A 57,671-nucleotide genomic window follows, 5' to 3' on the forward strand; every position below is an offset into this window, starting at 1 on the left:
AAAAGGTATTCTTCGCGATTATTGGTGTGATTTCCAAAAGTCAAGGGGTTTTCCGGCTTTTAGCTTACATTTCTATGACTATTAATCGGTTTCCATCGCTTGGAATGAACTGCATAAGTCATGTATCCAATCCAGCATCCGAATTACTTGGATATTTTGTTATCAAATATCTTCTAAAGAGAGGGGAAATCAAATGACCAAAGAGAATTACAAAGTATATAAACTTGAAAATAGAAACGATTTTATTATTTATCTTCGATTCTTAGTTATTGCAACGCATAAACAAATTCAAAGGCTGAAATATTATTTAAAAAAATTAAATGAAAAGATTGAAGAGTTGCACCTTAGGAATGAAGACATTATTTCTTTTGAAGGAACTATCTATAATAATTTTTCCGATAAAATTGGAAAACTAAATATTGAGCTTTTGAATATGTTAGCAGATGAAGCTAATTCCTCTGCATCCTATAAAAAGTTTAGGAAATTGATAGATAGAAAAAAAGGTGAGTTTGATTTAGAAGAATTAAACGATGAGATTAAAGATATCCTAGCACAGCTTAATAATAGTAGAAATTGGAATTCTCACATTCCTGAATCACTGATATATGCACAATATGAAGTAGCAGATAAGTATAACTATATTGATAATAAAACGAGTGTCATTGAAAATCCAAACCCAATTGAAATATATATTTATCAAAAGTATAGAAAGGAATGGCTTTTAAGTTTGTATGATGAAACAAGTAATATGTACAAAGGGTACAGTAAGGTATTTCAACAAATGAAAAAGGACTATTCAAAGATTATAGGTGAGAGTATTCAAATAGTACCTAAATATGTTGAAGAACTCAGACCATTTACAGAAGACTTTGCTATTCCTCAAATTTCCTTCGAAATGCAAAATAAGAAATACAAAAAGTAACTATAGTTTTTGAACGAAGAGACGAAGTCTGTAAAGTACATTGTGTGTGTAATTTACTTTAATACAAAAAGGGGAGAGATAAATGTTAAGACTACAGTCACAGTCATATGATTGGGCTTTAAAGCATATAGAGAAATTCGGGGATACTGATATCTTTCCACTCCCGTTTGAGTTTTCTGCTATTCGGAATTACTGGGAACAAGATGTTAAGCCCGATCTCATACAACAAAATGTTTTAGGGTGGGAGTTGCGTACTTATCGAAGATTATTAACACCAAAACATCGATATGGATTTCGAATTTCTACACAACTTGACCCAATGGATTCTATTACTTTTACAGCATTGATGTATGAGATAGGGCAGGATATAGAAGCATTTAGGATACCAAAGGATCAAAATATAGCTTTTTCTAGTAGATTTGATCCTGATGACGATGGCCGTATGTATGATCCGAACTATAGCTGGGGGAATTTTCAAAACTACTGCAAAGAACAAGTGGATAGGGGTGAATTTCAATATGTTGTAACTGCTGATATTGCAGACTTTTTTCCAAGGATTTATTCTCATCCACTAGAACAAGCACTAGGACAGGCAGTACATATTAAAACAAATCATGTAAAAGCATTAAAAAGATGCTTAAGTCAAATGAATGGCAGTGTTTCGTATGGAATTCCTGTAGGACAGGCAGCGTCCCGTTTACTTGCTGAATTAGTCTTGGACGATGTAGACCGTGGACTAATGGGTGAGGGAATAACACATTGTAGGTTTGTTGATGATTTCAGAATATTTTGTCATACAGAAAAAGATGCTATGGCAGCATTAGCAACTTTAGCTAACTTATTATTTGAAAACCATGGATTAACTTTACAACAACATAAAACTCGCATTATGACGATTGAGGATTTTGAAAATATGATTTTAGGAAACGAAGAAGTAAGAGAAATTAGAGGCTTGAGTGAGCAATTTAATGAAATAGTTTCATATATGGACCCATATGATAACTTTAATTTTGATGATCTTGATGAGGATACACAAGAAAATATCAGACGAATGAACCTAGAAGGAATTTTAGAAGCACATTTGGAAGAGGTGGATGATATTGATATTTCCCTAGTGAGATTTCTTTTGAAAAGGTTAACACAAATAAGTAGTCAGGACAGCGTGGATTGTTTGATCCGAAATTTTAATAAACTTTATCCTGTGGTTAAAGAAGTGATGGTGTATTTTCAAACAATTGAGATAGACGTTGAAACAAAACAATGGATTGGCACACAACTGCTTGACATTTGCACAGACTCAATTGTAGGACATCTTGAATACAACAGGATATGGATACTAAACACCTTTACTAATAATAGATGGAATAATGAGGACAGATATACGAGACTATACACTGAGCTAACTGATCAATACTCGCAAAGAGAATTGATTTTAGCTATGGGGAGAGCAGGATTAGATCATTGGTTTCGTCCAAGAAGGAGAAATGCTTCGGAATTATCTCCGTGGGTAAAAAGGGCGTTTTTGGCGGCGTCAAGTTGTTTGCCAGGCGATCAAGCCCAACACTGGTATCGTTCTCTACCACGGCTAGATATTCTCGAAAAAGTAATAACAAAGTGGGCAACTGCAAATCGATTTGCATAATCAAGCAAGCCACTCCATTTTAATTGTGAGTGGCTTGCTTGATTCATAATAAAATAAATATTGTGGCCAAAGAATGGTGTGTACTTAGGAACTAAGTTGAACATAAAAAGCAAATCGGGGAGTTGGAGTGATTGGAGTGGCGACCCGAGTAACCCTGTTGCGACTGGCGACGAGGAGAAGGCTTAAGCAGTATAGTAGTATTTGACTCGGAGTACATCGCCATATGAGCCACGTGCCTTGGGCGATGTATTATTTATGCTCGAAGTCAATATTGAGTCAACACTTAGATCATGAAATACTTACATCGCGGCTTGAACCGAGCATGCGCTCGTATGCTGGTGTATACAAACAAAGGGTCGGGACAGCCTCCATTAAGGTGACAATCCCGGCCCTCAGCGTTTTGTTAGAACATATCAGTTTAGTGCCCTGTATCTCTGCAGCCTGATAGTGGAAAGCAGATGATTGGAAAGGTAAAACCAGCAATCCATAAGAAACCGACCGCTTTTGTTCGTGTCATAATAAGAGGCGGGAGAACCATTTTTGATTTACTGGGAGAAGTAAGTTGTATAGAAAGCGATATTCGCAATTATTCTGTGCCTGCAGATAGAATTAGTTGTATGGAATATGGCAATGACTTACGAGGAAGCCTCCAAATCAATGATGAATACTTTTGCTCCAGAAAGGTGTAAGAGATGACACAAACCGAAGAAAAAAAACATTGGAAAAGGGATATTATTCTTTTTTTGAGCAGTCAAACCATATCGTTATTTGGTTCTGCATTAGTTCAATATGCGATTATGTGGCATGTGACGCTTACTACAAAATCAGGTCTTATGATGACGCTATTTATCGTCTGCGGGTTCATTCCTACTTTTCTGTTATCGCCGTTTGCTGGTGTGTGGGCGGACCGCTTCAACCGAAAATATCTGATTATGATAGCGGATGCCATGATCGCTATTGTTACGCTGCTGCTCGCTCTCACTTTTTTACTGGGATATGATGCGCCATGGTTGTTGTTTGTCATTGCCGCCGTCCGCGCGCTCGGAGCAGGCATTCAAACGCCTGCAGTGGGAGCGATATTGCCGCAAATTGTTCCTGAGGATAAGCTGACGAAGGTCAATGGAATAAACGGAACACTTCAGGCGCTGATGATGTTCGTTGCGCCTATTGTCAGCGCGACGCTGCTTTCCATGGCAACCATTGAAGTCATTTTCTTTATCGATGTTATCACAGCGGCGATCGCGATCTTTACGTTATTTTTCTTTCTGAAAATACCTTTGCACCAAAAGGCGTCGGATAAACAAACGACAAGTTATATGGATGACTTCAAGCAGGGATTAAACTATATTAAGAATCATAGCTTCCTGAAAACCTTTTTTATTTTTTTCGCCTTTTTCTTTGTATTAATGGCTCCGGCCGCGTTTTTAACGCCGCTGCAAGTCACTCGCAGCTTCGGAGATGAGTATTGGCGGTTGACGGCCATCGAAATTGCTTTTTCAATCGGGATGATGGCCGGCGGGGCCATAATCGCATCATGGGGCGGCTTCCGCAACAAAGTATATACGATGACTTTCGCTAACTTGATTATGGGCGTATGCACGTTAGTTTTGGGCATTGTTCCGATATTCTGGATTTACTTAATGGTGATGGCTGTATTCGGCGTTGCAATACCAATGATGAATACGCCAACGACCGTCTTGCTGCAGGAAAAGGTGGATCCGAATTATATGGGGCGCATTTTCGGCGTATTCGGTATGATATCGACTTCGATGATGCCAATTGGCATGCTGATTTTTGGCCCGCTTGCGGATGTGATTGAGATTGAATGGCTGCTTGTTGGGACCGGATTGTTAATCGTTACTCTGGCCATATTCTTCGCTGGTAACAAACGCTTAATTGAAGCCGGAATGCCTGCAACCAAGGAAGCATTGCAAGAGTAAGTGATGAATTTTGCAGCTGGAGCGATTGGAGTTCGGACTCTCAGAACCCTGTAGCAACCGAAGACGAGTAAGTGCCAAAAGGCATATAGTAGTAAGTATGATTTGAATACATCGCCACAAGGGGCTTGCGCCTTGGGTGATGTATTTTTTATGGTCTAAGTTAACACGGAGTCAACGCTGGCCCGTTAAAAAGACTTTCATGAAGCTTCGAATCGAGCATCTGCTCGTTACGATGTAAGGCAGTTACAGCGCTTGAAGCGGTTGCCAGCCTTTGTGTGTGAGCTGTCATATAGAATCGATTAAGCCAAGTCAACAACTCAACAGCCAAAAGTACTCATTCAACATGGAGTCAACAAAATGGTGACTTCAGGTGATTGCGGCAGAAGTCAACTGTGCGTGTTGCTGTTGCATTGGGCATATGAATTGCTCCTCTCAAAATGGATGCAAAAAAGCCGCCAAAGCTATGGCGGCGATGATCGGTTTACTATTCTGATTTTAATATCAAGAACTCCAACCGGATAAGGTGGCAAATAAATTAGCTTCGTTACAATTATTCAAGTGTTGTAATCGTCTAGTGGGTATTCAGATATTGTCGAGAAGTAGCTGTTATTTCGTGCAGCAAAAGGCCGACAACGCGATCATCCTCGAAAAAGCTACGCTGCATCAAAATTCTGACAGTTTGAATATCGGCCTCAAAATCTTGCGAATCCCAAAAGCAAATACAGTCATTGCGGACCATGAGCCGCGCTTATTCTGGATGTATTGATCGTTGATTATATAAGTTCGAGTGGAAGTAGGGCTCTTCAGACCGAACTCTTCCCACTTCGCCGGATCATTCGAACCTCCGAGCCTTACAAGCATATTCGCCGACTCGCTATTTATTTTAGCTGGAATTTGCTCGTATGCTTGGGTGATTTGTGCATGAAATTCGTCGATCGGATTGCCGCTGACAAGGCTCTCCAAGTGGATGCCTTCGCGAATGTAAGAAACGTATGCAAGATGGTCAGCCCAGAACTCGTCGATATAAAAAAGCCGTACCCGCTGCTCCGAAGTGCTCATCGGCTTCTCGCCTTTCAAAATTCCGAGTCTATCCGCGTATAAAATTCGCCTCTGATCCTCCACCATATCCGAATAACTGTTCAGTTCCTGGCGGATATGGAAGTTTTGGCCCATAATAACGCGCTGAATATGCGTAATTTTGCTGCGGAGCACCGACTCTTCGAGAGCCTCATCCTGTCTAGGAGCGCGAATCGCTTTATTGATGCCGAACTGAAGCATCAACTCGTCCTCCAAGCTTACGAAAAATACGGAGGCACCCGGGTCACCTTGGCGGCCAGAACGCCCGCGCAGCTGGTCGTCGATCCGCACGCTTTCGTTTACATGTGTACCAATCACATACAACCCACCCAGCTTGGCGACAGCTTCTGCTTGCGTGGGGTTGCCGCCGCCTAGCCGAATGTCGACGCCGCGTCCCGCCATATTTGTAGACACCGTCACGGCACCGACTTCGCCCGCTTTGGCGATGATCTCTGCTTCCTCTGCGTCGTTTTTCGCATTCAGAACATGGCAAGGTACGTCGGCAACGGCTAGCGCCTCCGCCAGCATGTCAGACTCCTCGACGCTTGAAGTACCGACGAGAATTGGACGCCCCGTCGCATGGACGGACGAGATTTCGTGTACAAGCGCCTTAAGCTTGGCTTCTTTATGGGTATAAATCCGGTGCGGATGGTCGATCCGTATGTTTGGCCGGTTCGGCGGAATTTGCACGACCTGCAGCGCATAAATATCTTCGAATTCCATTGCGGAAGCGTGCGCGGTAGCCGTCATTCCGCAAATCTTCGGATACAGACTAATGAAATGTTGAAGGGTGATCATCCCGAGAATTTTCCCGCCAGCATTAGACTGCAGTCCTTCTTTGGCCGCAAGCGCGGCTTGCAACCCATCCGGTAAATACCTGTTCTCCGCCACGCGTCCGGTATATTCTTCGATCAGCTCGATTTTACCGTCCCGGACGATGTAATCGACGTCTTTTTTTAATAACGATTCCACATGCAGCGCGCAATTCAATGACGTTAACAAATGACTGTTATGGCTATCGTACATATTGCCGCATCCCAGCAGTGCCTCCGCTTTCGCTGAGCCTGCTTCATTCAAGTATACGTTCCGCTGGAACTCATCGAAGTCGTAATGCTCTGCTTGCTCAAGCTGCCGAGCCACTTCTGCGAAACGAATGCGATCGTCGCTGGAAGTGCCCGACTCGTCGGTGATGACTAGCGGCACCCGCGCTTCGTCGAGAAGCAGTGAATCCGCTTCGTCGACGATGACGTAGTGGAAAGGACGATGCACGGTATCGGCTTCGTTTAGTGCGATCGTGTCGCGCAAATAATCGAATCCCGCCTCTTTAGCCGTAACATAAGTTATATCCTTGGCGTACGCTTCCCGTTTCTCAAACAGGCTCATACCCGCTTGAACCGAGTTTACTGTTAACCCAAGGAAACGATAGATCGGGCCCATCCACTCCGCATCTCGATTTGCCAAATAATCGTTAAAAGTCAGCACATGAACGCCTTCGCCGGTCAGCGCATTTAGATAAGCAGGCATAACAGCAGAGAGCGTTTTTCCTTCACCGGTATGCTGCTCGATCACAACTCTCTCGTGCAGAGCGATGGCAGCCATGATCTGGACATCGTAAGGCTGTAATCCGAGCTTTCTCTTCGCTGCCTCGCAGACTAACGCATAAGCATCGACAAGCAGCTCATCCAAAGGCGTACCCAATTTTGCTTCTTTTTGCAGCCGGAGGGATTCCGCTTGAAGCTGCCCATCGTCCCATGCTTCCAAATTCCGTTTCCTGATGAGCTCCACTTTGTCCTGATAGACTTTCAGCTTATTCTGGGTATCGCGGTCTTTGAATTTTTGCATCAACTTGACGGCTAAATTCATCGGAATTGGTCCCTCCTCGGTAGAAATACGCGATTCTATAGTGGCTAGAGTATAATCAAACTTTATAAAAATAGCAAGATTTGGAATAAAAAAGAATTCCCTTTGCTGCATTAACGGCATCGACGAATCCATAAGTAGGTGCAACCGTTCTTTTGTAATTTTTTCCTACTCATCCTTTAACCGTCGTTGATACAAAACAACAGACACAATGGTTAATACAACCGTCCATACAAAAGTAATGAGGAGAGGTTTTAATAAATCTCCTGTCGTAAAGCCTATATTGCGTATACCTTGCAAATGCACAAGTTCTATCCTTTTATCGGGGTGGCCTTTATTCAAAATTTGTCGTTACAGGCTGCGCGGAGAACCTTACCATAAATAACGGCAAGTATTTTAGACAATTGCTTACGGCGCAATGATGATTTCGGTCTACTAGATGAAGACGAGCACAATGCTGTCGCCCAATTTTCTGTCGGAGCCGGAGAAAAGACAATCCACATAAAAGGGGCAGGGCTGTAAGCTGCCGGAGAACAAACTTAGATTAGTAGCTAATTGACCGTTTTTTCTCTGCACCAAGTGGGCTGAGTCTTTGCCGTTTTTCATCCATTTTGATATGTGTGACGTCCTCTTAAAATGCCTATTTTTTGAAAAATATGGTAGAATGGAGATGTTGTTGAACAATAGGGGGAAGGTAAATGAACAAGAAATATTGGGTGGGATTGATTGTGGCAGTCTTCTTGCTGGGAACGCAACCGGAGCCTGGGCAGGACCTGTTTGGAAGGAAGTAAAGGCGCTCTTTAATCCTTCGCTCAAAGTGGAATTGAACGGTCAGGAAATCGATGGAGTCAAGGCGTTACAGTACAATGGAAGTTTATATTTGCCAGCCAAGAGCATTTCTGATTATTTCGGTCTAAATTCGAAACTCGTTTTCGACAGCAAGGCAAATAAATTAACCATCGGCGGTCCCATGTACGTGGATTTATTTGATCGGGACACCTCGAACTTCTTCCAGATTGTCATTAATGGCAATTGGAGACCCTCTGTAATGACTGATAATTGGAAGTTGTACAGCAACTATTATATGGGAGTGGACTTCCGATTGGAGTCAGAGGAAGGCTTGACCTTGGACGAGTATGTCAAGCAGGCATTGAAGAATGCGTTCAAGTACGTCAAAGTAAACAAGCAAACGAATACAAAGGTCGCCGGAGCAGAAGCCCAGATAATTGATTACGAGACAAGTGACACGGTCGGCAAGTTGGTCTTCATCCAAAAGGATTCCAATTTCGCGACCCTGATGTTCTTTGTCGATAAGACTCGGTATCAGGCTAAAGATTTGAAGGAATACGACAAAATTATCGCCAGCTTCAACATCCAGTAGACTTCGGGGCATGGAATCTTGAGTCGAATATCAATATAAATTAACGGGTGGCCGGACTTGGCGCCCTGTTTTTTAATAAAGCTTACCGTTACAGACAGCGCGGAGAACCGTATCACAAGTGATGGTAAAAGAATGATAGGGGTTAGTCTTCGAGTGCTGTACCTAATGATCGCCATAGACTTGGAAAGGCAGTTCCCTTGGCGCATTCCAAAGGTCAATCACATAGCTGTAAGCTCTTTCCGGTAGAATCCAACAGCTGGAGCGATTGGAGTTTTGTTTCACAAAACACTGTAGCGAGCGGGAAGGAGTAAAGCAGAGAAGCGAGTTGATGCATTTAGAATGTTGAATACACCTTCAGATAGACTATATGCCTTTGGCGGTGTGTTTTTTATGCTCCGTGTCAACACGGAGAAGCATCACAGACAATACGAGGGATTACTTGCTGAAATGAAACGGATGGATACATTAAGGACATTAAAGCTTCAACCGTTAAGTTCAAAGGAGCGAGCACATTCAGCGGATGAGGACCTTGGTCCATACGACATTTCAGTCCTTCACTTCGAAGTCAACTCACTAAGTATTCGTGAGTGGAATCAACATGGAGTCAAGGTCATTGAAATTACATCTGATATTTACGTAGGGATTCCAACACCCTATAAGGACCGACCTACTTTCTTACAATAGGTTGTTAGCAGTAATTTGATTAACGGCAGTTTAAGATCAATCGAGGTGAACCGTTTTCAAACATGATGGTAAAGGTATGATGGGTTAGTCTCGTTAGCCTCCGAGGGCTGTACCCGATGACCGCCGCCATAGGTTAGTAAAAGCAGGTTTTTGGCGCTTTCCTAAGGCCAAGCCCATAGATGTAAGCATTATCTGAGGAGTCAACTTTTTAACTCCAGAGAGGCACAGAAAGAAGTTACAGATTGGGCTGGGATAGTGAATTCTCATTCTCATGACTTAAGCGACATCATTTTAAATGAGGTGGCCATTTTATGTCTGATTGCAGAGTAACAAGAGCAAGCAGGATTCAGCCACAGTATGCGTAATGGCTCGGCTTCTTTTGCTTGCTCTTGTTTAATTACTCAGCCACTTACACTTGGCTAATTGTAAGCACTTAGTTTACACTGGGACTGCTTCTTTTATTACTGGATAGAAAGTTCTTGCATTTTTTTCACTATCCCGTGTTCGAAAAACAGTGATATCAAGCTTCTCCCCATTAAGTTCAACTGGGATGTTTTCCCTGCCATCAAGAAAAGCAACTGTACCAAGGGCAAGTAAGCCTTCCGCACTTGTACCTACAAAGAATCCCCCTATATCTTTCAACAGTTTTGTTTTCTTGCCTTGCTTATCTTCTTCCTCCAGTGAATATTTGATAGTTATGACTTCAGCTAGCTTACTTGCTTCTATTTTATTTACTTCAACATGTTTGATGAATACGATTGAATCTTCTTTTTTTAGTTCGACGTAGGGACCATCGTTAATCAAATAATGGTACCAAAAATGATGGCCGCCCAATTTTCTTTTTTTACTGCCTTGTTCTCCTAAGAACACATGTTCAAAATAAGAGGTACTATTTCCTTTGAATTGTTTGAACCAGAGAGTTTTTAGCATTTCTATCCAATCTTCATCTGAGTTTTCGACAGCAATATGTCCGTTGGATTGGGCATATTCCCGAGCAATTTGCATTGGCTTAGTTCCAATTGCAAACTGTAAGAACTCGCTGATTTCAACCTGCTCCTCAGGATTAGAAGGATCATTTAACCCTACCCCCCATTCATAATTATCGTGCAGTTTTAAGAATAAATCGTAGGACCTCTGTTTACTTTCAGGAATGTGTATTTCCTTGAATACTGAAATTTCATTTTTTTCACTCCCTTGTGATAGAGATTCATCGGGGGTGGGGCTCATATCGACAATAATGTAACCTTGTTCTGCTAACTTTTGATTGTCACTTAATCCTTTAATTAAAGGATATATTCCGTTTCCGTTCATATCAGCTTCCCAAATTTGTTGAAATGTCATAAAGTACTCCTCCAAAGATGTATTTTTGAATCTATATAATCTTTTTCAGATAACACTGTTTTTATTTATTCAAATCAAATTTCTTTCAAGCCAATTTATGTTATTTAATCATCAATAACGGGGGGAGATTTGCTGAGCATTAGAGAGATACCAGTAAGATTGTAGAAAGGGCGCGGTATCTGGAGTACGATATTCTTCTGGATAATTCTCTGGCAGCCAGAAGGTACATGCCATTTGGCGCGCATCTGTACATACTTGTAAGCTCTAGTGTACTAAAAGCGCTTAAAGTATATGGAATTAAACCCAGTTAGATGTCGTTAAACCGCCTTGTCAGCAAAGGTGGCGAACTTTTGGTTTCGATCCGCTTGGCGGTAGACGGTCAGAACCGCAAGGATGGTATATTTCTGCATGAAGTCAGGGCTTAGAAATATGCTTGGGGCAGCAAAGCTTAGGGGTTCAAAAGGGGAAAAAGCGGAACCTATATTCTCAAGAGAAATGAAAAACCGGGCAGCTTGTCCGCAGGGCAAGAGATCCATTTTCTGAATGAAAAAGCCGAGCCGCTTGTTTCGCTAACACAAGATTTTCGAGAGAATCGTGTGCTGTTCAGTGAAGGCAATTTGTTGTACCTGGTGTCGATTGAAGAATTGGTCTAACCTTGCTCTCCTATTTTCATTGACTGTTCCGGTTTATAGTTATAAACTCGTTACATGGGTCTATAACTATAAACCAGATAGGGGAGGCTATTATGAGCAACTTGAAGCTATGTGAAAGTGATTATCGCTTTATGCTTGTCGTGTGGGAGAGTGAGCCGGTGGCGTCGGGAAGGCTGGTAACCCTATGTTCAGAAAAACTTGGCTGGAAAAAGCCCACCACCTATACTGTGCTTCGGAAAATGTGTGAAAAAGGACTTCTTAAAAATGAGGATACAATTGTAAGCTCCATTATCCCAAAGGAGCAGATACAGGCTTATGAGAGTGAACATTTTATCGAGCGGACCTTCGAGGGCTCGCTGCCCCAGTTTCTCGTATCTTTTTTCGGCAATAAAGCACTCTCCAATAAGGAAGCTGATGAGCTAAAGCGTCTGATTGACGAGCATAAGGAGGGTTGAGTATATGGAAACGTTGTTTCTAAAAATACTCAATATGACTCTCACAGCAACTTATGTGATCGTCGCCGTGCTTCTCATCCGTCTGCTGCTGAAACGAGCGCCGAAGAAATATTCCTATTTGTTGTGGGGTATTGTTCTGTTCCGCCTTGTATGTCCAGTGTCCATTTCTTCGGAGTTCAGTATCTTTAATGCTCCACCCTTTGATATGACCGCAGCACAAAAGAGCGGCGAAGCGACGCTGAGCTATGTCCCTGCGGATATCGGCTATATGAAGAATCCGGGGATGACGGTGGGCATACCGACCATGAACGTCATGATTAGCGACACCCTGCCTCGGGCTACCCCGGCTGCTAGCGCGAATCCTCTGCAAATATGGATACAGATCGGCGCAATCTTGTGGTGTTCAGGCGTCGCTGTATTGCTAATTTATGGCATCGTGTCCTACTTATGCTTGAAACGTCGCATGGTCACAGCAGTCCGTCTGGATAACCATATTTTTGAGTCCGACAGCATTCGATCACCGTTTATTCTTGGCTTTATCAAGCCGCGAATTTATATCCCCTTTGGGCTTCGAGAGCAGGAACGCGTCTACATCCTGAAGCACGAGGCCTATCATTTAAAAAGAAAAGATCACCTTATCAAGCCGCTCGCATTTGTGGTACTCGCCTTTCACTGGTTTAATCCGCTTGCGTGGCTTGCCTTCGCATTGATGGCCAAAGACATGGAGATGAGCTGCGATGAAAAGGTGCTGTCGGAGGCCGGTTCGGGCATCGCAAAGGAATATTGCACGTCTTTGCTCTCTTTTGCGGCAAACCGCCGCTTTCCGTCTGCAAGCCCGCTGGCCTTCGGAGAGACGGGCATCCGGGAGCGCGTGAAAAATATCCTTCGGTTTAAGGCGCCGAAAAAACGGGTGATCGCCTTCTCTGCCGCTGCCTGTATACTAGCTGTCGCCGTCTGTGCAACGAATCCAATCATGAATGGGGTATTGAAAGAGACTGGAGAGCCGTACGGCAGCTATCGCTTTGAGGAGCAGGTGTATATGAATCTACTGAGCTCGTTTAAGGCCTTTGAAGGATTTAAGGAGTACTACACATTTACCGAAAACTCGCTTATCATAACCGACGAAGCCGGCAATCAACAGAAAATGGCGGCTGTCTATGAACGGAAAGCTTTAGATGAGCAGAGTTTTAAAGAAAGCTTTATGATGCCTAACATGAATGTTCCCGATATTTCCGGATATAAGGAACGCTATCAGTACGTACTTAATCATTCGGCCGTTGATCCTGGTTATCGTCTTTATCTGCTGGACAATGAGGTATGGCTCGCGAAAATGCACAAGGATAACGTCAATACCCTAAAGAGCGAATATATTTGGAGTATTTATAAAATTTCGAAGCTTGACGAGGGAATGCCTGAAAATGCTGCTATCGTGGGATCTCAGGACGGTGTCGATGCTTTTCTAGCTTTGCAAAAGGATTTCAAATCAGGCTACGACTCAGACAAGTGCTATAACATCACACCGGAATCTATTAAAGAAAACTCTGATTATACAATTTTCAAATATGACAAATCCTCCGCATCATTTTTGCTATATGAGGGAGAGGTATATCCGCTCGGTGAGTTTTTCGGCGGCCTTGGCGTAACAAGCATGGCTCTAGCCGATATGGACAGTGACGAGAAATCGGAATTGTATTTTACATATTCATGGGGCTCCGGCCTTCATCGTTCTCATGTGGCTTATTTTAGTCCGGCAGCCAAAAAAATTATAACTTTGCCATACACACATTTTAATGAGGATATGATCCTCGTGGATAATCATGACGGCAGCCTGTCCCTATATGCGGCGGTCATATCAAACATGGCGGACTTTGCTAATTTTTCCACTGAGAGAAACGAATATTTATCGGATATTGTTTATGCAAACGGACAGATCTTATTAAATGCTGCAACTAATGAATGAACTGGAAGCAAATAGGAAGAGCGACTGAGGAAATAGTGATTGGTTTTATGATGAATACGCTTAATTCATTTGACGTTACTTTGGCATACTGCTAATGCATATATCCTAAAAACAAACCTGTCACTGAAATTTGTGGCAGGTTTGTTTCGTCACACCCTCATAGATGAAGGCGAACACAAGGCTTCGCTTGATCTGAACTGAACGCTTCGCGGGCAACTGGTTGCTGGATGCGCTAGATGTACTCAAAGCACGGGGGAGGGGAGGAGGAGCTCTATAGCGGAACGTCTTCAAGAAAATACATCGATTTATTTCGTTGACAGCATGCTTATAGATAGATATAATAATTTTCGAGTGAAATTGAGAATCAATATCAATTAAAGGGGTTTGAGAATGAATAAAAAATTTCTTCTGTCCATCTTTCTTATGTTGTCTGTTATTTTCGTCAGCGCTTGCGGAAACAATGCCTCGACCAATGAAGCATCGTCTCCAAGCGCCAGCCCGGGAGCGAGCGAACCCGTAGCCACCGAACCGGCAGCAAATACCGGTACGATTACGTATCAATCCGAGCTCGGTCCGGTAGAAGTGCCGGCAAGTCCGAAGCGTATTGTTGCTCTAACGAACGCGCCGAACGTCCTATCGCTAGACGGAACGCTTGTCGGTGTAGATGAGTGGACGAACAAGAATCCGCTCTTCACAGAGAAGCTGTCTGGGGTAGAAGTTGTATCCGAAGACAATCTCGAGAAGATTGTCGAGGTAGAACCGGATCTAATCATCACCGATGCAAACAGCAAAAATATTGATAAGCTGAAGGAGATCGCGCCTACTGTCGCCTATACGTGGGGCAAGCTGGACTACTTGGCGCAGCAGCTCGAAATCGGCAAGCTGCTGAATAAAGAGCAGGAAGCAAAAGCTTGGATTGATGATTTCACACAACGCGCTGAAGCAATCGGCCAAGAAATCAAAGCGAAGATCGGCGAGAACGCGACAGTATCGGTGTTCGAAACCGACTCCAAAAACTTCTACGTGTTCGGCAACAACTGGGCGCGCGGAACCGAGTTGCTGTTTCAGGCAATGGGTCTGAACATGCCGGAGAAAGTCAAAACGGACGCTCTCGGACCAGGCTACTATACGCTCTCCACTGAAGTTCTCAGCGACTATGCCGGCGATTATCTCGTTCTCAGCAGAAGCGCAACGGGAGACAATTCCTTCATGGAGTCGGATACTTGGAAGAAAATCCCCGCTGTCCAAAACAATCATATCATCGAGATTGACACGGAAGCTGCTACTTACAGCGACCCGACGACACTCGAATATTTGCTAAATATCTTCAAAGAAGGTTTCCTGCAATAATCATTCACGTAACGCATGGGCAGGTAGAGAAGGCCGAGATACCTCAGTGAAAATAGAGGCTATCTCGGTCTTCTTCTTGCCCGTTATGACCTTGAAGGAGGAGTTACAACATGCTTGGCAGTCGGCATCCCAAGTCTTTTGCTATCAAATTCGTAGTCAGCTTGGCGGCGCTCGGGGTCATGTTCTCGCTCGCTATGCTGCTCGGCGCGAAGGATGTTTCCTTGCGCGAGCTTTGGTTTGTCTTTACTAACCAAGGCGGGGACGATAAAATCGCGATGCTCCGGGAAATCCGTTACCCGCGTGAAGTGGCGGCCGTGCTTGTCGGCGCAGCGCTTGCGATAGCTGGCGCAATCATGCAAGGCTTGACGCGCAATCCGCTAGCCGACCCCGGGCTTCTCGGACTAACCGCGGGAGCAAAAGCGGCGCTCTCTCTCGCGGTTGTCTTGTTGCCAGCGATGGATTATTACGGCATCATGCTCGTCTGCTTCGTCGGAGCTGCGCTTGGCATGTTTCTCGTAATCGGCATCGGAGCGGTAAAGAAAGGCGGCTTGTCTCCGTTTCGGATCGTGCTGGCCGGCTCGGCGGTGTCTGCATTTCTGTATGCCATATCGGATGGAATCGGTCTCTTGTTCAAAACGTCCAAAGACGTGACGATGTGGACAGCGGGTGGGCTGATCGGCACGACGTGGGGGCAGATTCAAGCGATTAGCCCCATCATCGTCGGTTCCCTTCTTGTTCCTATGGTTTTGTCTAAGCAGCTCACGATTTTAAGCTTGAACGAAGAAGCCGCCGTCGGCTTGGGGCTTCGAACGGCATACGTGAAGGCTATATTTTACATTCTAATTATATTGCTGGCCGGTGCGGCCGTCGCGCTCGTTGGAAACATGGCATTCATTGGGTTGATGATTCCTCACATGGTAAGAGCACTGTTTGGGACCGATTATCGCGCGCTCATTCCGATGTCGGCCATTTGGGGAGCGACTTTCATGCTAATGGCGGATACGCTTGGCCGAACGCTCAATGCGCCGTTCGAGACGCCGGTCGTGGCAATTATGGCGGTGCTCGGACTCCCGTTCTTCTTATTCGTCGTGCGTAAAGGAGTGAAGTCGCTATGATGTTGAAGAATGCGAAGGTGCAAAAGCAAGTTGTCGTCTTCATTGCCATGCTGCTGCTCATAGCCGTGACGATCGTTGTTGGAATAAGCATCGGCTCCGGTTCGGTTTCCTTCGAACGGTTATTCCAGGCGCTGCTTGGACATGGCACGACTAAGGAAAATCTCGTGTTGTTCTCTATCCGTATGCCACGTATTGCCGTGACGTTGTTGGCTGGCATGGCGCTGGCTCTGTCGGGGGCAATCCTACAAGGTATTACGCGGAACGACTTGGCCGATCCCGGCATCATCGGCATTAACGCGGGAGCCGGCGTGGCGATTTCGGCATTTTTTCTTTATTTTCCACTCGATCCACAGACGTTCGCTTATGTGCTTCCGCTTGTCGCGTTCGGAGGAGCGCTGGCGACGGCCGCTTTAATCTACTTGTTCTCTTATTCCAGAACAACAGGGCTGCAGCCTGTTAAGCTCGTACTCGTCGGAATAGGCTTCGCGCTGGCATTGTCCGGCTTGATGATTGTCCTGATCTCCTCGGCCGATTACAGGAAGGTCGATTTTATTGCGAAATGGTTGGCGGGCAACATTTGGGGAGCGGATTGGCCATTCGTATGGTCGCTGCTGCCGTGGCTTGCGATCCTGCTTCCTTACACGCTATACAAGTCGAACGCCCTTAACCTGCTGGCAATGGACGATGTGGTTGCCGTGGGGGCGGGCGTCTCCATCAACCGGGACCGGCTGTTGTTGCTCGGGAGTGCCGTTGCACTTGCCGCTGCGGCGGTATCCGTCACGGGGGGAATTGCATTCGTAGGCCTGATGGCTCCCCATATCGCCAAGGCGATCGTAGGGCGCCGCCACCAATATTTCGTCCCTCTCGCTGTCCTGATGGGAGGTTGGCTGCTACTGTTCGCCGATACCGTTGGGCGTAATCTCGTCGATCCGGCAGGCATTCCAGCTGGCATTATGGTCGCGATCATAGGAGGACCTTACTTCCTGTATCTTCTGCTGAAGAAGTAATCGCGGTGATGCTTTATTTGGGGATGGTATCATTGGACGATTTAGAAGTGCTCTGGGTCAATAGCAAAGTTAGTTGCCAGCTGGAGTGATTGGAGTTCTGATGAGGGGAATCCGGTTGCGGTGAGGGAAGAGTACGAGCCGAAAGGTGTATTGCAGTATGCAAGATTTGAATACATCGCATCTGGTTACTAGCCTTGGGTGAGAGTAATGGTGGTTGTAGCTTCATAGCCCACCTATATAAAACCGAGACCCGCAAGATGGAGTACATCTTGCGGGTCTCGGTTCTTTTTTGCTCTAAATAGAATTGCCTGCTTAGCCGGTAGCAACGGCTACCCAGTGCCCCTTTCTCACTTCCACGAATTCGGAGTGTTCGAGACCATAGGGATCAGCTTTGGAAGCTTCCTCATGCGGCACTAGCTTTTTCTGCGATTCAACCTTGGGATCGGGTACCGGAATGGCCGCCAGCAGCGACTTCGTATAGGCATGGATCGGGTTCGCGTAAAGCTCCTCGCTTTCGGCCAGCTCGACGATCTTCCCTTTGTACATCACCGCGACGCGGTCGCTAATATGCTTCACCATCGATAGATCATGGGCGATGAACAGGTACGTTAAGCCGAGCCTTTGCTGAAGCTCCTCCAGCAGCTTTACGATCTGGGCTTGAATCGAAACGTCGAGGGCGGACAACGGCTCGTCGCATACGATAAATTCCGGCTCCACGGCCAGCGTCCGCGCAATGCCGATCCGCTGACGCTGTCCGCCGGAAAATTCATGCGGGTACCGCATGGCATGAGACGGGTCGAGCCCAACCATCTCCAGCAGCTCCTCGACACGCCTCTGACGCTCCCGCTTGGTGGTCGTTATTTCATGCACGTCAAGCGCCTCGCCAATAATATCAATGATGCGGAGTCTTGGATTCAGGGATGCGTACGGATCTTGGAAGATGATTCCCATATGCCGCCTCATCGTCTTCATCTCCGAGCGGTTTAATTGCTGGAGCGGAATGCCTTTGAAGAGCACCTCACCGCCCGTCGCTTCATTTAAGCGGAGAATCGAGCGGCCGGTCGTCGACTTGCCGCTGCCCGATTCACCTACCACGCCAAGCGTCTCGCCTGCCTGTATATCGAAGCTGATATCATTAACCGCCTTAACAATCTGTCCTTTTCCCATGTCAAAATATTGCTTCAAGGCGCGAACCTGCAGCAGAGGCACGCCTTCTTCCCGCTGAACGATAGCAGGAACGGTCTTCGGTTTTTTCTTCTCGTCGAGGCGCGGCAATGCGTTGAGAAGCTTAACGGTGTATGGATGCTGCGGATTTGCAAAAATTTGCTCCGTTGACCCCGTCTCGACGATTTCCCCGTCCTTCATCACGACGACGCGGTCGCACATGCCGGCCACGACACCGAGGTCATGCGTAATTAAAATGATGGAGGTACCGAGCTGCTTCTGAATATCCTTCATCTGGTTAAGAATCTGTGCTTGTATGGTAACGTCAAGTGACGTTGTCGGCTCGTCCGCAATAAGCAGCGATGGGCGGCACGCTAACGCAATAGCGATCATGACCCGCTGACGCATCCCGCCAGAGAATTCATGAGGATACTGATGATAGCGGGCTTCGCTGTTCGGAATGCCTACGAGCTTCAGCATCTCAATCGCTTCCGTCCGGGCTTGCTTCTTGTCCAGCTTTCGATGCTTGATCAAGCTTTCTTCAATTTGATTGCCGATTCGCATCGTCGGATTAAGGGAGGACATGGGATCTTGAAAGATCATCCCGATATCCCTTCCGCGTATGGCCTCCATTTCTTTGTCGGTTTTAAAGGCAAGGTTTTGGCCCTGAAAAAGCACCTCGCCGTTTTTCACCATGGAAGGAGGAGAGGGCAGGAGTCTCATAATCGTACGAGCGGTAACGCTTTTGCCGCTTCCGGATTCGCCTACGATTCCCAGTGTCTCGCCTTTACGGACTTCAAAGCTGACATGACGGACTGCTTCTATTTCTTTGTCACGTGTAAAAAAAGAAACAGATAAATCGTTAACTTGCAATAATATATCCATATATGCACCTGCAATTCTGTGGTTTTCCAATAATTTTCAATGAGTGTAATGATTGTTTTTACTTCATACTCCTTATATCATGTATAATGAAAAAAAGTAAGTGGACAATTTATAAGTTATTGACATATTCCAATACTTAAAATAAAATCTACTATATTGATCGGGATAATGCAATTTAAAATTACTAGAATGAAAGGAAGCGGACTAGCTTGAAAGGGCATGCAACTGCAACGGGTAATGGCTTTGTTGATCATATTGCCGCCATCTACCGCAAAATGTTACTACATCCGGCCTACAGTCTGCTCATATTGCTGCTAGGAGCACCCGTATCCGTAATCGTGTATGGCGTTCATCAATATCGAAAATCCAAGTACGGCTACAAAGCTATCGCCGAGGAGACGAGGAACAAGCTGCTTGCGACCGGGTACCGGGATAAGCTGGTGCTCGAAGCTAAGGAACAGCTTATTCGCAAGCACTGTTTCTTCGGGCAAACCGTCAGCGCAGAGCAGACCGAACTGGAAGCAAGTCGGATGGCTGAGATCAAATTCAATGAAACGTTCAGCCATGAGCTGGAGAAACGGCTTGCCGGCGAGAGCGGACTGAAGTTTTCGTTTGGCGATACATATCATGCGTTAGCCTTGAATCCGGCCTTTTTTGCATTATCGATAATTATCGGTTTCCCTATGTATCTATTAATGGCAATCTACTCTATGCCTTATTTGAAATACGTTGCGGAACGATTGGTGATGGCTATATTCGTCATCTTCGGAGTTGCGTTTCTCGTTTTTACGATCCTATATATATCGCCGATGAATCCAGCGGCTAATCTATTAGGCGAGACAGCGACCGCCGAGCAAATCGCAGCGTTCAACCATCTGTACGGTCTGGATCAACCTTATCTTGTCCAGCTGTGGGACACGCTTAAAGGCATCCTTACTTTCGATCTTGGCAAGTCTTTCGCAGGCAACGAGAACGTGACCGCAGCTATCGCGAGTAAATTTCCGGTGACGCTGACGTTAACGGTTATCTCGACGCTGATCGCCGTTTTAATCGCTCTGCCAATCGGCATTGTTTCGGCTACGAGGCCTAATTCTTTTTTTGACTATAGCTTTATGTTCATTGCCTTGCTCGGATTATCGATCCCGAATTTTTGGCAGGCTCTTATTTTTATTTTGAATTTCTCGATTAAGCTGCCATGGCTGCCTGCAACGTATAACCCCGAAAACTGGCTGTCCGCGATTATGCCGATCGTCGTTCTCGGTACTGGTCTAACGGCTGCCGTAGCCCGCATGACACGTTCATCGACGCTGGAGGTCATCCATGAGGATTACATTACGACCGCCAGGGCAAAAGGGCTTGCCCGCAAGCATGTGATATGGAAGCATGCCATAGGCAATGCGCTAATCCCGATTATCACGGTCATCGGCCTGCAGTTCGGCGGTATGCTCGGCGGAGCGGCGGTTACGGAGAAAGTTTTCAATATTAGCGGTATAGGCAGTTATATCGTGGACAAACAATTCATTCCTGACATTCCTAGCGTGATGGGCGGGGTCGTCTATACAGCCATTACCATTTCGATCGTGAACGTTATCGTCGATTTGCTGTATGCGTTTTTTGATCCTAGAATCCGTTCGAAAATGAAACAATACTAAAGCAGGTGCTACTCTTGACGAATTCTACTATCACTAAGCAAGAAGTCAGGTTCAGGCTGAAATCAAGCCAAGAATACGGCCAAGCGAGCTTCGCCGGCATCGTATCCCTGGCTCTGGCGCTTGTTCTTCTGCTAAACAGTTATGTTCCCGGCGACGGGTCATTTAAGCCAGCAGTACTCATCGTAAGCATTGCGTATTTCGCCTTCGCGCTGCTTGAGCTGGCGGTATGGGCGCTCATTCGAAGCGATCTTATCCGGTTCGGCGCGATTAGACGTTCCACAAGGCTGCTAGGTTATGTGCTGCTGTTAAGCATTCTAACCGCGAACGTGTTCGTTGCAACTACTGCATTCCAGCTCATTAAGCAGAAAAAAAGCGCGGCCTACACGCTAGCCGTTTACTCGCTGCTTACGACCTTGCTCGTATTCGCGGTGTCTGCCCTCAACCTGTTCAAGCCCTATGTGGCTAACGGCTTCCTAATAGGCATGTTCCTGCTGATCGTTGCCGCGATCCTGCAGCTGGCAGCGTTGCTCCTGGTTGCCAAGTACGCGGAGAAAGCGGTTATGCCGCGCTGGATGGGATTAGTTGCCGGCATTCTTATTTTAACTTCGGTGTCCGGCAATTTGTTCGCTTTATTCCTTGGACTATTGCTGATTGCCAAGCTGCGGGATAAGGGCTATACATCCGGTTCCAAGCTGGGGGAGGTCGTGGAGCGGCTGTCGAGAAGCTCGACTTCCATGCTGGGACTGCTCTTCATCTTGTTCCTGCTCACATTGTCCATAACCAGTTATCTAACCTTCGATTACGGCCTTGCGATCGAGAACAACTACAGCTTAATTCTTCAATCTCCTGAGCTGGCCTATCCGCTCGGAACGGATAACTTCGGAAGAGACCTGTTCTCGCGTATCGTCTTCGGAGCACGCATTTCATTGGCCGTCGGTCTATTGTCAACGCTCGTACCCGTCCTGATCGGGGGCGTGCTGGGTGCGGTCTCCGGCTATTACGGGCGGCACACGGACAACATCATTATGAGAATACTCGATATCCTCTATGCGATACCGGGCATTCTGCTTGCCATTGCCATTATTGCGGCATTCGGCGCAAGCACCGTCAATTTAATACTGGCATTGAGCGTAGGCGCGATACCGACGTATGCCCGGACGATGAGAGCGAATGTCATGCTCGTTTCCACTCTGGAACATGTACAGGCCGCCAGGGCGTTCGGCGCAAGCGACCGGACCATTTTGTTCAAGCATATCGTACCCAACTCCATCGCACCCATGATCGTAAAATCTACGCTGACGATTGGCACCGCGGTTATTTCGACCAGCAGCTTGAGCTATTTGGGGCTCGGCGTAGAGCCGCATATTCCGGAATGGGGCAACATTTTAAAGCTCGGAAGCGCCTATCTCGAGACGCATGCCTTTACGGCCGTTTATCCGGGACTTGCGATTATCGCGCTGGTGCTCTCGTTCAACTTCCTTGGCGACGGCTTGCGCGACGCGCTTGATCCGAAGCTGGATTAATGCTTCAATCCCTTTTTTTTAACCTCATTCATATTCCATCGACTTCTACGTTGCGAGACATGAACGGACGATTACTGAATGTGAGTTAACATACAAGATAACGATAACCCAGGAGGAGAATACCATGAAGAACAAAGGCAAATTCGCCGCTTTGTTGCTAATCAGCCTTTCGATTATGCTCAGCGGCTGCAAATTAACGACTAAAAACGACGTGGCGGAATCGCCATCGCCAACGCAAGGAACGGAAGCTGTCGTCGACAGCAATCCGGTGGACATAGAGCTGCTTGGCATGAGCTCCAACGAGGCTGACCTTAACATCGTTCGCGACCAGCTTGCAAAAAACGGATTTAACGTTAAATTGAATGTACAGGCCGATTACGGCAGCTTCAAATCGCAGCAGGACGCCGGCAATTATGACATCGCCTTGTCCAGCTGGACTACCGTTACCGGCAATCCCGACTACGCGGTTCGCTCGCTTTTCAAGACAGGCGGAGACTACAGCATCCTTGCCGATCCAGAGATCGATACTTTGATTGATGCCGCCGGTGCTCAAACGCCAGAAGAGTACACGGAAACTTACAAGCAATTCGATCAAAAGCTCGTCTTCGACAAAGCTTATATCGTGCCGCTGTACAACTCGCTTAAAGCACAGGCTTTGAACCAGGACGTACTGAACAAGGACTCCGTACGCATCTCGAAGTCCCGTTCGCTTCCGTGGGAGGACGTCGACTTTAAAGACACAGCGAAGCGCGGTAAGGATGCGCTAGTGCTTCAGTCGACTATGCCGACGCTGACATCGCTTGACCCGATCAAAGGCAACGATGGCTCCATCAATATTATCAATACGAATATGTACGTTCGGTTAGTGAACCTGACAGATGACGATAAAATCACTTCGGAAGGCTCCTTGTCATACAATCATGCCATTGCCGAAGGCAATTCCGACTATTACTTCATCCTAAGAGACAATATCAATTTTGCCCAAATCAAAAACAAGCTAGCAGCAGATACAGGCGAACGCGTTGGTGCTGACGATGTCATCTTCTCGCTGAACCGCGCAAAGGACAAAAACTCCGTGCCTGACCACCGTACGTTCACTCTTCACGAGCATATCAAAAACGTCGAGCTGGTGACGGATGCCGCAGCACTGGAAGCTGTTAAGCTCTCCGGCGGCAGCGACAGCGTGAAATCCGCTCTTGAGCAAGGCCTTGGAACAAAAATATCCGGACTCGTATCGGACAAGAAGCAAGCGAACAACAAAGAGGGCAAATACCAAGTCGTTAAGCTTACGACGACTGAGCCTTTCCCTCAAGTGCTGAACTATTTGGCTCACCAATCGGCAGGCATCGTGTCCAAGAAACAGGTAGAGAGCATCAATACGTACGACGTGGCTAAATTCGACGTGAACAAAGATATTCCTTACGGCGACCAAAACACGGTAACGGAAGGCAGCGCGTACAACAATACATTGTATACGAGCGGTCCTTACATCCTGTCCTCCAAAAACGATTACGAGGCGATCTTCTACAAAAACCCAGCTTATATGACTGGCACGGAAAATGAGCCGAATATCGCCAATATTAAGATCCGCTTCATCAAAGACGCAGACAGCAGCTTGTCCGCGCTTCGCAGCAGCGAGATTCATATCTACTACGGCGTATCCGAGACAAAATTCGACGTCGTGAAGGGCGACAGCAAGCTGGCGCTTCAAACGGTACAGAGCAACGCTGTTTCTTACTTGCTGTTCAATACGAAAAACCGTCCAGTAGCAGAAAGCGCCGACCTTCGGAAAGCCGTTCTCTACTCCATCAATCAGGACGAGATCTTGTCTTTCTACAACGGCAATAAATTCAAAGCTGTTTCCACGCTTAGCCCGCTTGTCGATACCGGCCTGGAGCTGAAAGCCGATCCGGCGAAAGTGAAAGAATTCCTAAACGCCTACAAAGCGAGCAAGTAACATTTTAATAATGGCAAGAGACTGCCTCCGGTTATCGATGATGACCGGGGCAGTCTTTTGCATATCGAGCTGCTCGCATGCAGAGCACAAAGGAGAGATCACGAATGGTTGACAGATTCAAGACCAATACGAAACTATCGCAATGGGATGCCCTGATGTTGGAATCGCTGAAGGCATACGACTGGTCGAATGATGAGCTCATTAGCAGAGTTCAGGTCGGCAATCTGCCTACGGATAAAAGCAAGTTCCATTTCGATTACGCCGCTTTAACCGCTTTGGCGAACGAGAACGCGGACACCTTCGCGCAAGCTGTGAAGAACGGCTATCAAATCAAGTACAACACGATCCGCGGCATTCACAGCTGGATACTCGTCGCGCTGAAGCAAGAAGCGGAGCTTATCCTGGAGCCGGACAACGAAGCGGTCATCGCCTGCTTGTCTGAAGCTGAAGCGCAGCGTTTAGCTTCCGTCCTTTCATTCGGATGGGGCTTATCGCCTCACGAGGGGACACAAGACTCGGACGGAAGAGCCTCGTATAGGGTCGCGCCTACAAGAGCATAAAAGGCTGTACCGGTGGCGAGGGGAGAAGAGTAAAACCAAAAGTCGTATCTAGTAAAAACAGTGAGTTTAAATTCTCAAAAAAAAAACCAGATGCAGTATTTACTGCATCTGGTCCGTTTTTTTCTCCAATACCGTAAATCGCTACAAAGAAGTGGATCGATCACTCTTGGGGACGAGTGCCAGGCTCCAAGCCTGTAGAAGTCGCTGTCTTGATAAGCCGTACCGTTACGTCACTATGTAGCCGAATTTGGCAAGATAGCCGGATAGCGGCGTCCTCGATTCCTTTGTTACGGAGGACTGTCGCTTCTGCCTCTTCCATCTCGCCCGCATTCCCAGAGAGCACCTCTACAGCGCATGTCGTGCACTTGGCATTGCCGCCGCATCTGTGCAGGATGTCGATCCCGTTATCCTCTAAAGCAAGCACGAGCTTCGTACCTTCAGCTGCCTGAATCGCGTCTCTTCCTTCTACTTGAACCGTCGGCATTGGCCATTCCTCCTCGAATTGTTCATCCTCATATTTTCCTAGCCCGCTTATATTAAACCATTACTTTCGTGAATAAGTCCAATTCGATAGTCATTTTGTTAAAAAGAATCCTATAGTTGGAGTTTTCTTTGGACCAAATAAAATGGCATTGATAAAGAAAGATAAAGTAAAATGAAATTATTAATTTAAAAGGAATTGATACGAGGTGTATACTTATAGACTATATAATCGTTCCTCCGCGCAGGAGGCAGAAGTTTCGAATGAGCATGGGCAAATTGTTGGCTGCATTCGAAGAACGTATCCGAACCCTATAATGAAAATTCTTGATATTTTTATGGAAGGGAATCTTTTTGCCGATTACAGAGTTACTGATGCTGAGGGAAACTTAAAAGTTGAGGCCAAACAGGTTAGGTCTTTTATAAAGAGAAGACAGTATTTAATTAGATATTATCATGATAACGATTCGTCCCAAATCCATTTAATAGATAAGAAACGATTTGATCTGGGGGAAAAAACGAGTTTTGAATTCGAAAGTAAAAGCTATCAGCTAAGCAAACCTCTGATGGATTGGGGAAAGATTACACTGGATGGCAAAGTAGTGGCGGAATGGAAAGAAACATTAACAATCCCGCCAAAAGCGAATTTTAAGTTAGTCGATCCCTCGCATGAAAAATACGATCTGCTTTTATTAGGCATCTTTCATACATATCTTCATTCACCTAAATAATAAACATAGGAGGACAGATGAAGAAAAAAGGTTCGCTGTCTTGAGGTAAGGGCAAAAAAATGGTTTAGGAGGGAGAAATGTTGAATAAACCGGTTAAAATTATATTGTTTATTGTTTCTATTTTTTTGTTGCTAGATTCGTTTAGCAATATATTTAATGAAAATGTTCTTTTGAAGAAAATACTTGCAATAGTAATATCTGTTGTTTCTTTGTTTATAGTCTTTTTTGCATTACGAGACAAAAACAAAAAAAAGGAGTGAGAGTTCATTGAGAATTAAATGGAGTAAAAACTTACGGGACAATAACATGACACAAAGAAGGCCGGTATACTCACTCTTTCGAGCAGCTTCCGACCTATTTGCTGTTTGAATAAATCATTTTTCACCAAACTTACGCTGAAAATATTAGATCTTATTATTATGTCTCAAAGTAACAACTACATTTCCTTTTTTGCGGCCCTGATCGACATACCGATGCGCCTCTACGATTTGCTCCAGCGGATAGCAGCGGTCAATAACGGTTTTCAGGTGGCCCGTTTCCGAAAGCTCCTTGAGAAATACAAGATCTTCTTTGCTTGGGACTGCTGTCCCGCCGATGATTTTCTTGTCTGTTGTCATCGAATACCACAGCGCTTTAAGCTCTGACCCCGCCATTGCCGTATGCAGATAATAGCCTTTGTTCTTCAGCGAGCCTTTGCATGGTGAGAAGGTAGTCTTGCCTGCCGCGTCAAAAATAATATCGTAGGTCTCGCCGTTTTTCGCGAAATCCTCTTGCTCGTAGTCAATGACCTTATCTGCTCCTAGAGACTTTACCAGTTCTATATTCGGGGTACTGCATACACCGGTGACTTCTGCCCCAAAGTACTTGGCAAGCTGCACCGCAAAAGTGCCTACACTTCCCGATGCGCCATTGATCAAGACTTTCTTTCCGGGCTGGATGTTGCCTTTTTTGAGGAAATACAGAGCGGTAAGTGCTCCAACAGAAAGAGTAGCAGCTTCATCATAGGTCATATTGTTCGGCTTTTTTACCACAGCCCCATCCTCGGGCAGACATTTATACTCGGCGTGAGCACCAAATTTCACCTTGAAGGTCGATGCAAAAATCGGGTCACCTGGCTTGAACTGTGTTACATCCTTGCCGACTGCTGCAACTTCACCGGCAAGCTCCATTCCGAATATCGGATTTCTTGGTTTTCTAAAGCCTAAAGCAATTCGACCGGGAAGCCAGAACATGGGAGGGACGTTAAAGCTTCGCATTCTACAGTCCCCGACGTTTACAGTTGTCGCATAGACTTTTATTAATAATTCATTGTCTTTAGGCGTAGGTTTTTCGACCTCTTTGAGCTGAAGAACCTCAGGTGATCCGTATTTTGTTGCTACAATTGCTCTCATTTTAGGACCTCCTTATGATAGGTGTGTTGCTATTAGCTCATTGCTTCGGTTCTACCGACTCCGAACGGATTGCAGATAAATGGAATCCTTTAGCGATCAGCCATACCGCTAGAACCATTTCTTGCAAGCCTAACGGAAGCATCAAAACAGCCTGGCTCATCGAATCAGGACTGATTAACAAGCCTGCGGCTAAATACAATAGGGCTGCAATGAGACCCCAACCTGACAACCATCGAGGAATGAGTTTTGTTTGATACAATAAATAGTAGAAGATCAGAGCACCTAGAATAAAAACGATTTTCAAATTATAATTAATCCAATCAACTGCTTCTAGTAATATAGTGCCTAAAGTTTGAAAATATGAAGCATCCGGTGACCCTGCGCTTACATATTCCTGACTAACTGATATTAGTAATAGCCAGTTGATTGCAATGGCAATATAGGTGACGGTTTCAAGCCCCCCTCTGAACACAACATACCCAAGAGCCAAGGCTTCATTATGTTTTTTTAAGATTGGAAACATCATAACTGGAATCATAGCAAGCGAAAATCCCATAACTAACAGAAAGAGAGCTCCTATGATCACTCGGTTTTCATTTGCAGAAACTTCAATCAGATAATCCGGAGCATCTAGAATAGGTCCTGTAAAAACAACACTTAAAATACCCGCAAGCGTCCCAATTATGAATAATACTCCCACAATTCTTGCAATATTTTTGTTTGCTTTCATTGATTATCTCTCCGTTTCTTGAACGATAGTGATAAGTTTCACGGTATTATTAGACATAAGTCTTCTTCATCCACTCCGTTATGCCGAGACCCTCTGATTCATGTAATTCCTCAACGTCAGTCATTCTAATCAATGACCCGTCTTTGATGGCAATAAAGCTATCTAATATGGATTCGATTTCCGTTATCTCATGGCTGGTCATGACTAATGTCTGAGATTCCAAATCAATATACGATATCATTCCCTTCACGATCGATTGACGCACCATCGGATCAAGTCCAGATAACGGTTCATCCATTAAAAGGTAAGGTACTTCTCTGGCTAGCGTAAGCACGATTTTTAATCGGCTGCGATTTCCCTTTGAAAGCTCTTTGATTTTCTTATCTGGGTCTAGCTGCATATATTTCATGATTTCTTCAGCCTTAGCCATATTGAAGTCCGCAAACTGCGAAGCCTCAAAGGCCAGCGCTTCTCTTACTGTGAATATGGAATAGAAGGAATCATGCCCTGACAAGTAAGAAACGAGCCTGCTGATTCTTCGATTCGCCATTTCTCCATTAACGGTTATGGTACCGCTCGACGGCTGCGAAAGTCCTGCAATAAGCTTCAAAAGTGTTGATTTTCCACTGCCATTTTCGCTCACAATGCCTATGATTTTACCCAAGGGGAGCTTCAATGAAATGTTCCTAATTGCAGGACGATTCATAAACGTCTTTGAAACATTAGTCAATTCAATCACATTACGCATCTCCTTTATCCATTTTGTTTAAATGGTTCTGTAGTCCTGAGATCATTTCATGTGAGCTGTATCCCATTTCCTGCATGACCTGAACAAACGTTAGAATCTGTTCTTCTTTCAAATTCCCGCGCAGCTTGATCAGTCGATCCTCATTTTCTGTTACGAAAGTTCCTTGACCTCTTCTTGTTTCCAAAATGCCCTCACGCTCCAGCTCGCTGTAAGTACGCTGAATGGTGTTCGGGTTGACGTTGTAGGATAACGCCATATCGCGAACAGATTGAAGCTTATCGCCTGCTTTTAATTCTTGGCTAACTATTAGTCGATTGATCCGATCTGCCAATTGCAGATAGATTGGTTTTGAAGTATTAAATTCATCCATTCCATCGTTACACCTCAACTTTCCTGTCAATGATCCAGGCACTCAAATAAAATAGTCCAATGGTAAAAATAAAGTGATACAGATATTCTCCCGCATAGGCGGGTATAGGCTCTATAGAGAATGTCGGAAAATTCATCTCCAAGCTTATCCACTGCGTTAATAATTGATATGGTTTAGAGGAATCGAATAAGGCACCTACCCAGCTAGGTATGATGACCGCGCCAAGAAGCGCTAACCAGGTCCAACGTCCAATTCTATATTTAAGTGCGTGGTATATGGACCATAAGAGGATCACGAAGGTACTGATCATAATAGAGATTATAAAAAGATGAGCAAAAACCAACAATGCCGCCTTCAAGGTATCCGTCCAATACGCTTCAATTAAATGGAACTTTGAAATAATCAGCAATCCCGCCATCAAATATAGAGTAACTAAAGATACAGCCATCATGGCCATTCCATTCAAAATTTTACTCAGGAGCAGGGCGGCTGCCGGTCGGGGATTATGCAGCCAGAGATGCAGCTTATCGGCCTCTGTTTTCAAGCTGATAAACAAGATAATCGGAAGATAAAAAACATGGAGCAAAATAGCAGCTAACAAGGGGATGAATAGGTATAAGTTGTCACCCGTATTCATATCCACGTACAACGTTAACAATAAAACCAAGAAGTTAATGACAAGTCCTATGAAAAAAACAGTTCTTGTCAATTGAAAATCTTTTTTGAATAAGGCTGCCCGTGCGGACATTTAAATCTCCCCTTAATTTGAATTTGAATAACGAATTATTGTATTTCTTGGTTTACTACTATTTGCTTGCTCGTTTTTGACGACTCAGAAGCGAAGGCAGATAAATTGAATCCTTTAACGATGAGCCATACCGCTAAAGTCATTTCATAAGAAGCTACTGGAATCGCCAAAATGGCTCCCCATGTTGAAAGTTGAAGAATAATACCGAACATTTCTAACAAGGCTGCGATAAAAATGAGTGTCGCTCCAGTAAGACCCATGACGGATATAAATCGTGGAACGAGTTTTGATTTATAGAGCAAATAACTGCACATCATCGTGTTTATGCCAAGCATAAAATTAGGTCCAAGCATAAAGGTCCAGTCATGTACGGCCTTTAATAATGTACCTGAGGTTTGAAAAGAGGAAGCATTCGATGCGGCTGTTTCTACAAATTGCTGACTTAAGGTCAATAGGGATAGTACGCTGACAATGCCAACCGTAATAATAATGGCTTCAAGAAACCTAAAGCAGACATACCCAAGAGCTATGCTTTCATTTTGTTTTCTTAATAGGGGAAACAGCATAATTGAAGTGCCAATAGCTGAGCAGACAAGAATTAACTCAAAAAGAGCTCCCAGCAGCACCTGGTTTTTATTTTCAAAGCCTGCAGTCAGGTAATCCGGACCATTTAGAATAGGATCGTATAAAAGGAGACCTACAATTGACGAAACGGCCGCTAGTATAAATAACACCCCGACAATGATTGCGGTTTTTCTGTTTGAAATCATTTTTTTATCTCCTCTGCGTACAACGTTAATAATAAAACCAAGAAGTTAATGACAAGCCCTATGAAAAAAACAGTTCTTGTCAATTGAAAATCCTTTCTGAATAAGGCTGCCCGTGCGGACATTAAAATCTCCCCTTAATTTGAATTTGAATAATGAAATATTGTACTAGTGAAATAGTACACTAATCCATTAATCCATGTCAATGGAAATTAACATAATTGTCCAGAATCTAAGCTTGGCAGTTTCAAATTAACGTCCTATGCTTATTTTCCTATTTTTTAAAAAATGTGTCGAAAAAAACGATGCTTTATACCTACAATTATGATAGAATTGGGAAATCATTTATTAATAGGGGGGATTATACTTATGCATGTAAGATTGATGAATTCTGCGGGTGGATTGAAAGAAGTGAAAGTCGGGTTCAGTTGGACTACGCTCTTATTTGGGTTTTTCCCAGCTCTATTCAGGGGCGATTTGAAGTGGGCTGTAATTATGTTTATTATCTCGGCAGCAGTTGGAGTATTCACGTCGGGATTGGGAGCATGGATCCCAGGAATCGTATTTTCCTTTATATATAACAAAATATATATTAAAGAATTGTTGAAAAAAGGATACCATCCAGCGGATGAACATGCTCAATCTGCACTGCGTACTAATGGAATCATTGCTGCTTAGATCACCTTTTCTCGGGCAATTTCTAGTTTTACCGAATCCCGAATACATATTTGTATTTTTAGTAACCGCCCAGCAACAGGGCGGTTTTTTTATATGGGCAACAACCTGCAATCAAGTATGTAAGCGATTTGCTGCAAGGCAGTCTTTCATTTTATTAAGCCGTTAAGCAACTTTACAGCCTTCATTTCTACAACTCGTGGTAAATCCATTCTTCGCTTCCCCGTCAGATGTCGCAGATCGTCCCCGCCAAAAGCCTAGTTCGCAAAACAGACCGGGGACCGTTACCCATACACAAGATTATCTCTAGAATAAAGCTATAGACGAGGAACAAGAAAGGGCGATTGAATATGAGAAAATTGTTTCGTTCAACAACGGATAGCAAGCTTACAGGTCTTTGTGGAGGTATCGGTCAATGGTTAGGTGTAGATCCAACTATTATCAGACTGCTGGTCGTTATTGCGGCGCTCTTTAGCTGTGGAGCAGTAATACTGGGGTACTTTATCACTACGTTGTTTGTGCCAAAGGCAAATCATTTCAGCTATTAGACTGCGACTTAATACAACTCGAGGAGAGATGAAAAAATGGGAATTTTACAGCGTGTAGTTAGCATGACGAAGGCAGCGGCCAACGAGATGTTGGACAAAATCGAGAATCCGGTTATGATGCTTAATCATTATTTGAGAGATTTAGACGAGGAAATTGCAAAAGCGGAACGCGGGATGGAACAACAGCAAGTACAGGAGCGCATGCTCCAAGCAAAGCTTAATGATTTGAACGAGCAAGTTGGTTACTACGGAAGCAAAGCAGAGCAAGCAGCAGCTACGGACCGCGAGGTTGATGCCCGTATGGCGCTTGAGGCTAAGATCCTCTATCAGGAGCAAGCCGAAGAGTCGATGAGGCTGCAGCAGCTTGCCAAGCAAGCCGTGCTTGACCTTGAACAGCATGTTCAGACGTTGAAGGAAGAGAAAGTCCGCCTTCAAGGAAAGCGTACAGAGCTAATTTCCCGTGTACAGCAGACTACTGCTGGAACACCAGGCGTAGCGCAATCATTGCATGGAAGCTCAGCTGCAAGAGGCTTCGAGCGGATCGAAATGAAGGTAATGGAATGGGAAGCGCAAAGCGAGCTTGCCAAAGGTTCTTACGGCGTAGACACAGTTAGATATGGCGGTGATCAGCAACAAGAGCAGCGCAGCGCACGTGTGGATGAAGAACTGAAACGTCTTCTGCAAAAGTAGCCTAGCCGGCAAACCAAAGAGTGCTTCCAACAGCATGGATACAGTAAAAACCTCAATCTGAGCAGACTGAGGTTTTTTGCTGCGGTATGAATTTATTTTGTGTTTTAGTCGTTCTTTTTGAACTCACTCACGATAGCAGTCAACTATTAAGATTAGATCATTCTCAATTCGAAGTATGCACGTACATGCAAGCTACAAATTCTGTTCGAAGGTGATGATTACATTTCCTTTTTTATGCCCTTTCTCAACATATCTGTGAGCCTCGGCAGTCTGTTCCAACGGATAGCGTCTATCTATGACTGCTTTTATTTTTCCCGCCTCAAAAAGCTGTTTGAGGAAAGCTAAATTTTCTTTATTTTGCTGTAAGCCCGCAGGCGTAAATATGGCTCTTTTGCTGCCGATCTTTGAAGTCCACAACATTTGAAGCATAGTTCCGAGTGCAGGAACGGTGGAGAGATAGATTCCTCTTTGCTTTAGCGAGCTTTTACAATGTGAAAATGAGCTTTTGCCTACCGCGTCGAAAATAACGTCATAGGTCTGACCGCTTTTGGCAAAGTCCTCTTTCGTATAATCTATTGCTTTGTCGGCTCCGAGCGATTTCACTAATTCTACATTCGTAGTACCGCACACTCCAGTAACTTCCGCCCCAAAGGATTTGGCAAGCTGTACAGCATAAGCGCCTACCGAACCAGAAGCGCCATTGATAAGAACTTTTTGTCCACTCTGAATATTCGCTTTATCTCTAAGGAAAACCAATGCGGTTGTTGCTCCATCACAGACGCCGACGGCTTCCTCGTAAGTTGCATTGGACGGTTTTATTATCACCGCTTTATCTTCGGGCAGACACATGTACTCGGCATGTGCTCCAAAGCTATGTGGACTTATACCAAACACCTGGTCACCTTTCTTAAATGACTTCACGTCTTTGCCTACTGCATCAATTTCCCCGGCAAACTCGACGCCTTGTTTGGTAAGTTTGGGTTTTGTAAGGCCATAAATAAATCGAATCATAAACGGGTCAGCCTTTCGAAAGGCACAATCCGCTGGTGTTACGACTGCTGCATAAATTCTTATCCGTACTTCGTTTTCCTTGGGAGCAGGTTTCTCGACCTCTTTAAACTGAAGAACATCCGGAGATCCGTATTTTTCGCGAATAATAGCTTTCATAAGCATTCCTCCTGAATGGGCTTGTAAATCACTGCTTTATACCTGTTCTTCAAAAGAGAAAATCTCTTCCAATTTTAAGTTGAAGACGAGAGCGATGCGAAAAGCCAATTCCAGAGAAGGGGAGTATTTTTCTTTTTCGATAGCTACGATTGTTTGCCTGGTCACGCCGACTTTGTCAGCCAATTGTTGTTGGGTCATTTCATCATGGTTAAAACGTAAGCTTCGAATGTTGTTGCTGATATGACATTTGGCCATCTTAGACTCCTTTCCGATAATGATAGAGCTGTGTGAATATTCCAGCCAACTCTGACACAAAGCCTGAGAAAATAAATATGATGAACATTACTGAGGGGGACATATCCATGACCAGCGAAACCATCGCTAGTAGAAAGCCGATTGTAAACACATAATGAGAAGTCCTTGTGGCTTTCAATTCAATTATTTTATCCAGCTCATCAGTAAATGAAGGCTCTTTTTCATTTGTTGCTACTGTGTTGATGATGCTGAATACAATATGAATGATAATTTTGGCTACAATCGACACCGGGATTAAGATCAAGATCGCGGCCCCCCAAAAGCTGAAGGTATCTGCCTGATCGAACCCTGCATCTTGATACTTTCGAAACACATACATGCAATAGAAGCTAAAAATCAATGTGGTGCCAATTAAAGATACGATATTCTTTTTTTCTTGAAAAGACATATTTTATTCCCCCTGTACGTTAACCTTTACCTTAGGTAAGGTTATATATACATAATGTAATATTAAACATACACAATGTCAATAATACTTTACATAAAATTGAGAAAAATTTCTAATTAGCCTTGATTTATGTATGAAACCTAGAAAGAAATAACCTCTCCATCATCAGGAACAATAGCAGCATGCTCAAGGCTTAGTTCTTTCAGAAATACTTTGCGATGCTGACGCTTAAAAGTACAATGGCTAATCGCATCCATATGAACGGCAACGATCTTCGTAGCTGGCGACAACTGCGCAATGCGAACGATATCTTCGGCGGTCATCGTGATAATCGTCCCTAACAGCATCTGTGCACGCGGCGTATTCATGATCGCAATATCTGGTTGAGACTCTTGGAATACCTTTTCAATAGCAGGAGTATAAATGCAGTCGCCGACAATATAAATCGAACCGTCCGCTGGAGTGCTTACAATGAATCCAGATACCGGGCCGAGCAGTTTGGCGACGACACCTTTGGCATGTTGCCCTTTAATCCGTTTTATCTGAATGCCACACCAAACAAACGAATCATGAATCGCATGTACCGTTAAGAATCCAGCGGTTTGTAAGAAAGCTTGATCCTCGGGTTGGCAAAATACAGGGATACTCTTGTTTAGAACGGAGATGGCCCTTTTATCCAAATGATCAAAGTGTCGATGGGTCAAGAGCATTGCATCCATGTCCTCAAAGAAATGCAGAGGAACAGGCAACTCCGCTCTTGCGCACAGCTACACAGCCTATTTGGTGTACTGGTTAAGGGAGAAACAAGCTACCTAACATATACAGATTTAACCAATTATATAAAAATATAGATAAGACAATACGGCGCACCTATAATTGAATTAGAAATGGTAAATCATATAATATAAGGAGAGATTATACCTTGTCAGCCATTCAGGTCGGGTTTGCTTAGCTGAAGCTGCGTGCTGTTTCTGACTCCTAGGAAATCTCACTGCCGAGACTATAAGTGATAACCAAGGACCTTTAGGCCTCCGCGAAAGGGTTGGCTTGAGGGTCTTTGTCTTTATTACTGGATTTGGTAGATCATATGAAAGAGGCTATTCCCATCCCGCTGACATTTGCCGAATGGTTAAATCTATCAATCATTTATTAGTGGTCAGAAAATTGGTACCGGGAGTTAATTCACCCATACGTTGGGTGAAAAGTACTATAAAATACCTTTATTGCAGATATTTCCGATTCAGGTTATACTGTCCGAGTGTAATATTTTTCCGATTATTGTCGAATAATTCAAATAGAATAGGCACAAAGGAGGCAGAGAACTAGGCTGCCCTTAAGTCAGGCTACTCATTTGATAGGCAATAAGACTTGGGGCTGGTAGAGTCATTGAATGATAGATGATATCGGATTGAGAATGAATCATATGCAGAAGGAGATTTAAACTATGAATAAATCAATCCAGAAAATTTGCTCACTTGTGATAGTCGTATTAGTATTGATGAGTACAGTTGTTGTACCCGTCTCGGCTGCAACATTTAAGGACACACAAGGGCACTGGGCACAAGCTAGCATGAATAAATGGAATGAATACGGCGTTGTTAAGGGGTATGACGGCGAGTTTAGGCCGAACGATGCTGTTACAAGAGCTGAATTCTCTACAATGATTAACAATATTATGAAATACATAGAAACAGGCGGAAATACGTTTTCAGATCTAAACCCTAATCAATGGTATTATGATACGTTTGTGAAGTTAAATAAGGCCGGAGTAATGAGCGGCATTGACGGAAAAGCGTTGCCAAATAAGAAGATTACCCGTCAGGAAGCGGCGGTTCTCATTTCCAAAGCATTTAATATCGAAAACAGCTCAGTTGCTACATCTTTTAAAGATGAGAATGATATAGCTGGGTGGGCAAAAGGCGCCGTTAAAGCGCTTGTGTCCAAAAAAATTATCAACGGCCAGCCGGACGGGACGTTTAAGCCGCTTGCTCCTTTGACTAGAGCGGCAGCAGTAACGATTTTCAATAATTTTATTCAAGATTTGATTGCCAAATCAGGCGAGTATTCAAAGAATGTTAATGGAAATCTAGTTGTAAATACGGCTGGAGTCATTTTAAAAGATATGAAAATATCGGGTGATCTTTATATTTCGCAGGGTGTTAGCGAGGGCGAAGTCACTCTTAATAATGTAGACGTTACGGGCTCCGTATATGTTCATGGCGGCGGCGAGCATTCCATTATTTTCAACAGTGTTGATGTGAAAGGCGCTCTCGTCGTTAACAAATATAACGGTAAAGTTCGCATTTTGGCGACAGGTAGCACGTCGGTCTCCATTACGAAATTGGAAAGCGGAGCATTGCTTGTTACGAAAGAACTTGTTGGCGGAGGCTTTGAGAGCGTCGAAATTTCGGCTGATGTTTTAGCGGGTCAGTCTGTTGTTCTCGATGGTAATTTCAACAAAGTCACCAATCATTCTGCCACAACTGAAATTACGGCAAACGGAAAAATAAATGAACTGGTTGCGGGAGTAAATACGAATATTAAAGGAAATGCAGTTATTAGCAAGATAACGACTGAAAACGGCACAACTGCTGCAGTTAACAATAAACCCATTACACCAGCTACTGAAAGCAATGGCGCTATTACTGGTGGAGGATCTTCTGGTGCTGGTGCTGGTGGCAACGATAATTCTACGATTTCCGTTGCGGACATCTCTATTAATGAGAAGAATGTATCTCTTAATGTCAGTGAAACAAAACAGCTTACCACAACGTTTACTCCAAGTAATGCTACTAACAAGAAGTTGAACTGGAAAGTAGAAGACAACAGTACGCATGTCGTAACCATTGATCAGAATGGTTTGGTTACAGCTATTGGTGAAGGAGCAAAGACGATTAAGGCAACGACGGAAGACGGGGGAAAATCTGCTCAAGTAGTCATCAAAGTTAGCAAACCTGCTATAACTGTTGCTCTTTCGAAGTATGAAGGCTCCGTTATTGAACAGAATGCAGCTATCGATGATGAGATCATCACGAATAGTAGTAGGCTGTCTCTTAAGTCAGTCGTAGAATCTGTCTATATAGACAACTATTTTGAAACGATGGTTGTTGCAGAGAAAGCTATGCAGCAATCGGAGTACCCATCAGGCAAGTTTGCGTATGCTGTCATCACGTTAAAGGATAGAGAAGGCAATCCAATTGTAGACACAACGGGAATTACTGCACTCGTAACAAGTGAAGCTGGCACTTACGAGCCTGCGTTCGGCGCTGCTCTTGCTGAAGGATCTAAGGATGGAAGCTTTGTATTGAAAATGAATACAGGCAATCCGGAGTCTATTCAACGCTTTAAACTGACTTTCTCGCACAATAGCTATGCTGACACCACTCTAGTTGTTGTTTATATACCAGAGGGAACAGCTTATATCACAGCAATTGAACCAATCACCGGCGAGAAAACCATTGGAGTACAATTAACGGCTGCCAATGTACATTATGAAGGTACGGCTGCCAACAATAATTTGACATACCAGTGGTTAAGATCGGATAACGCGGACGGACTTTATACCGTCATTGAAGGCGCTACAGCTTCTAAATATGAACTGACGAATGAAGACAGTGGACAATTTATCCGTGTTGTCGTTTCCGCAGATCACATAAAAGTAGGCGGTTCTGTTACAAGTGCTCCATTCGGACCTGTTGTGAAGCCAGTAAGCAACAATGAAGTATTTGCAGCCATTGATGCAGCGTTTTTGGGAAGCAATAAGAATCTAAATAGTATTATTTCTAATTTGAATCTTATGACATCCTTGTCTGCATTCTCTGGCATAACGCTTGCTTGGGAAACAAACAATACGGCGATCATCTCGAAGGATGGGGTTGTGACAAGAGATGCCGAGAACGATCAATCCGTAGAATTGACAGTAACTCTTAGTGGAAGAGCGAAGGGTACAAAAGTGTATTCCATAATTGTAAGATCAAACGCTGCGGATAATGTGGAATTAGGCGACTTTGTTGACCCGTACTTTGTAGAGGGCTACCCACAAGCCTATGTGAAGGACGGAACGATTTGGGTTCGCTATAAGCTGAATGCTCCTGCAGATGTATTCATGGTCGTTAATGCGATAAATGGTACTTTGGAGTCCAGTGTGAAGGCGGTACTGGAAGGGCATGCAGGAAAAGATGATCACATATACGCGGTAGAAAAGTGGCCATATTTTAGAATCGACAGCTCTAAGGTCAATCAATTACAGGAATTTGATACAGGCGTTACCTTAAAAAATCGAACTGCTCGTGTGGAATTTGTCATACAGGACACAGGCAAGAACTATACGTCCAACGCTGTGACGACGATTCTGTTCGATCAAGAGACAGTAGTTTCCCTTGATACGCATCCTCCAAATTCATATAGCAAGTTCATTAACGATGACTTGAATGCCATTTATATTTATTATCGTGAATGGATTGATTTAAACAGTAAACCGGAAACGACGGATTATACGTTGAATAATGGCATCGTAAATAATGTCACCTTATACAATTATCCAGATCAAAGAGGCGCTGTGTCTTCCTACGTGAAACTCGAGGTTAGCGGGATAACGGAAGCCAATAAAGGGAATCTACAACTATCCTACACTGGAAATGCTATTCAAGACAAATCAGATGCGAAAAACAAAGAGGTAGCTTATACAAACAGGTCGGTTATCCATTATGAAGAATGGATTGAAAGCACCACCATCACTTTCGACAGAAAGTCGATGATTATCGAGATCGTTCCTGGTTGGAATCCGAAAGATACTGTGATACAAGTTGATAAATCCTTATTTACAGTTAGTGTTAAGAATGAAGGTAATTTCACGCCTGATTCAATTTATTATGGTTACAACACGGGTCACATTTCTTACAGACTGAAATTCGATTCACCGATTCCAACTGGTACTACTACTGTGAAAGTAAACACCACAGGCTTAAAGAATTGGGCTTTGGATAATTATCCGAATGAACTCGTATCAAATAAAGTAACGGAGCTTTCAGCACCGGGCACTCCATCAGCAGCTTATTCAAATGGCGAGCTCAAATTAACTTTTGCGGACGGTTTTACTTTTAACAACAAAGGATTTAATGCGGCGGGGCTTGCGCTGAAGGTTGACAATGTACAATATGCGCTAAGAGGCTTCATCGTAAGAGCAGACGGGACGGATAAGAATGTACTGGTTATTGATTTGGAAGACCAATATTCTTCGATCTTTAAGAAAGCTGTTGAGACGGGGTCCGTCATACAAGTTCAATATACAAAGGTAAACGGTGACAATGATCAGCAATTGTCAGATAAGGCAGGAGCATTGATTCCTGATTTTGGATATGTGAGGGTCACTAAGTAATCTTGTTGAATAACCTTTGGGCTTTTAGAACCTTCATTTCCACTTTTATAGTGGATTTGAAGGTTCTTTTTCATGTACTCTAATGAAAAAGGGCAGTCATCTGGAAACGGTTAAACCTTTAGACAAAAATATCCTTTTGACATATAATTTTCAACCTTCGCAGTTTCCTAACTTACCATTTTTTCACGAATAAAAATAGTACGGGAGGGAGAATTGCCGGGTCAACTCCGGATCATTGACGTTCATGTAGGGACGGATAGTACCAATGGCGATTTGATGAAGCTGAGCTGGAAAGCGACATCGGCCGTTTCAAGCACGGCTGCCGTTTCATTAACGAAAGTAATCATTGCTAACGGTGACGGAAATGAAACGGGTTTAGGCGGCTCCACGCACAACATAACCATTGGTACGATAAATAAAGATGCGCTTAGTGCCTTAATTAGTGATGCTCAAAACAAGCATGATGCTGCTGTGGAAGGGACAAATGCAGGGCAATATCCGGTAGGCTCGAAAGCAACTTTGCTTGCAGCCATTCATAGTGCTCAGCAAACAGTAGAAAATTCGGCTGCGACCCAGAAGCAAGTGGAGCAAGCAACGGTTCAACTGAATGCCGCACTGCAAGCCTTCTTGGCGGCAGTAAATGTCGTTATCCCAGGCATTTCTGGTGATTACAACGACTGCTATGAAATCCGTTTAGCCTACGATGCCAAGAAGCTGCGGTTTGAGAGTGCTTCCGCCCTTTGGGAGGGCTTTACTGTTGCCGTATTCAAGAAGGACGGAGAAATCATCTTCGCGCATACGAAGGTTGGCCAAAAAACCGGGGAGAATGGAACGGTCAACTTGGCGGCATTCTCGTCAAGAGTATCGCTGAAGGCAATGCGGGAGTTACACTGACACAGGTGAAAATCGTTGACAGCAAAGTGGCTGCTTCCACGGTAAAGACAGACGATGAGATTATGCTGGCAATTGCTCCGCGTGACAAAGTGGTCCATTTCAAGGATGTTGCTGCGAGCCATTGGGCCAAACAAGCGATTGAGCGGGCATACGCTCTTGGTTGGATTGATGGTTATCCAGATGGAACCTTTAGACCGCAGGGGAATGTAACCCGTGCAGAATTTACAGCGATGATTGCTAGAGCGATCAACTTGCCATCGGGCGCGGGGGCGCTGCCAACATTAGCCGATTGGGATCAAATTCCTGAATGGGCGAAGTCCTATGTATCGGAAGCAGTCGGGGCAGGTATTGTAAAAGGCTATGAAGACAATACGTTTCGCTCAAAAAACCTGATCAGCCGCGCTGAAATGACGGCGATGATTATGCGGGCGTTAGGCAAGCCTCTGAATGGAGGAGAAATATCTACATTTGCTGATGCTGATCAAATACCGAAGTGGGTACAATCGGCAGTAACGGCAGCAGCCAGAGCTGGCTTAATAAAAGGGAAAGGCAATAATCTGTTTGACCCTCATCATCATGCGACTCGGGCAGTGGCTGCAACTATGATCCTCAGCTTGCTCGATTACAAGCAAGCGAGCGAATAGATCTTGGAAGGGAGTATAGTTCATGTGATTGAAAACAGGTAAAAAAATAGTTTTGGCGATGACATGCTGATAGCTATTTTAATGGGTCCATATACGAGGCTGCCAAGCATTCAAGCAGAGGAAGGCGTTCAAGCTGAGGCCTTAAGGGAAAGCAATTCCGTTGGCAACAGTGAATCCATTGATTTGACGTATGAGATTAGAGGTGTAACCGAGTCTATATACGCACAAAATCTGACTGTGACCTTCGATCCTGAACAATTGGAGTTTTCCGGAGCGGAGTCCTTGAAGGAAGGCTTGGTGATCGTTGGCCAGCCCAAGCTCGAGGAGCCGGGGACTATCCGGCTTATTGTGGCGAGGGTGATGAGTCGCAGATAAGCGGAACCGCACACTCTGTGAATGCGGCCCCTTCTGATCGCTTGCTGCGGTTAGGCATTCCCTTGGTGCTTTATATGTTATGGCTATCCATCTACTTTAAGCAATGGTAGTTTCATAGTTTCTTGGATTGGTTATAAATAATATTGTATGTGGTTCTCTTTTTTTCGTCTGAGTAGGGTCAGACAGCGGTTTGTAATAAAGCGTGATCCTTGGGTTGGCAAAATACAGGGATACTCTTGTTGAGGCAGCAAAAAGCCTTCGTCTGATCAGACGAAGGCTTTCTGCTATTGTATGGTTTTCTCCGTCTCGCGAGCATTGTTTGACTAATGCTTCGATGGAGCCAACCTCTCTTAAAATCCAGTTCTCATTGCTGCTCGATCCTTTTCTTTCAGTCGCGGGCATTCGTAACAGTAGCCAAATGCGCTATCCAAGCAATAAGCGAGGCAACAAGCTGTTTTTACTAACATTTTGTGAGCAGGGTTGTTGGGGTGCTGAGTGAAGTTCAGTTTAATATCAAACGGGTTTTTGCGGAGTCCAAATGCGCTTGCATGAACGCCATGCGTAAGCAATTTAACATGATTAATGATCCTGGTTCTGCTTTCTTCATCCTGCGCTTCGGCTAAATTCTCTTCCATTTGAGCGAATAACGCATTAACGATCTGTCCCCACAGATGTATAGCGTTTATTTGGGCAAGCTTAGACAGCATTTGAATGAAGGGCGTTATGTGCTCCCTATAAAAGGAGTCGAGTGATTTCTTGCACCAATCATCACGGTCCTTTATTGGAATGCTGCAAAACCGCGCCTCGTTGATTTTAAAGGAGAAGAGGGGATAGTGTTCACTTGCATATAGCTGCACGGATAAATTAGATAATGATAAATCCAATAGCAGCCCATCGCCGCGAAAAAGCATATGATGCATCGCACCGCATACTCCCGCATACCAGCTGATAAAAAAAGCAGCGGTCGTAGACCGTTCTCGTGCCTTGATAAGCGGTCCGTAAGTATCGATTAAGCGTCTCATATTTTCTTCTATTAATAGATCGGAAGCAGGGATGGTAAGCACAGTGTTTTCGAGCTCATGCAAAGTAATGAAAAATTTCTCCTCCAATTGCTGAAAATCAACCGTGCCCACTGCAAACCCTCCCATTATTTTTGTTTATTTTCAAAAGCATGAACGACGTCGTCAATCGCATGAATGTCTGCCAGAGGAGACATGCCCAGACTAAACCATTCCTTGCCTCCCATCATGTAAATCTGATTTTTCTTGACGGCCGTCATGTTTTTCCACAAAGAGCTATTGATCATTTCGTCGTATCTGCTCTTCACTTCTTCACTGGACTCATCATCCAGCTGCAAAATAATATGGTCAGGGTTATATTCCGGTATTTTTTCGAGTGAAATCGAAAGGCTGAGCTCGCTCTGCGGGAATTCTTTAACCGGCGTTAAACCTAGCGTCTTATGAATGAATTTGCCCCGATCGATATTTTCTCCGTAAATAACGATTTCCTTCGCCATAATCATCATATACATGACCGTCTCGTCGTGAACAAGGGAATCGAGCTTCGTCTTGGCTTCGCCCTCTTTGGTTTGCAAATCTTGAACAATCGTCTCAGCCAGATCTACCTTGCCAAGAACATCGCCAATATCCCGCAGCTCATCACGCCAATTGTCCCGCTGCGGCAAAAGCACGGTTGGTGCGATTTTTGAAAGCTGATCATAATCCTTATCAGACCACCACGTAGGGGCAATAATTAAATCAGGCGCAGCGGCCAGAATAGCTTCAAAATTAGGCGTTTGGGCAATTCCCATCTTTACGGTATCTTTAAAAGGCTCCTTGAGATAGGACGGGAAATCCTGATGATAGTTTTGTACGGCAATCGGCGTAACGCCAAGCGCATACAAAAACTCCGGGTAGACGACGGAAAGTCCAATGACCCTTTGGGGATCAGCGGGGATACTGATGTCACCTTTTAAAGTTGTAATCACACGCTGTTTATCGGTTGCTTCTGTGTTTGTGTTGCTGGCATTCTCAACGGTAGTGCCCGCCTTATTCGTCTCCGTTTTATCAGCTCCACAGGCAGTACTTAACATGACTAATAATACGATAACAAATCCTGCAATCAAACGTCCTTGCTGCTTCATTCTCTGATGACCCTCCTGAAAATCTAATTTTACAAATGACAATCTTCTATTAAAATTGATTATCATTATCACATATCAGGAGTATAGATGAATTAAAGGCTTTGGAATAGTGACGATAACGACAAATTTTTATGCACGATCCCGCCAAATTTTCAGTGCTTCATCAAGCATAAGCTCATGGATGAAAGCCGTATATTCGACCCAAGGATAGGAAGGGATGAAGTCCACCCGGCTGTTTCTAACGGCTTTCAGTCCGAGCCATTGCTCAGCGTTCATGAGTGTTCGCCAGCTCGCTTGTGATAGGGCATCCTCATCCACGATGAGCAATAAACGATCCGCATCAAAATCCGCTAGCTGATCTGGTGTCACCTGCTGATCCGGCTTCAATCGATCGACGCCACGCGCGGGAACAACCTGTAGATCATCATAAAACACCGTGTCCAAGCTTCTGTTGCTCAAAACATGGAACCGGTCTCTAGTGATTCTCAGAATGAGAAGACTGTCATCCTTGAAGGCTTGTTTCACCTGTTCTCTTACAAAGAGGGCCTTTCGATCATAATTTTCAAGCCAAGCTTCTGCAGTTGCAGTCTTGTCCAGAAACTGTGCAACTAGGCGCAAATGCATACGCCAATCGTTCTCCATCCATGGCACAAAGTATGCAGGTGCGATTTCCTTGAGCATGGCCTGTTCCTCCGCAGGCACAAGAATATCAACCCCAATAATGAAATCCGGGTTAGCAAGCCGAATCTCTTCTCTCTTTATTAACGCATTCGTGCTTAGAGGCAGCAGTGTGTTCATGTGATACTTTCGTTTGTAATAATCGGTCCAGGGGTGATCGGCAGGTGCAGCGTAAGGATTAACTTGCAGCGCAATCAGTTGTCCAATGTTGGAGGCATGGTAAGCCACTATTTTTTGCTTGCTGTTCTTCATAAATGCCGCTGGAGGCATACCCGATATCTGTTTGAATTTGCGTCGAAAATAGATATCGTCGTGGTAGCCTACATGCCTTGCGATATCCCTGAGACGATTTTGCCCGCCTATTCGCATAAGCTGCTGCGCCTGCTTAATTCGGAAGGTCGCCAAATAGTCGATCGCGCCGCAGCCATACCTCTTTTTAAACAACCTCATAAAATGACGAGTGCTAATCCCTGCCACCTTCGCCAAATGATCGATCGTCAGCTCTTGCTGATAATGCTGCTCGATATAGCCCCGCACATTTTCCAGTACCGTTTCTGAATCGTCCCCTTGTACATGAAGTGCATCATGTAGAATGGTATGCAGAATCTCTTGAAACTGAATTTGGCCGCGAAATCGTTTTAGGCGATCCTCATTCTGCAAGCAATAGTAAATGGTTTCGCACATGGCATGAATGGAAACCGGAGATATAACGATAACTTCCCCTTTTACCGGAAACGGGCTATTCCGCTTGATGATCTGCATCGCATGCACAGATGATCCGTCAGCCTCCATAACATCGAACCGCATATGATAAAACCCGCGTTCATCAAAGGAATGAGCGGCTGCTTCTACGAGTTGGCCGGGCAAACAAACGTACACGCTGCCTTGTCGGAGTTCGGTGAATTGCCCATCGATGGTCAGCCAGCCTTGACCGCTTGCAGCAACAAGAATCATGTGGGACTCGATAAATTGAAGGCGCAGCTCCCATTCATTCGTGTGGTTCTGGATATGCTCCATTTCCCGAAGCTTAAAACACATGCCTTCGAGTGAGGTGTAATCGTTATTTTTTATCTTATTTATATCAAACAAGCAAGCTCACCGCCCTTATGACTAGCTAAGGAACATTTTAGACCACAATGATACTCTTCGCAATTTCAATGAGATGTGACACTTGCGACGTAATCCTAACGATAGATAATCATCTATTGTTTTTAGAGAGGCCGGTGGGGACATCCTCGCTTACGATGTATATAGAGACAGCTGCATCAACCGCTGATGTAATCATCGACGATGTTCTGATCGTGGATAATACGCTGCCAGGTGGAACGGAAGAACCGGGAACAAAAGCTATTGAGTTCTTAGAGGATTCAGAGCGTAGAAGCCTATTCGATGAAGAGATGTTGAAGTTAGAGCGTTAATTGAACTTATCTAGATACTTTAAAGGCAAAGAAGGGACAGCGATGAATATGGTAATCGATTCCGCCGGCTCGGCGGATATTCTCGTCTATCTGGCTTATGAAGAGGAGGCGTTTCCCCTTAAGCTTGGGGAAGCTCATAAAAGGAGCGGCAGCTTGACATGGTTGTACAGCCGAACCGAAGAAGAGCAGGGCGTGCTTGCGGTAGGAATGGGCAAGCGCCGCGATTTGACGCTTGAGAAGGTCCGCCGGGCAGGCGGGTCAGCTGCTCGTATGGTGCAGCGTGAAGGTAGAAGCAGCGCTTCGCTTGTCCGCATGGCGGGCGGGGCCGAAGCGGGCGCAGTTATTGGAGATAGCCAGCTGGCTGCTGCGGATTGGCTGCAAGAGTGGACAGAAGGCTGGCTGCTCGGCTTATACCGTTTCCAAGCTTACAGGGAAGCGACGAAGATAAACGATTCGGTTGATTTGTTTCTGCAATCGAAGGATTGGCCGGAGCTGCGAGTTGAAGAACTCGCCGCTGTACTTGAGAATGGACGAATTCGTGCCGATGGTGCGATGCTTGCACGGGATCGTGTGAATGAATCGCCGGTTACGCTGAATCCTGATACCTTCACACAATGGATGGCGGAGTACTTCGACCGCGAAGATAGCCCTGTTAAGGTTCATGTGTACCAAGGACAGGAGCTTGTCGATCTTCAGATGAACGGACTGTTAGCGGTAGGCGCAGGAAGCAAACATGCGCCGGCGCTCGTTGAAATCCGCTATGAGAGAAATCCGGAGCTGCCAATGCTGGCCTTGGTTGGCAAGGGTGTTACGTTCGATATGGGCGGCATGAACGTGAAGACGGCCAGCGATATTAGCGATGCCCGCATGGATATGGGCGGCGCGGCTGCTGTCATTGGCGCGATGGACATTTTGCTTCGGAAGCGGGCTAAAGTGAATGTGACGGCACTTATTCCGGTTGTTGACAATGTGCCGGATGCGGAGGCGATTTTGCCGTCGTCGGTCATTCGCTTCCCGAACGGGTTGACCGTTCAGGTCGCTAATACGGATGGCGAAGGCAGGCTCATTCTCGCAGATGCATTAATTCATGCTGCGAATATCGGCGCAGCGGAGGCCATTGATATCGCAACATTGACTGGGAATGTTGGGGCTGCGCTAGGTCTTGGCATCGCCGGCATTTGGGGCGATAGGGACATGACGCAAAGTCTCGTCGAGATTGGCGAGCGCAATGGGGAGAGGCTATGGCCGATGCCGCTTATGGATGAATACGAAGCGGATCTTAAGAGCCATTATGCCGACCTGCGCAATGTCAGCACCTCTCCGTTTTCAGGTGCCATTACAGCAGCGCTCTTTATTCGCCGATTCGTAGCGGAATCGATGAAATGGATTCATATCGATATGGCGGGTACGGTTCAATACAAGCAGGATATGAGCTATTCAGAAGCAGGCGCGACCGGATATGGGGCACGGCTCCTTGCTGACTATGCAATGAAGCAGGAACAACGATAAAAAAATGGATGGAGAGGGGGCTTTGTTATGATTTTGGAAGTCATCGCTACTTGTATAGAGGATGCATTAACGGCAGAGGCAAACGGCGCTGATCGTCTGGAGCTGATTACTGCCATTACGGAAGGCGGCTTAACACCGGGAATCGGATTAATCCAGCAGGTTGCCAAAGAGGTGAGCATTCCTGTCTTTGTCATGGTTCGTCCGCATAGCCGCTCATTCGTATATTCCGATAATGATATTTTGACAATGGCAGCGGAGACGAGGGCAATTGCAGAGAGTGGTGCGGCAGGCATCGTTGTAGGAGCATTGACCTCGGAAGGACGCATCGACGAGCGAGCTCTGGAAGCCTTGCTGCCGTTAACAAATGGCTTGCAAGTGACATTTCACCGCGCGTTTGACGAGCTGGAGGACCAAATTGCTGGTTTGCGGACGCTGAGTAATTACCCGCAAATTAAACGAGTGCTTACCTCTGCCGGACCTGGTCCAGCGATGGAAGCTATTCCGGCTATGCGCGGACTGGTCCAGGAGTCGCAAGGCGGCTCCGTGAAAATATTGGCTGGAAGCGGCTTGAAGCCGCAAGGCATTAAGGCGTTTATCGAACAGACCGGAGTGACGGAGGTGCATTTTGGCTCGGCAGTCCGCTGCGGCAATGACTCGCTGTCTCCAATTGATCCGGCAATCTTGCGGGCATTGGCTGAGAGCCTGCGCTGCGTCGATTGATACTAGAAAGTGAAAAGGTGATTGGCAATGCATAAGGTTGAAAGCTACGTAGTCGGAATCGACTTGGGAGGAACTAAAATGGCAGCTGCGCTGTTCGACTCAAGCGGCACGCTATTGAATAGAGAGCAAATGGAGACTGCCGGCGCTCGAACAGCCGAAGAGGTCGTCCAGCGGATGATCGGAATGATTCGCTCGGTCGCCGAAGGACGGCCATTAATCGGCGTCGGATTAGCCTCTCCGGGAGCGGTGAACAGCCGGGAAGGTATCGTTATTAACGGCACTAACCTTCCGGAATGGAACAACGTCCCGTTGAAGCGATGGATGGAAGCGGAGCTTGGCACTCCGGTGCAGGTCGTTAATGACGCTAATGCTGCAGCTTGGGGCGAATATGTTAGAGGCGCAGGCAAAGGTGCCGAAAATATGGTTTACGTCACCTTCAGCACAGGCATTGGAGCGGGAATCGTCATGGACGGCAAGCTGCTGCTAGGTACACATTCCTTCGCGGGTGAGCTGGGCCACAATATGATCGATCCGAGCGGCCCTATATGCAGCTGCGGAAGATACGGCTGCTGGGAAGTGTTAGCTTCAGGTACAGCAATTCGCGATACGGCGTTAAAGTTCATGGAGAACAGAGCATCGCTCATATCCGAGCTGGCAAGCGCAAGCGGAGACAATGTTACGTCTCAGCATGTATTTCAAGCCATGAAATTAAACGATCCGGTAGCTGTCGAAGTCATTGACCGGACGATTCATTTTATGGCACAGGGGTTGGCTAACGCGGTTCATACGTTCAATCCCGATCGCATCGTGATCGGGGGGGGGCATAAGCAAAGCAGGGGATTTACTGTTCCCAGCGCTGCGCCAGAAGACTGAAGAGCTTGTGATGGCGCCGTACAGAGGGACGTACAGCCTCATGCCAGCCGGCCTAAAAGACGATGTTGGTCTCATCGGCGCCGCGGCATTATTTCATACAATCGAAGCAGGATCATGAATTTATCATCCATTTTATAAACGGAGGGATTCAGGAATGGGAACGAGAGAAGAAAGAACGGAATGGTTTTTGCAGGACAGATTCGGTTTGTTTATTCATTGGGGACTTTATTCGATTCCGGCCAGAGGTGAATGGGTTCGCGGCAACGAGAGGATGAGCAAAGAGCGTTATATGACCTATTTCGATGAGTTTGACGCTTCCCGTTATGATCCGAAGGCATGGGCTAAAGCAGCCAAGGCTGCTGGACAGAAGTACGCTGTGTTGACGACCAAGCATCATGACGGCTTCTGCTTGTTCGACAGCAAGCTAACGGACTTCAAGGCGACGAACACGCCAACTGGACGCGACCTCGTTCGCGAATATGTGGATGCGTTCCGGGCAGAAGGAATCGCCGTCGGTTTGTACTACTCCATCATCGATTGGGATCATGACGATTATCCCGGTTACGGGGATAAGGCGCATCCTGACCGCAGCAACGAAGCGGTGAAGGACAAGCCGATTGACTTTGATCGATACCTCACGTATATGCACGGTCAAGTGAAGGAGCTGCTTACCCATTACGGCAAAATAGACATCATGTGGTTCGACTTCTCGTACGACAATATGACCGGCGAGAAATGGAAGGCAACGGAGCTCGTTCGGATGATTCGCTCGATCCAACCGGATATTATTATCGACAATCGGTTGGGCGGCAACATCCGTGCGGCAGAGCCGGAGGAATATGCGGGCGACTTCTTCTCGCCGGAGCAAATCATACCGCCTGGCGGCATCGTTGACGTTAACGGGGAGTCTATTCCTTGGGAAGCATGCATTACGCTTAACGACAACTGGGGCTACTGCTCGGAAGACAAAAATTATAAGTCGACTAAGCAAGTGATCCGAACAATGGTGGAATGCATCAGTAAAAATGGCAACCTGCTGCTTAATGTAGGGCCCGATGCGAAAGGTGAAATGACGCGCGAGTCGCTTGTCGTATTAAGCGAGGTTGGCGAATGGATGCGCTTGAATGGAGACAGCATTTACGGCTGCGGTCATTCGCTGCTGCCGAAGCCGGAGTGGGGCCGTTACACGCAAAAGAACAACAAGCTGTACGCTCATGTCTATGACAGAGGGATCGGGCCTATCTATTTCCAAGGCTTGAAGGGGAAAATAAAGAGGGCAAGATTGCTGCGAGACGGTACGGAGCTTAAAATCGAGGTGCCATGGATGGCGGAGGAATATTCCGATATAGAAGGCGGAGCATTCATTACGTTGAAGGGCGCCGAGCTGCCTGATGAGATGGATACGGTTATTGAGCTTGAACTCTTCTGATTGCCGCATAATTTACAGGGCTGTAACGGAAGGTCTTAGACCTTCGGCGGCAGCCCTTTTTTTATGTGCCGAAAAACGTGTATTTAAGACCTACCCCATAATTAGATAAGCCAGCGCAACATTAAAGCTCTTTCTGCCGTCTCCAAGTGTAATAATGGAATTTCAGAAGGAGGCATCGTATGAAAATCAAGATGCTGCTTGTCGTTCTGAGCATCGTGCTGCTTGCCGCATGTGCAGCTGAAAAAGACAGTGAAAGCAAAAATGCGGATCAATTAAGCTATAAAACCACCCAAGCGAGCAGCACGGAAAAGTTAAAGCTGGAGGAGCCTGATTTGCAGCATGTTTCGAGGCAAAATGTGAAGCAAGACATGAAGGAAGTCTACAGACTCGCTTTGGATGCGTTTATGCCGCTTGGTGACGGACTTACGCATCACATGAAATATCTTGCCTTGGAGTTAAACAACTTAGAGGGTATCTCCGCTGAAGATAAAGAGGACATTTTGAACGATTTTAACAAGTATGGCGTTGACGTATTAGATACCACTTTAGAGCAATTGGAGCAAGAAGGACGAGTGGGTGAGGCGAGTTCTATTAAAGGTGTGCTGTTTAGAGTGAAGAGTACAGAAGTCACAGACAATAAAGTCGTCGTTAGGGGTTTTGTTTATAAATCGGCCAAGGGCGGGGTCGGTACAAGAGTCGTTGTTGAATACGCGGATGGGAAATGGCAAGTGACCAAAGCCACTGCAACTGGGATAAGCTAACTTGGAGGGCTATGCAGCCTTATATTTAATCTAGCAATCTAGTAAAGATATACACACCGAAATCTATCATTCTCCATACAATAATAGCAATTCTTAATAAAAGGGAGATGGTAGGAATGACTAACAGAGGAGGTTGCAAAAGCTCTGGAAAGAGGAGCCATGGGAAACCTAAGAATCAGAGTCATGGAAGTAAAAAAACAGAAAGCCGCAGTCAGGGCAGTAATGGCTCTAAGGAACAAAGCTGCGACAAAAACATCCGTGTTCTTAGCATGCTGCTCAAGCTTGGCGTAGGTTCTACGAATATTCGCATTTTTTTTGGCGGAAAAGTACGTTCTGGCGTGTATTTAGGTATTGTTGACGAATCTGTTGTAATCAATGTCAGGGGCTCAGTCAACTATATTAGTATTTCATCTATCATTGCTGTTGAAGTTGGGCTCGGCAAAAAAAAGAAAAAGAAAAAGAAAAAAAGATCAAGCTGCAGAAAGACGATTTGTTTTTAATTTCCGTAACGGTTTTCAGTATCAAGCGTGCCAAGTGTAAACGACGAATGAGGACCGCTCATCGCTTAAATAGACAAAGCAAAGGAGGACACGCCTCCCTTGCTCTTTTTTTGCCATAAAAATCAATGTTCAATCAGAGTGATGACGTGACGTTTGGCAGGGCTTTCGCTTTGTCTTGCTCAGCGCTATTTTTCCTCCTCTTATAGAGGGACAAGATGCCTGATGTTACGGCTATCGATAGAGTTGAGAACAATCCGCTCGTAAGCGGTAATGCGGACATGCTGGTGAGGACAACCAGAAGGTCGAAAACGAAGTTGGTTTTGACGGGATTGATTCCATGTTTTTTGTGCAAGTAAATGGCAAGTATCGTTGCGCCGCCGAGCGAAGCGCCGTTACGGAACAAGGCGGTGAGGCCGGCGCCGATAAAGGCTCCTCCGACGATAGCCCCAACCAGTGACGGAATCGTAAAGGAAGGCAATATGTTGTCCATGGCGCTTAATAAAGAGAGAAGCGCGATAGCTAAAATGGTTTTGAAGGTAAAGGATTTGCCCATGTAAAAGTAAGAGAAAATAAAAAAAGGTAGGTTGAGCAGGGCAAATAAATAAGGGAATTGGACATGCAGCAAGGGCGATAAGCTTAAAGAGAGACCCGCTGTTCCTCCGGTAACGATATGGGAATGCTTTAGGATGATCAATCCGCCGGCAGTAACGAAGCAGCCTATTGCAAAATGGAGCCATTTGCGGATGTTTTCCTTCACTTTGTTGTCTGACTTCCGTATCATATCGCATGCACCGCCTGCTTAAGTTTGTTAATATAAGGATACAAAACGGCGCGAATCGTATATATAATAAACGGAATGAAATTGATGTGAAATTAGGTAACATTGAATGAAATTGCTATGTTTTTTCTGCAAAATGAAGGGAGGCCTGCGAGGATGGATCTATTGGATCGAACGCTTCTCCAATTGCTGCAGGAGGATGGGCGAATGACGGTTAGCGAGCTGTCCAAACGACTGGCTTTAAGCCGTCCCAGTATTTCGGAGCGTTTGCTGCGTCTGCAGGAGAGAGGGGTCATTACTGGATTTGGCGCTCGGGTATCGCCGGTCGCAGTCGGGAGAAACATACAGCTGATCATTCAAATGAGCGAATTGAAGGTATTTCCGATGGAATTCGAGAAGCGCATCATGAATGACGATGAAATTATTGAATGCCACCGGGTAACGGGAACGGTCAGCTATATTTTGAAGGCGGCGGTAACGGGGATGGATGCGCTGAGCGAGCTCGTAGAGCGGCTCATGCCGTTCGGCAATGTCAACACCTCGGTTATTCTATCTTCACCGGTGATGAACCGGACGATGCTGCCGAAGGAATAAACGACGGATAAAGAGAGGGACATACGAGATGGAACAAACAATGACACTTATTGAAGCTTATAATCAAGCCAGCTATCCCTTAATCGGTCATGGGAGACGGAACGTACAAGTGCTGAAAGAAGCGCTGGCACATTGGGAGGATGAGCAGGATAGCGATATGTACGGCAAGGGGGAGCTTATCGAGGATTTTGAAGTGCAAATGGCACGCCTGCTAGGCAAAGAATCGGCCGTGTTCTTCCCCAGCGGTACAATGGCGCAGCAAATTGCGCTCCGGATTTGGTGAAATGAGAAAGGGATTAAGAAGGTGGGCTATCATCCGTTAAGCCATCTGGAAATCCATGAGAAAGACGGCATGAAAGAGCTGCATCATCTTGAACCGATATTGCTGGCGGATGAAGAGAGGCCTGTCCTTCTGAAGGATCTGCTTGGCTTGAAGGAAGACATTGCCTGCTTGCTGCTGGAGCTGCCGCAGAGGGAAATTGGCGGGCAATTGCCGGAATACGCAGAGCTTGAAGCGATGTCGGCGTTTTGCCGGGAGAGAGGCATTAAGCTTCATCTTGATGGGGCAAGGCTGTTTGAGATTCTTCCCTATTATCGCAAGTCGGCGCTAGAGGTCTGCTCGCTCTTCGACAGCGTCTATATTTCGTTCTATAAAGGAATTGGCGGTATTGCTGGAGCGATCTTGGCCGGAGAGCGAAATTTTACGGAACAATCGAAGATTTGGAAGAGACGGCATGGCGGTGATTTAATCAGCCTGTATCCTTATATTATTGCCGCAGATTACTATATGGAGCGTCGGCTGCCGCATATGGAGAAGTATTACAGGGAAGCGCAGGAGCTTGCTGCATTATATAACGGGTGCCATGCGATGAAGACAGTCCCGGAAGTGCCTGTATCCAATATGTTTCATGTGCACACGACGGTAACGAAGGAGCGGCTTGAACCGATTCTTATCGCAATCGCTATTGAAACAGGCATCGGCTTGACGCAGTCAGTACGTGATAAAGGTGATGGTGGCTCCTATTTTGAGGTCAACATTGGCGATCGGCACGGCGTGGCTCCAAAAAAATTTGTTATAGAAGCTTTTCGTTTGCTGGGCCGGAAGCTGCAAGGGTAGAGCTAACTGCTAAAGCGGATGACTCTGGAGAGAGAGGATATGCATATGAAAATATCGGAATTGCGTCATGCGATCAACGGTTTATCGGAACGGGAAATCCAATCCATAATTATGCATATGATGCTCAAGATTGAGGCAGTGGAAAATGATCATTATCCAAAAGAGGATCTGTATGAGGATTTATTGGGGATGTATAAGGCTGTATTAACCCCAAATAAGCAGCAGCAATGGGAGCCTGACGAGAATTGCAAGCAAGTGCATATCGGGTTTGGTGATACTTTTGCTGCATGCTTGAAAATCGCGATCAAGAAGCTCGGGAGAGAGGATACCGATAAGGTAATCGCTTTTCGCGAATGTTACTCCATCGGACCTATATGGCAGTTGCACGAAGAGGAAGGACGAACGAAGCGACAGGAATGGTTCTTCGACCATATTAACAGTGGAGAGGATGGGGATGACTACGAGGAAGCTTATCAGAGCTTAATGCGGCAAATTTCGCTCATTCCGCCTCAGGCTGCTATAACGATATGGAGCAGCATGAATGCTCATGAGCAGGTAGGATTGCGTTATGCCGTTTACTTATTAAGGAACAGTGGGAACCCCTTATTCACCATTCCTGTATCGGATGTTTGCGATTGCTTGTTTAACAACCAAGACCTGACGGTTGAGTATAAGCACTCTGGTGAAATAACGCCAGACAAGCTGCAGGCTGTCCTTAGTGAAGGCAGTGCTAGTGTACGATTGAACGGGGATTCAAGAAAGGTATTAGAGACCGAGTGGCTAGAGCTTGCTGAGCAGCCTGAGGTGCTTCGTATTTGCAAGGATGAGAAGGTTCTGTCTGTTGGCGAGGATTATTTTGACGCTTATTTGATGGAGACCGTTGAAAAACTGCATAGCGGAAAGGGTGATCGGGACTTTATTAAAGCAGCTCGCGTGATTGGCGAAGCGTTAGGCTACTGCGATCAGTATGTGGGGGACGACTATTTTGAATACCGAATTCGGGAATTGATTTACAGCGGCCGCCTCAAAATCAAGGGAGTCCCTCGCGCTATGCGCTATTACAGCGTAAGAAGCAGCGTGGACTGAAATTAAATTTTTCACCAGCTAGTTGAGAGCCAAGGAGCTCCTGTCTTTCGCTCCTTAAACTTACTTTTCACATGCTTTTTCGCTTATTCCAGCATTCATTGTTCTAAGGTGGGAAGATTTTCGCTTGCCCACAATCTCATGAAGCCAAGCAACCATAGACCTGAATAGAAAAATAGCGGTACAGGAATAGCCTCCTGTACCGCTATTTTCAATTCAAAGCGAGCTATCTTCTCACCGAGCATACTACTTTTGATACAGCGCCCTTCCGCCACCGTTCCAAAGGGGGACTTGCTATTTTAAAGCTTAGCCACAATAATGCCAGCCACAACCAAACCGAGGCCTACAAATGTTTTCCAGCTTGGCACTTCCGAGAAGAAGAAGAAGGAGACGACAAGCAAGGCTATAATATCAAGAAATTTGGAGCTGGAGACGACCAGCGTATTGCTGCCTAAATATTTATAGCCGTATTTGAAGCCGAGTCCAAGCAGTACATTCGCAAGAAATAAGATGGGGATCATATAAGCTTGGAACTTCAAGGTTTCTCCTAATGAAGCGCCGATAAATTTCGTCTGAAAGGCGAACACACCGTTAATAAGAAGAAACCCCAAAAACAAAATGACAATCGCATAAAACATTTATTTATCTCCTTCTAAGCCTACTCTGTCACAATACCGTAGACGAGTACCGGAGGTGTTGCCTCGCTGCCAATGCGAATATTCTCGTAAATGAGGTTCAGCACATCATCCACATTTTCACGATTCGCATGAATGGTAACGAGTGATTCGCCCACTTTGACCGTATCGCCGATTTTCTTATTCAGCATGAGTCCCACAGCTAAATCAATTTCGGATTCCTTAGTTGCGCGTCCAGCTCCAAGGAGCATTGCCGCCGTGCCGATCTCATCTGCAACAATCTCAGTAACAACGCCATCTTCTTTGGCAGGCACTTCAATAAGGTATGCCGCCTGCGGCAGCTTCTCAGGGTGATCTACGACAGATGGGTCGCCGCCTTGGTTGGCAATAAAGGCTTTGAATTTATCGAGCGCTTTGCCATTGCGGATTACTTCCTTCAGCAGCTCTTCAGCTTCTTCAAGGGAGCTAGCTTTATTCGCCAGAAACACCATTTGACTGCCTAGCGCAAGACAAAGCTCCTCCAAATCCTTAGGACCTTTTCCTTGCAGCGTATCGATCGCTTCCTTCACTTCCAGCGCGTTGCCGATAGCAAAGCCGAGCGGCTGGCTCATATCCGAGATAACCGCCATCGTCTTGCGGCCGACGTTATTGCCGATGCTTACCATCGCATGTGCAAGCTCTTTGGCATCCTCTACGGTTTTCATAAACGCGCCAGCGCCAGTCTTGACGTCGAGCACAATAGCATCCGAGCCGGCAGCAATTTTCTTGCTCATAATCGAGCTGGCAATAAGCGGGATCGAGTTAACCGTTGCCGTAACATCGCGCAGGGCATATAGCTTCTTATCAGCTGGCGTTAGGTTGCCGGATTGGCCGATAACCGCAATTTTATCCTTATTCACTAATTGCACGAATTCATCCTTTTCGATCTCCACGTGGAAGCCTGCGATGGCTTCCAGCTTATCGATTGTCCCGCCCGTATGTCCAAGGCCGCGGCCTGACATTTTGGCAACCGGGATATCAAGAGCAGCAACGAGAGGGGCAAGCACCAATGTAGTCGTATCGCCAACTCCGCCTGTGGAGTGCTTGTCTACCTTCACGCCTTCAATCGCTGACAGGTCGATCGTATCGCCGGAATTCACGATTGCCATCGTCAAATCAGCGCGCTCGCGCTCGGTCATATCCTTGAAGAAGATCGCCATAGCTAGGGCGCTGACTTGATAGTCCGGAATTTCATCCTTCGTATAACCGTCGATAATAAAGTTGATTT

Annotated in this window: 52 protein-coding genes and 1 pseudogene (1 of these 53 running past the window's edge); 33 read left to right on the forward strand and 20 right to left on the reverse strand. The window is 45.5% G+C overall.

All coding sequences use genetic code 11. The features are described from left to right. The 4 genes from AC2TDN_RS19955 to AC2TDN_RS19970 all read left to right on the forward strand — a co-directional run. A partial coding sequence (locus tag AC2TDN_RS19955; RefSeq protein WP_484689959.1) for a hypothetical protein occupies window positions 1–197 on the forward strand: 197 nt, incomplete at its 5' end. Then, window positions 194–922, forward strand: a complete 729-nt coding sequence (locus tag AC2TDN_RS19960; protein ID WP_484689960.1) for a hypothetical protein — start codon at window positions 194–196, stop codon at window positions 920–922. The genes AC2TDN_RS19955 and AC2TDN_RS19960, both read left to right, overlap by 4 nt. Window positions 923–1,004: 82 nt before the next feature. Continuing rightward, the gene (locus AC2TDN_RS19965; protein ID WP_484689961.1) at window positions 1,005–2,564 is read left to right on the forward strand and encodes an RNA-directed DNA polymerase; all 1,560 of its coding nucleotides are present in this window, start codon (window positions 1,005–1,007) and stop codon (window positions 2,562–2,564) included. 692 nt (window positions 2,565–3,256) lie between these two features. Continuing rightward, window positions 3,257–4,504 carry an MFS transporter gene (locus AC2TDN_RS19970; RefSeq protein WP_484689962.1) on the forward strand — a complete coding sequence of 416 codons (1,248 nt, stop codon included), beginning with the start codon at window positions 3,257–3,259 and terminating at the stop codon, window positions 4,502–4,504. Between the two features lie 663 nt (window positions 4,505–5,167). Here AC2TDN_RS19970 and AC2TDN_RS19975 read toward each other — a convergent pair. Further along, window positions 5,168–7,444: a preprotein translocase subunit SecA gene (locus AC2TDN_RS19975; protein WP_484689963.1), complete on the reverse strand. Its 2,277-nt coding sequence runs from the start codon at window positions 7,442–7,444 to the stop codon at window positions 5,168–5,170. Window positions 7,445–8,117: 673 nt separating this feature from the next. Between AC2TDN_RS19975 and AC2TDN_RS19980 the strand changes: the two genes are divergently transcribed. Beyond that, a complete protein-coding gene (locus AC2TDN_RS19980) occupies window positions 8,118–8,822 on the forward strand; it encodes a hypothetical protein (protein WP_484689964.1) in 705 nt (234 codons plus the stop codon). Window positions 8,823–9,944: 1,122 nt separating this feature from the next. Here AC2TDN_RS19980 and AC2TDN_RS19985 read toward each other — a convergent pair. Continuing rightward, on the reverse strand, window positions 9,945–10,847 hold the full coding sequence (locus AC2TDN_RS19985) for a hypothetical protein (protein ID WP_484689965.1): 903 nt from the start codon (window positions 10,845–10,847) through the stop codon (window positions 9,945–9,947). A 745-nt stretch (window positions 10,848–11,592) separates the two neighbouring features. Here AC2TDN_RS19985 and AC2TDN_RS19990 point away from each other — a divergent pair. The 5 genes from AC2TDN_RS19990 to AC2TDN_RS20010 all read left to right on the forward strand — a co-directional run bounded on the left by AC2TDN_RS19990 (window position 11,593) and on the right by AC2TDN_RS20010 (window position 17,387). Beyond that, window positions 11,593–11,955, forward strand: a complete 363-nt coding sequence (locus AC2TDN_RS19990) for a BlaI/MecI/CopY family transcriptional regulator (RefSeq protein WP_430055466.1) — start codon at window positions 11,593–11,595, stop codon at window positions 11,953–11,955. Window positions 11,956–11,959: 4 nt separating this feature from the next. Continuing rightward, complete coding sequence (locus tag AC2TDN_RS19995) at window positions 11,960–13,915, forward strand: M56 family metallopeptidase (RefSeq protein WP_484689966.1); 1,956 nt, start codon at window positions 11,960–11,962, stop codon at window positions 13,913–13,915. A gap of 390 nt (window positions 13,916–14,305) precedes the next feature. Beyond that, a complete protein-coding gene (locus AC2TDN_RS20000; protein ID WP_484689967.1) occupies window positions 14,306–15,265 on the forward strand; it encodes an iron-hydroxamate ABC transporter substrate-binding protein in 960 nt (319 codons plus the stop codon). A 110-nt stretch (window positions 15,266–15,375) separates the two neighbouring features. Further along, the gene (locus tag AC2TDN_RS20005; RefSeq protein ID WP_484689968.1) at window positions 15,376–16,380 is read left to right on the forward strand and encodes a FecCD family ABC transporter permease; all 1,005 of its coding nucleotides are present in this window, start codon (window positions 15,376–15,378) and stop codon (window positions 16,378–16,380) included. Further along, the gene (locus AC2TDN_RS20010) at window positions 16,380–17,387 is read left to right on the forward strand and encodes a FecCD family ABC transporter permease (RefSeq protein WP_482067870.1); all 1,008 of its coding nucleotides are present in this window, start codon (window positions 16,380–16,382) and stop codon (window positions 17,385–17,387) included. The genes AC2TDN_RS20005 and AC2TDN_RS20010 overlap by 1 nt, the downstream gene beginning before the upstream one ends. A 312-nt stretch (window positions 17,388–17,699) precedes the next feature. Here the strand turns inward: AC2TDN_RS20010 and AC2TDN_RS20015 are convergent, their stop codons facing one another. Continuing rightward, entirely contained in the window at window positions 17,700–19,436 is a 1,737-nt protein-coding gene (locus AC2TDN_RS20015; RefSeq protein ID WP_484689969.1) for an ABC transporter ATP-binding protein, read from the reverse strand. A 209-nt stretch (window positions 19,437–19,645) separates the two neighbouring features. On the opposite strand from AC2TDN_RS20015, the gene AC2TDN_RS20020 reads away from it, so the two are divergent. From AC2TDN_RS20020 to AC2TDN_RS20035, 4 genes are all read left to right on the forward strand, one after another. After that, complete coding sequence (locus AC2TDN_RS20020; RefSeq protein ID WP_484689970.1) at window positions 19,646–21,088, forward strand: ABC transporter permease; 1,443 nt, start codon at window positions 19,646–19,648, stop codon at window positions 21,086–21,088. Between the two features lie 14 nt (window positions 21,089–21,102). Next, window positions 21,103–22,611, forward strand: a complete 1,509-nt coding sequence (locus AC2TDN_RS20025) for an ABC transporter permease (protein ID WP_484689971.1) — start codon at window positions 21,103–21,105, stop codon at window positions 22,609–22,611. A 124-nt stretch (window positions 22,612–22,735) separates the two neighbouring features. Beyond that, window positions 22,736–24,568 (forward strand): ABC transporter substrate-binding protein, encoded by a 1,833-nt coding sequence (locus tag AC2TDN_RS20030; RefSeq protein WP_484689972.1) that lies wholly within the window; start codon window positions 22,736–22,738, stop codon window positions 24,566–24,568. 104 nt (window positions 24,569–24,672) lie between these two features. Continuing rightward, window positions 24,673–25,128: a hypothetical protein gene (locus AC2TDN_RS20035; RefSeq protein WP_484689973.1), complete on the forward strand. Its 456-nt coding sequence runs from the start codon at window positions 24,673–24,675 to the stop codon at window positions 25,126–25,128. Window positions 25,129–25,288: 160 nt separating this feature from the next. Here AC2TDN_RS20035 and AC2TDN_RS20040 read toward each other — a convergent pair whose 3' ends face one another. After that, a complete protein-coding gene (locus AC2TDN_RS20040; RefSeq protein WP_484689974.1) occupies window positions 25,289–25,612 on the reverse strand; it encodes a 2Fe-2S iron-sulfur cluster-binding protein in 324 nt (107 codons plus the stop codon). A gap of 205 nt (window positions 25,613–25,817) precedes the next feature. Here AC2TDN_RS20040 and AC2TDN_RS20045 point away from each other — a divergent pair, with 205 nt between their 5' ends. Continuing rightward, the gene (locus AC2TDN_RS20045; protein WP_484689975.1) at window positions 25,818–26,339 is read left to right on the forward strand and encodes a tubby C-terminal domain-like protein; all 522 of its coding nucleotides are present in this window, start codon (window positions 25,818–25,820) and stop codon (window positions 26,337–26,339) included. Between the two features lie 404 nt (window positions 26,340–26,743). Here the strand turns inward: AC2TDN_RS20045 and AC2TDN_RS20050 are convergent, their stop codons facing one another. The 6 genes from AC2TDN_RS20050 to AC2TDN_RS20075 are packed head-to-tail and all read right to left on the reverse strand — an operon-like array spanning window position 26,744 to window position 31,096. After that, a complete protein-coding gene (locus AC2TDN_RS20050; protein WP_484689976.1) occupies window positions 26,744–27,730 on the reverse strand; it encodes an NAD(P)-dependent alcohol dehydrogenase in 987 nt (328 codons plus the stop codon). A 37-nt stretch (window positions 27,731–27,767) separates the two neighbouring features. Beyond that, a complete protein-coding gene (locus tag AC2TDN_RS20055; protein ID WP_484689977.1) occupies window positions 27,768–28,460 on the reverse strand; it encodes a DUF4386 domain-containing protein in 693 nt (230 codons plus the stop codon). Window positions 28,461–28,509: 49 nt separating this feature from the next. Continuing rightward, a complete protein-coding gene (locus AC2TDN_RS20060; RefSeq protein WP_484689978.1) occupies window positions 28,510–29,199 on the reverse strand; it encodes an ATP-binding cassette domain-containing protein in 690 nt (229 codons plus the stop codon). A 1-nt stretch (window position 29,200) separates the two neighbouring features. Next, the gene (locus AC2TDN_RS20065) at window positions 29,201–29,578 is read right to left on the reverse strand and encodes a GntR family transcriptional regulator (RefSeq protein WP_482067786.1); all 378 of its coding nucleotides are present in this window, start codon (window positions 29,576–29,578) and stop codon (window positions 29,201–29,203) included. Window positions 29,579–29,585: 7 nt separating this feature from the next. After that, complete coding sequence (locus AC2TDN_RS20070; RefSeq protein ID WP_484689979.1) at window positions 29,586–30,326, reverse strand: hypothetical protein; 741 nt, start codon at window positions 30,324–30,326, stop codon at window positions 29,586–29,588. Between the two features lie 35 nt (window positions 30,327–30,361). Further along, window positions 30,362–31,096: a DUF4386 domain-containing protein gene (locus tag AC2TDN_RS20075; protein ID WP_482067788.1), complete on the reverse strand. Its 735-nt coding sequence runs from the start codon at window positions 31,094–31,096 to the stop codon at window positions 30,362–30,364. Window positions 31,097–31,462: 366 nt separating this feature from the next. Between AC2TDN_RS20075 and AC2TDN_RS20080 the strand changes: the two genes are divergently transcribed. The 3 genes from AC2TDN_RS20080 (at window position 31,463) to AC2TDN_RS20090 (ending at window position 33,006) form a co-directional block, all read left to right on the forward strand. Beyond that, window positions 31,463–31,771 carry a DUF2628 domain-containing protein gene (locus AC2TDN_RS20080; RefSeq protein WP_482067789.1) on the forward strand — a complete coding sequence of 103 codons (309 nt, stop codon included), beginning with the start codon at window positions 31,463–31,465 and terminating at the stop codon, window positions 31,769–31,771. Between the two features lie 347 nt (window positions 31,772–32,118). Continuing rightward, the gene (locus AC2TDN_RS20085) at window positions 32,119–32,316 is read left to right on the forward strand and encodes a PspC domain-containing protein (RefSeq protein ID WP_482067790.1); all 198 of its coding nucleotides are present in this window, start codon (window positions 32,119–32,121) and stop codon (window positions 32,314–32,316) included. Between the two features lie 36 nt (window positions 32,317–32,352). After that, the gene (locus tag AC2TDN_RS20090; RefSeq protein WP_484689980.1) at window positions 32,353–33,006 is read left to right on the forward strand and encodes a PspA/IM30 family protein; all 654 of its coding nucleotides are present in this window, start codon (window positions 32,353–32,355) and stop codon (window positions 33,004–33,006) included. A 192-nt stretch (window positions 33,007–33,198) separates the two neighbouring features. Here the strand turns inward: AC2TDN_RS20090 and AC2TDN_RS20095 are convergent, their stop codons facing one another. The 4 genes from AC2TDN_RS20095 to AC2TDN_RS20110 all read right to left on the reverse strand — a co-directional run bounded on the left by AC2TDN_RS20095 (window position 33,199) and on the right by AC2TDN_RS20110 (window position 35,625). Further along, window positions 33,199–34,173 carry an NAD(P)-dependent alcohol dehydrogenase gene (locus AC2TDN_RS20095; RefSeq protein ID WP_484689981.1) on the reverse strand — a complete coding sequence of 325 codons (975 nt, stop codon included), beginning with the start codon at window positions 34,171–34,173 and terminating at the stop codon, window positions 33,199–33,201. Between the two features lie 36 nt (window positions 34,174–34,209). Next, window positions 34,210–34,428, reverse strand: coding sequence for a helix-turn-helix transcriptional regulator (locus AC2TDN_RS20100; protein WP_482067795.1), 219 nt, complete (start codon window positions 34,426–34,428; stop codon window positions 34,210–34,212). Between the two features lies 1 nt (window position 34,429). Continuing rightward, window positions 34,430–34,876, reverse strand: a complete 447-nt coding sequence (locus AC2TDN_RS20105; protein WP_482067796.1) for a hypothetical protein — start codon at window positions 34,874–34,876, stop codon at window positions 34,430–34,432. Between the two features lie 140 nt (window positions 34,877–35,016). Continuing rightward, window positions 35,017–35,625, reverse strand: coding sequence for an MBL fold metallo-hydrolase (locus AC2TDN_RS20110; protein WP_484689982.1), 609 nt, complete (start codon window positions 35,623–35,625; stop codon window positions 35,017–35,019). A 695-nt stretch (window positions 35,626–36,320) separates the two neighbouring features. Between AC2TDN_RS20110 and AC2TDN_RS20115 the strand changes: the two genes are divergently transcribed. The 4 genes from AC2TDN_RS20115 (at window position 36,321) to AC2TDN_RS20130 (ending at window position 42,166) form a co-directional block, all read left to right on the forward strand. Next, window positions 36,321–40,253: an S-layer homology domain-containing protein gene (locus AC2TDN_RS20115; protein ID WP_484689983.1), complete on the forward strand. Its 3,933-nt coding sequence runs from the start codon at window positions 36,321–36,323 to the stop codon at window positions 40,251–40,253. 213 nt (window positions 40,254–40,466) lie between these two features. Further along, window positions 40,467–41,147 carry a hypothetical protein gene (locus AC2TDN_RS20120; protein WP_484689984.1) on the forward strand — a complete coding sequence of 227 codons (681 nt, stop codon included), beginning with the start codon at window positions 40,467–40,469 and terminating at the stop codon, window positions 41,145–41,147. A 5-nt stretch (window positions 41,148–41,152) separates the two neighbouring features. Continuing rightward, the gene (locus AC2TDN_RS20125; RefSeq protein ID WP_484689985.1) at window positions 41,153–41,791 is read left to right on the forward strand and encodes an S-layer homology domain-containing protein; all 639 of its coding nucleotides are present in this window, start codon (window positions 41,153–41,155) and stop codon (window positions 41,789–41,791) included. A gap of 63 nt (window positions 41,792–41,854) precedes the next feature. Continuing rightward, window positions 41,855–42,166, forward strand: coding sequence for a cohesin domain-containing protein (locus AC2TDN_RS20130; protein WP_484689986.1), 312 nt, complete (start codon window positions 41,855–41,857; stop codon window positions 42,164–42,166). A 350-nt stretch (window positions 42,167–42,516) separates the two neighbouring features. On the opposite strand, the gene AC2TDN_RS20135 is transcribed toward AC2TDN_RS20130, so the two are convergent. From AC2TDN_RS20135 to AC2TDN_RS20145, 3 genes are all read right to left on the reverse strand, one after another. After that, complete coding sequence (locus AC2TDN_RS20135; RefSeq protein WP_484689987.1) at window positions 42,517–43,299, reverse strand: hypothetical protein; 783 nt, start codon at window positions 43,297–43,299, stop codon at window positions 42,517–42,519. Between the two features lie 14 nt (window positions 43,300–43,313). Continuing rightward, window positions 43,314–44,309 carry an ABC transporter substrate-binding protein gene (locus tag AC2TDN_RS20140; protein ID WP_484689988.1) on the reverse strand — a complete coding sequence of 332 codons (996 nt, stop codon included), beginning with the start codon at window positions 44,307–44,309 and terminating at the stop codon, window positions 43,314–43,316. A 129-nt stretch (window positions 44,310–44,438) separates the two neighbouring features. Further along, entirely contained in the window at window positions 44,439–46,076 is a 1,638-nt protein-coding gene (locus AC2TDN_RS20145) for a helix-turn-helix domain-containing protein (protein ID WP_484689989.1), read from the reverse strand. Window positions 46,077–46,210: 134 nt separating this feature from the next. On the opposite strand from AC2TDN_RS20145, the gene AC2TDN_RS20150 reads away from it, so the two are divergent. The 8 genes from AC2TDN_RS20150 to AC2TDN_RS20185 all read left to right on the forward strand — a co-directional run bounded on the left by AC2TDN_RS20150 (window position 46,211) and on the right by AC2TDN_RS20185 (window position 52,197). Continuing rightward, window positions 46,211–46,405, forward strand: a complete 195-nt coding sequence (locus AC2TDN_RS20150) for a hypothetical protein (RefSeq protein ID WP_484689990.1) — start codon at window positions 46,211–46,213, stop codon at window positions 46,403–46,405. A 42-nt stretch (window positions 46,406–46,447) separates the two neighbouring features. Next, entirely contained in the window at window positions 46,448–47,914 is a 1,467-nt protein-coding gene (locus AC2TDN_RS20155; protein WP_484689991.1) for a M17 family metallopeptidase, read from the forward strand. 27 nt (window positions 47,915–47,941) lie between these two features. Next, complete coding sequence (locus AC2TDN_RS20160) at window positions 47,942–48,634, forward strand: copper homeostasis protein CutC (RefSeq protein WP_484689992.1); 693 nt, start codon at window positions 47,942–47,944, stop codon at window positions 48,632–48,634. Window positions 48,635–48,661: 27 nt separating this feature from the next. Then, complete coding sequence (locus tag AC2TDN_RS20165) at window positions 48,662–49,507, forward strand: ROK family protein (RefSeq protein ID WP_484689993.1); 846 nt, start codon at window positions 48,662–48,664, stop codon at window positions 49,505–49,507. After that, complete coding sequence (locus tag AC2TDN_RS20170; RefSeq protein WP_484690012.1) at window positions 49,491–49,625, forward strand: hypothetical protein; 135 nt, start codon at window positions 49,491–49,493, stop codon at window positions 49,623–49,625. Before AC2TDN_RS20165 ends, AC2TDN_RS20170 begins: the two co-directional genes overlap by 17 nt. Window positions 49,626–49,661: 36 nt before the next feature. Then, complete coding sequence (locus AC2TDN_RS20175; RefSeq protein ID WP_484689994.1) at window positions 49,662–50,936, forward strand: alpha-L-fucosidase; 1,275 nt, start codon at window positions 49,662–49,664, stop codon at window positions 50,934–50,936. Between the two features lie 179 nt (window positions 50,937–51,115). Then, a complete protein-coding gene (locus AC2TDN_RS20180) occupies window positions 51,116–51,697 on the forward strand; it encodes a hypothetical protein (RefSeq protein ID WP_484689995.1) in 582 nt (193 codons plus the stop codon). Between the two features lie 116 nt (window positions 51,698–51,813). Then, the gene (locus AC2TDN_RS20185; RefSeq protein ID WP_484689996.1) at window positions 51,814–52,197 is read left to right on the forward strand and encodes a hypothetical protein; all 384 of its coding nucleotides are present in this window, start codon (window positions 51,814–51,816) and stop codon (window positions 52,195–52,197) included. 133 nt (window positions 52,198–52,330) lie between these two features. Here the strand turns inward: AC2TDN_RS20185 and AC2TDN_RS20190 are convergent, their stop codons facing one another. Beyond that, window positions 52,331–52,978, reverse strand: a complete 648-nt coding sequence (locus AC2TDN_RS20190; protein ID WP_484689997.1) for a YitT family protein — start codon at window positions 52,976–52,978, stop codon at window positions 52,331–52,333. Window positions 52,979–53,131: 153 nt separating this feature from the next. Between AC2TDN_RS20190 and AC2TDN_RS20195 the strand changes: the two genes are divergently transcribed. From AC2TDN_RS20195 to AC2TDN_RS20205, 3 genes and pseudogenes are all read left to right on the forward strand, one after another. Continuing rightward, window positions 53,132–53,569, forward strand: coding sequence for an Lrp/AsnC family transcriptional regulator (locus AC2TDN_RS20195; RefSeq protein ID WP_482067815.1), 438 nt, complete (start codon window positions 53,132–53,134; stop codon window positions 53,567–53,569). 28 nt (window positions 53,570–53,597) lie between these two features. Further along, window positions 53,598–54,686 (forward strand): annotated as a pseudogene (locus AC2TDN_RS20200) (threonine aldolase family protein). A gap of 45 nt (window positions 54,687–54,731) precedes the next feature. Then, window positions 54,732–55,772: a DUF1835 domain-containing protein gene (locus tag AC2TDN_RS20205; RefSeq protein WP_484689998.1), complete on the forward strand. Its 1,041-nt coding sequence runs from the start codon at window positions 54,732–54,734 to the stop codon at window positions 55,770–55,772. 296 nt (window positions 55,773–56,068) lie between these two features. Here AC2TDN_RS20205 and AC2TDN_RS20210 read toward each other — a convergent pair whose 3' ends face one another. Further along, window positions 56,069–56,407 carry a hypothetical protein gene (locus AC2TDN_RS20210; protein ID WP_482067818.1) on the reverse strand — a complete coding sequence of 113 codons (339 nt, stop codon included), beginning with the start codon at window positions 56,405–56,407 and terminating at the stop codon, window positions 56,069–56,071. 20 nt (window positions 56,408–56,427) lie between these two features. After that, window positions 56,428–57,671, reverse strand: partial view of a pyrimidine-nucleoside phosphorylase gene (locus AC2TDN_RS20215; protein WP_482067819.1) — the 3' portion only. 58 nt of this gene lie beyond the right edge of the window; 1,244 of the gene's 1,302 nt are visible here — the last part of the coding sequence; its start codon lies off the right edge, out of view — the gene reads right to left on this strand; its stop codon occupies window positions 56,428–56,430.

It is taken from the genome of Paenibacillus sp. Y660, from assembly GCF_057221575.1.

Coding starts and splice junctions, on each gene's coding strand:
- AC2TDN_RS20180 (WP_484689995.1), top strand. CDS start 51,116: ATGAAAATCAAGATGCTGCTTGTCGTTCTGAGCATCGTGCTGCTTGCC.
- AC2TDN_RS20065 (WP_482067786.1), bottom strand. CDS start 29,578: ATGGATGAATTTAATACTTCAAAACCAATCTATCTGCAATTGGCAGAT.
- AC2TDN_RS20055 (WP_484689977.1), bottom strand. CDS start 28,460: ATGAAAGCAAACAAAAATATTGCAAGAATTGTGGGAGTATTATTCATA.
- AC2TDN_RS20040 (WP_484689974.1), bottom strand. CDS start 25,612: ATGCCGACGGTTCAAGTAGAAGGAAGAGACGCGATTCAGGCAGCTGAA.
- AC2TDN_RS20075 (WP_482067788.1), bottom strand. CDS start 31,096: ATGATTTCAAACAGAAAAACCGCAATCATTGTCGGGGTGTTATTTATA.
- AC2TDN_RS20140 (WP_484689988.1), bottom strand. CDS start 44,309: ATGAAGCAGCAAGGACGTTTGATTGCAGGATTTGTTATCGTATTATTA.
- AC2TDN_RS20010 (WP_482067870.1), top strand. CDS start 16,380: ATGTTGAAGAATGCGAAGGTGCAAAAGCAAGTTGTCGTCTTCATTGCC.
- AC2TDN_RS20210 (WP_482067818.1), bottom strand. CDS start 56,407: ATGTTTTATGCGATTGTCATTTTGTTTTTGGGGTTTCTTCTTATTAAC.
- AC2TDN_RS20080 (WP_482067789.1), top strand. CDS start 31,463: ATGCATGTAAGATTGATGAATTCTGCGGGTGGATTGAAAGAAGTGAAA.
- AC2TDN_RS19975 (WP_484689963.1), bottom strand. CDS start 7,444: ATGAATTTAGCCGTCAAGTTGATGCAAAAATTCAAAGACCGCGATACC.
- AC2TDN_RS20015 (WP_484689969.1), bottom strand. CDS start 19,436: ATGGATATATTATTGCAAGTTAACGATTTATCTGTTTCTTTTTTTACA.
- AC2TDN_RS20100 (WP_482067795.1), bottom strand. CDS start 34,428: ATGGCCAAATGTCATATCAGCAACAACATTCGAAGCTTACGTTTTAAC.
- AC2TDN_RS20195 (WP_482067815.1), top strand. CDS start 53,132: ATGGATCTATTGGATCGAACGCTTCTCCAATTGCTGCAGGAGGATGGG.
- AC2TDN_RS20115 (WP_484689983.1), top strand. CDS start 36,321: ATGAATAAATCAATCCAGAAAATTTGCTCACTTGTGATAGTCGTATTA.
- AC2TDN_RS19970 (WP_484689962.1), top strand. CDS start 3,257: ATGACACAAACCGAAGAAAAAAAACATTGGAAAAGGGATATTATTCTT.
- AC2TDN_RS19985 (WP_484689965.1), bottom strand. CDS start 10,847: ATGACATTTCAACAAATTTGGGAAGCTGATATGAACGGAAACGGAATA.
- AC2TDN_RS20000 (WP_484689967.1), top strand. CDS start 14,306: ATGAATAAAAAATTTCTTCTGTCCATCTTTCTTATGTTGTCTGTTATT.
- AC2TDN_RS20105 (WP_482067796.1), bottom strand. CDS start 34,876: ATGTCTTTTCAAGAAAAAAAGAATATCGTATCTTTAATTGGCACCACA.
- AC2TDN_RS19960 (WP_484689960.1), top strand. CDS start 194: ATGACCAAAGAGAATTACAAAGTATATAAACTTGAAAATAGAAACGAT.
- AC2TDN_RS20160 (WP_484689992.1), top strand. CDS start 47,942: ATGATTTTGGAAGTCATCGCTACTTGTATAGAGGATGCATTAACGGCA.
- AC2TDN_RS20085 (WP_482067790.1), top strand. CDS start 32,119: ATGAGAAAATTGTTTCGTTCAACAACGGATAGCAAGCTTACAGGTCTT.
- AC2TDN_RS20090 (WP_484689980.1), top strand. CDS start 32,353: ATGGGAATTTTACAGCGTGTAGTTAGCATGACGAAGGCAGCGGCCAAC.
- AC2TDN_RS20095 (WP_484689981.1), bottom strand. CDS start 34,173: ATGAAAGCTATTATTCGCGAAAAATACGGATCTCCGGATGTTCTTCAG.
- AC2TDN_RS20035 (WP_484689973.1), top strand. CDS start 24,673: ATGGTTGACAGATTCAAGACCAATACGAAACTATCGCAATGGGATGCC.
- AC2TDN_RS20005 (WP_484689968.1), top strand. CDS start 15,376: ATGCTTGGCAGTCGGCATCCCAAGTCTTTTGCTATCAAATTCGTAGTC.
- AC2TDN_RS20175 (WP_484689994.1), top strand. CDS start 49,662: ATGGGAACGAGAGAAGAAAGAACGGAATGGTTTTTGCAGGACAGATTC.
- AC2TDN_RS20130 (WP_484689986.1), top strand. CDS start 41,855: ATGCTGATAGCTATTTTAATGGGTCCATATACGAGGCTGCCAAGCATT.
- AC2TDN_RS19995 (WP_484689966.1), top strand. CDS start 11,960: ATGGAAACGTTGTTTCTAAAAATACTCAATATGACTCTCACAGCAACT.
- AC2TDN_RS20030 (WP_484689972.1), top strand. CDS start 22,736: ATGAAGAACAAAGGCAAATTCGCCGCTTTGTTGCTAATCAGCCTTTCG.
- AC2TDN_RS19965 (WP_484689961.1), top strand. CDS start 1,005: ATGTTAAGACTACAGTCACAGTCATATGATTGGGCTTTAAAGCATATA.
- AC2TDN_RS20165 (WP_484689993.1), top strand. CDS start 48,662: ATGCATAAGGTTGAAAGCTACGTAGTCGGAATCGACTTGGGAGGAACT.
- AC2TDN_RS20070 (WP_484689979.1), bottom strand. CDS start 30,326: ATGTCCGCACGGGCAGCCTTATTCAAAAAAGATTTTCAATTGACAAGA.
- AC2TDN_RS20155 (WP_484689991.1), top strand. CDS start 46,448: ATGAATATGGTAATCGATTCCGCCGGCTCGGCGGATATTCTCGTCTAT.
- AC2TDN_RS19990 (WP_430055466.1), top strand. CDS start 11,593: ATGAGCAACTTGAAGCTATGTGAAAGTGATTATCGCTTTATGCTTGTC.
- AC2TDN_RS20205 (WP_484689998.1), top strand. CDS start 54,732: ATGAAAATATCGGAATTGCGTCATGCGATCAACGGTTTATCGGAACGG.
- AC2TDN_RS20190 (WP_484689997.1), bottom strand. CDS start 52,978: ATGATACGGAAGTCAGACAACAAAGTGAAGGAAAACATCCGCAAATGG.
- AC2TDN_RS20050 (WP_484689976.1), bottom strand. CDS start 27,730: ATGAGAGCAATTGTAGCAACAAAATACGGATCACCTGAGGTTCTTCAG.
- AC2TDN_RS20185 (WP_484689996.1), top strand. CDS start 51,814: ATGACTAACAGAGGAGGTTGCAAAAGCTCTGGAAAGAGGAGCCATGGG.